Here is a 50045-nt window from a genome sequence, read left to right as displayed (position 1 = left end):
AACTGCTTCTGCAGCTTTTTTCTGCTACCGGCCGCCAGATAATTAGGTGGTCAATTTGCCACGGAATCAGGTGGTCAACTTCTCCGAAATACCCAGACAAGCTCAACGGCCAGCAGCTTAAAGAGATCTCCCAGGCCTATATGGACCATATCGGCCTGGGCCAGCAGCCTTTTCTGGTTTACCAGCATCTGGATACGCTGCATCCCCACCTGCACCTTGTCACTGTTAACGTAAAAGCAGACGGCTCGCGTAACACAGTCTTCCATGTCAGGGAAGCCTTTGCCAAAAACGCGCTCAAACAAATAGAGAAGCAATATCAATTGACTGCTTCTGACGGGAGGGTATTGCCAGCTCCAAAGCTTGAAAGCGCTCAAAGACTGCAATATGGCAAGATGCCGGCAGCGCTTGCCATCTCACAGGTTCTCTCGGTGGTGCTGCCTTACTTCAAATACTGCACGATCATAGAGCTCAACGCGGTGCTACGGCACTATAATCTGGCCGCCAACCCGGGCAGACCAGGCTCTAAAACCCGCCTGCATCAGGGCCTGAGCTATCAGATGCTCACCCAAAACGGAAAGAAAACCGGAAGTCCTCTGAAAGCCAGCCGGCTTGATGGCAAACCCAACATGAGCTATCTTCAACAACGTTTCATAGCCAACAGCGCGGTAATTGCGCTGCATACCCAGCGTATCAGGACATTGATCGATCTGGCCCTGGTCACAACTCAAACAAGGTCGCTGGCCGATTTGGACGATCGTCTCTCAAAAGATGGCATCAAAGCCGTCTACGCTTTCACGCCGGCTGGTCAGCTCTCCGAAATCATTTTTGTCGATTTCCGCTCGCGTGCAGCCTGCTCAGCCAGCCGGTTGGGAGAACGCTACACTCATTTTGGGTTGCAAAAGCACTTCGCAGAATTTGAAAGGATCCATGGCCCAGCCCAGTACCAAAATCCGTTGGCCCACCCGCTGCCCTGGCAGGCTAAGGGCCAAGACAGCGCTGATCAAAGCATTGAGGGTCAATCCGGCCAGCGCGAAGCTGATGAGAGTCTTTTGAAACTACTGCTTGACCCGGCGCCACAAGCGGATTACCTGCCGCGTGAGCTGAAAAAGCTTCTCAGAAAAAAACGCAGACAAATCTCATTACAACTTTAAGTACTTAACTAATGACACACGCAACCTCAGAAAACCAGCAAGCCTTACACAAAATCACCGATATGAGCCGGTTGATCAGCCTGGCGCTGCTGGCACTGCACTACTATTATTACTGCTACCGCGCCTTTGAATTCTGGCAACTGACCCCACCTTGGATTGTGAGAATTTTAGAGCAGATCGCAAAAACGGGCCTGTTTGATAGTTTTCAAAGGACCAAGCTGGCAGCGCTGCTATTTCTTTTTATCTCGCTGCTGGGCGCCAAAGGCAAAAAAGATGATGAGCTTACGATCGCCTCCCCGCTTGGCTGGGTTATTGCAGGTCTTCTGTGTTTTCATTTTTCCTTTTTGGCTTTCGAGCTTGGCGCTGCTAGCCCCTTTACAGCGGCAGTTTACCTGTTTTGGTGCTCAGTCAGCTACCTGGCCATCTTACAGGGCGGCTCACGGATTTCACGGGTAATCCATCAAAAACTTAACGTCGATGTCTTCAACGCAGATAACGAAACATTCCCCCAGCACGAGCAGCTTCTGCAAAACCAGTACTCAATCAATCTGAAAGCCAGCTACCGGCTCGGCAGAAAAACGCGCAGCAGTTGGGTTAACTTTATCAACCCATTCCGGGGCATACTTGTAGTCGGCTCTCCCGGCTCTGGAAAAACCTACTACGTGATCCGTCATATCATCACTCAGCACATCCAGAAGGGTTTTTCAATGTTTATTTATGATTTCAAATTTGACGATCTGACCAGCATCGCCTACAACACCTGGCTCAATGCGGCAGAGCAGCCCGGTGCAGCCAAGGCATTTTACTATGTGAATTTTGATGACCTCTCACGCTCGCACCGGTGCAACCCCTTGGAACCAGCCTCGATGACCGATATTTCTGATGCAGCAGAATCGGCCCGCACGATCCTGATGGGGCTCAACCGGGAATGGATCCGCCGCCAGGGCGATTTTTTTGTTGAATCCCCGATCAACTTTTTAACAGCGATCATATGGTTTTTGAGAAAATACCAGAACGGTGCCTATTGCACCCTTCCTCACGCAGTCGAGCTGATGCAGACAGAGCACGCCAAACTTTTCTCAGTGCTCAGAACCCAAAAGGAAATACAGGCGCTGATCAATCCTTTTATATCCGCATTCATTCACCACGCTAACCAGCAGCTAGAGGGCCAGATCGCTTCGGCTCAGATTTCGATGGCCCGCCTCTCATCGCCACAGCTGTACTATGTTCTTTCAGGAAGTGACTTTTCCCTTGATATCAATAATCCGCGAGAGCCAAAAATCGTCTGCATGGGCAACAATCCGGCCAAAATCCAAACGTATGGTGCGGTGGTCTCGCTGTACATCTCACGCCTGATAAAAGCAGTCAACCAAAAGGACAGACAAAAGTCCAGTCTTGTCTTTGATGAATTTCCCACTGTTTATCTGAACCACATCGATTCGCTGATAGCTACTGCCAGGCAAAACAAAGTGGCCACAACGGTCGGAATCCAGGATTTAAGTCAGCTCCGAAAGGATTATGGAAGAGAACTTGCCGATGTTGTGATGAACATAACCGGTAACATCATCTCAGGGCAGGTTACTGGCGATACTGCCAAACAGCTCTCTGAGCGCTTTGGCAGAATCAACCAGAACCGCACCAGTCTTTCAATCAACAGGGCCGACACCTCCATCAGCCGCTCCAAGCAGCTGGATGCGGCCATCCCGCCTTCGCGCATAGCGGCCCTAAGCGCGGGTGAATTTGTCGGGATGTGCGCCGATAATCCCGATCAGCCCTTAGAGCTGAAAACATTTCACTGCACGCTGGTCAACGACCATAAAGCGCTCAGCCGTCAGCAAGCAAACCAAAAGCCCTTACCGATCATCCGAAACGTAAGCCCACAGGCTATCGATGCCAACTACCGGCAGATCAAAGAAGATGTTGAGACGATTATTTTCTCACAGATGGAGATGATGCTATCTGATCCGGAGCTATCACATTTGATCATCAGCAGATAAACTTTTCACTAGGGTGACTAGTCAAGTTACATTTATTTTCATTAACGAAAAAAGCCCCATAGGAAGAGAAATGCCGCAATTCTGATGATACATCCCAGCAGGCCGCTTATGTGAGGACTTCTGTAAGAATATCCGCTGATTAATAGCCGCAGTATGCATTTCAGTCATCAAATCAGGGATTAATCAAATTCGCAACTGCTGCGTTCCCGCCATCTTCGGGATGATCAATCTGAGAAATTTCAAGCATTAACTTATAGGAGTGTGAACAAAGCCAGGTAAATCAACACGCAAAAACAAAATGGGGATCCGCATACCGCAAGATCCCCTTCACTATACCGTTGAGTAAAATCGAACGCAAAATAGTAACCTAATTCGAAGCTTAGCGCCAACTCCTATTACATTCTACAACATAATTACCTACCGGTAAAGGCTGTAAAAGTCTTTCAGAAACCCTCCACGGACTCAATTCGTCCGAAATGTTTTTGTATAGAATTAATTACACGTAAAACCTTTTTGTGTGGTAAATATTCGGTTACAAATACTACATCGACCCATTCTAGCACTCGATCTTAGAGGAACGATACGTATACACACCAACGTCTCAATTTGCATTATTTCAATCGCCCGCATTATTTGCATATCCTATTCTATATCAGCAGGTCCAGCATAAGCAGCTCTGATTCAATCCTTTAAAATACTTAAAAACGATTGCGTCAACAAAAATAAAACTATCTCATTTATTAATATAATTATTTAAATAATTAGTCTAGTTAAAAGAATATACGTCGATCTGTAATTTGTGATAGTAAACTTTGTTGCATAGTTTCAAGCTCCGAATATTCTATCCCGGGTGTGCAGCCCAGCTTATTTCACGCACTTAATTCCGTATCCAGTCAAGGCCTTCTACAATGTCCAGGTATACCTGTGAAAGCCTTTTGTAGAACCCGTCTGATGCGATATGCTTATGAAGTAATATTTTATTCAACGTTAATAAAAGAAAGATGTCACCAGCAACGATTTTCACAACTGGCCCCAACAGTTGGGCTCCTCAGCGGATCACACGATCGTCCGCCACGATTACATTGGCAAAACGGAGAAAAGCATCCAGCCAACGTTGATCGTACGGCAAACCCATTCATTTTTACCGTTTCACATCAGAAAAGCGCCTGTCTTGCAGGTAGCCAGTAGATTTCTATAACAGTTATCGCCTGGTTTACTTCGTCCGGTCTCATGCTGGTATGCATTCATGTACAAACCTGGCTGAAACGTTCTTCCATCAAAACCCATTAACTAACCACTTGAAAGGCAGCACGCAAGCAACCTTTCATCAATCCCTCCAATTATGAGAATAGCACTAATTGATAGCCATCAAATCTTTACGGAAGCTCTTAGAATAAACCTGATCAACTCGCTGCCTGCGATCGAATCGATCGACCATTACAGCTCGATCCAGGCTTTTACAGCCCAAATCCGTGATACATCACCAACCCTTGTGATCACCGAACTTTGCTTCAACGGCAAGTACGACAAAGGCGTGGACGCTATTTTTCGCCTGACTGACAAAAGCACCAAAATCATCGTTCTGACCTCATTAAATGATGACTGGCTGATCAGAAGCTACATGCGGCTCGGCGCCAAGGCATTTCTGACCAAAACTTGCATGTCCCAGGAGCTTTTCACTGCAATTGCGCAGGTTCAGAAAGGCAATTTGTTTCTCTCGGAAGATGTTCAGAACATCCTCTCGGCAGGCATAACTACCGGGGCGCCGTCCGTAGATTATCTGTCGAGCATCGAGCGGGCCATTCTGGAAGCGCTTTCTAGGGAAGAACCGCCTAAGGCGATTGCTACTCAGCTAAAGATATCGATGATCGAGCTCAAATATCACCGCAGAATGCTCATGGAGCGGTTCAATATGAAGCATTTTGCAGATTTGGTGGACCTCACAAGAAAGCCCGGATTTTTAAAATCAGAAACTACCGAGAATAGGCCTGACACCGGCGCACGTGGCGGGAAACCTGTGATCAGGTTTCCACATAAGGAAGTTGCTATGCGCGTTTGATCTATTGAATTATGATTTTCGTAGGCGGTAGGAAACATGATAAAGATGTGACCTACTGTCGACAAAAATTGAATGGGAAAGCGAGATAAAGCCCTCGCTTTCCTTGCGATCCGCCGGAGCATGCCAATAGACAATGGCTGATTTCTCCGCTATTGGACGTCAGCAACCATTTGTTGCTCATTTGCGGAAATGAACCTCTTTCCAATATTAATAAATGGTTTTTCCAAGAATTTAAAAAATAGTGTGCCAATCACAAAATTTACAACAAGGAAGAGGATTAATGATATTGCTGCGGTTAAATACTTATTTAGCCCAAAAGATATAGTTAAATGAATTATTCCGGGCATTACAATCATATGAATCAAATAGAGTGAATAGGATACATCAGCGCCCCATTTAGAAACCTTTCCAGAAAAAATGTCCCTGGCCAGTTGCAATTGTGAGCTTATCCATTTGTGCCCAATATCATCCGCAAACATGAACAGTACTATTGCTACCAACACTAATGTCGACATTATTCCCATTACCGGGGCAGCAACTACAATGGATACAGCTAATAGAACCCAAGAAGTCCTTTTCATTAGCACGTTTGATATAAGCATACCAAAGTAAAAATATATTAGCTTGTGAGTTATCATTGAAGGTGCTCCCAATGATACCAATGACCCGCTGCGATTCCAGTCGCCAAACACAATGGGTGATAAATAAAGACAAGCTAAACTTATCGCAAAAAAAGCTATAAATGCAGTATTCTTCCCGCGCGACAAAACGCCAAAAAGTATTGGAAATATAGCATAATACTGCATTTCCAGCGAAAGACTCCACGCTGGACCAAGTATACTCACATTCTGACCCGGAATAAAACCATGCAAAAAAGTTAAATGCGTCAGCAAATCAATATATCCGGGTCTATTATTTACGCTATATGTAGTTGTAAACACATTGCCGTGCCCTGTAAAAAATTCATAATTTGAATTGACCCAAATGGCATTAATATCAAACATGCAATAGGCAGCGACAATTCCGAGCAGATAAAGCGGATATATCCTAAAAAGTCGTCGTAAGTAAAACTTCGTCACAGTGCTGCGTTCTGTCGGCGGCTCTTTATCCTCTCTTAAAGTGTAGTGATACATCATCAAAAATCCTGTTATCACCATAAATCCATCAACGGCCGCTCCATTGTATAACAATACCCGGCCAATAATAGGTATCTCAAGAAACGATTCTTCGCCCATGTACTTGTAAAGATGTCCCACTGCTACCCATAGCGCTAGGACAAGGCGTACGCCATCTAAAAATTTCGTATTGTGCTTCATTGTGCTCTCGTTTGAAATGCAAACAAAATGGATGCAAAAATTATTGAATTAGGTAAGCGCTGTTACCTGAGATAGATCCTAAGTCCGTACGAGGGGATTTATCGACAAAATGCAAAGTACCCCTCAACGGAATATTCCCGTTTCGATTTGAGCACATCAAGGTCGTTATTGATTCTTGGTGCTGGTTCTCAGCACACGTAGTTGGAGTTGGGTCCGAAACCAGCATCAATGAAGCCATGGCCGGTCGGATGGCCCGAGACATTTTTAGCAAAATCTTAAAAGTTTACGTTGAGTAGATCATTCCCCTAAAAAACTCTAAATGCATCAACTTATCCACATTCAAATGAATATTTTTAAAGGCAATAGCAAATATAAAGCTTTTTTTGCCAACAGCGGAACACTATGGCATCGCCCTAATGCCGAGAACACGGCTCCCCTGAGCTGCAACTCATTTTAGTTATATGGAACAACTACATATAGCACTATAAACAACCTCATTACACCCAATAAACTATCTCAATTCCTAGTATAGTCAGCGGTCAACAACAATACTTCGCGCATTCGAGAAAACTCAGCCGGAAAGGGTGCCTGGATGGTCACCCTTTCCTTTGTAAAGGGATGTACAAATTCCAGCTCCACCGCATGCAGCATCATCTGCATCATGTGTAGATGTTCCTTGAAAAACCGGTTTTGCTTGTTACACCCGTGCGGGCGGTCGCCGATGATCGGGTGCAGGATATGCGCCAGATGTTTGCGAAGCTGGTGCATGCGTCCTGTGGCGGGATTTAGCTTCACAAGCGAATAGCGGGATGTCGGGTGTTTCCCGATTGCGAACGGCACTTCGCTGCGCATCAACGTCTCGAAATAGGTGACCGCATCCTGCGTTACGCCGTCGTCGCGCTTCAGTGGATAATCGATTGTACCATTATCGGGGGTATAGCCTCTTACAATGGCGTGGTAAGTCTTGCCGATCTCGCCATCCATGAACTTGCGCTGCATTTCAGTGTTGGTGGCTTCATCCAACGCGAATAGCAGCACGCCGGAGGTTTTGCGGTCGAGGCGGTGGACGGGATACACCTTCCGCCCCAGCTGATCGCGCAGGAGCTGCACGGCAAATACGTCGGCATCGCTGGCGATAGGCGACCGGTGCACAAGCAGACCGTTGGGCTTATTGATTGCTACCAGGTGCTCGCACTGAAATAAAATTTCTAACGGGTCCATTCTGAAATGTAAAATCGGGGAATTTTATCCCAAACGAGAAGGTCAATGTGTCGAAAGTAGCCCACGGGCCGGGAAAGGATCAGGCATCGCGGTGCCGCATTGCCTGTTAATGGGATTCGTGATTCTTCCTGGAATGCCGGATACGGAAGCGTATCACCCCCCACAACACGAGATACAATATCCCGAGCAACATCCCGATCTCCATCGCGAACACCCACGCGGTGCGGTCCAGCAAACTTTCGAAGAGGTTATTGAGGATGGCTCTGGGCTCATGAATAATGTCCCAGCTGTTCATCCTGCGCACGCGGCCGAGGTACACGCCAAAGCCCGCCAGCGGAAGGCTTAGCAGCAGCAGCGTGTTGGCTGGCTTCCGGTCGAACACCCTGCGCCACGAGCGGTGGATCCAGTAAAGCGAAACCAGACCATTGAAAAGGCTTACTTCCGCGTAAGAGAACAACATGATGATATCGTGCCAGGTCAGATCCCGCTGGTAATCAACCGTCAGGTGCGCCAGGTCGGTGATCATATAGGGCGCATTCGGGAAGAATGCCAACCAGGCAATGCTTAGTATCCCTAAAACGAATGGAATATGCCCGAAACGCTTCGTGAGATTATCAGCCATAAAGGCGATAATGAGCGGTATCCAGCTCAGGAACAGGTTCCAATCGAGCGAAAAATCAACCGGGGAGTTGAAAAGGATGCGGACAAGGTGAAAAAATACCGCAAGCAGGCTCAGGACCAAAAGCAGTAACAGCGAAAACAAGCCTTCCATCGTAATGATGGGAGGATCGGATACGCTGAATTTATAATTCCTTATCCAATCTATCAAACGGTCCAAGTGTACGTAATTTAAGTTCTTTCATGACGAATAAGCAAGACAAACAAATGCTCACGTCTGACCAACTCTGATCAAGAGGCCTGTGCCTCAGTAGGGTTTACGGTTTTCGGCTGATCCTTTTTCGGTCTCCTCCGCTTGTTCCTTCGTTTCGGTTTACTGGTAGTACCCGGCGCACCGGCCGTTCCCGGATCCGCCGTCGGCACGGCAGCACCTTCGGTATCAACGGTGCTCTGAGGCTTTGCTTCGCGATGTGGTTTTCTCGCAGAAGGAGCGCCTGACCCGCCCTTCTTTTTTCTGCTCTTGCTATTGTTACGCCCTGACGAACGAAAACGTGGCGGCTCAAATACGGGAGCCTCACCCAGTCCCAATTCTGCGGTGACAGATTTCTTCTCCAACTCCTTTTCAAAAAGCCTTTCGATCTTCAATACATATTTCTGATCGTGCTCATTGATGAACGTCATAGCGGTGCCTTTTGATTCGGCGCGTGCTGTACGCCCTATACGGTGTACGTAATCCTCGGGGTCACGGGGAACGTCGTAGTTCACAACATGACTGAGATTATCAATATCTATGCCGCGGGATAATACGTCGGTCGCAACCAGGATCGGAAACTGCCTGTTTTTAAAATCACGCAATACAATTTCTCTTTCCCCTTGCTCTGAATCCGATGAAATGCCGTGTGCCCCCAGCCCCAATTTACGAAGTGCCCGTACGATTGGTTCGACGTTGGATTTACGGGAGGTGAATAGTACCATACTGATATTCTCAACACCTTTCAGCAAATGCATCAGCAGCGGCAGTTTCTGCTCGTCTTTGGCTAGGTAAAACTGCTGGTCAATCCGGTCGGCCGGGCGGGAAACCGCTAGCCTGATCTCTTCCGGGTTTTTCAGAATGCGCTTGGCTAAATCGCCGATTTTCGGGGGCATAGTGGCCGAAAACATCAATGTCTGCCGCTCGTTGGGCAGATAGCTCATGATTTTCAGGATATCGCCCAGGAAGCCCATATCCAACATACGGTCGGCTTCGTCGAGGACCAGGTGCCGCAAGTCACGGAAATGAACGTAGCCCAACTGCAAATGCGCGATGAGCCTGCCAGGCGTAGCGATGATAATATCTGCGCCCTGGGTTAATGCTTTCTTCTGTTGATCCCACTCCGGCCCCTTGTTACCACCGTACACGGCAATGCTGGTAGCGCCAACAAAATACCCCAAACCCTGAATCTGCTGGTCGATCTGCACGGCAAGTTCACGGGTAGGTACCAGAATCAGCGCACCGGTATGCGCGTTGGCCTCGTGGGCTACTTTGTCGAGAATGGGGATCAGGTACGCGGCGGTTTTGCCGGTTCCCGTTTGAGCGCAGGCAAGCAGGTCTTTGCCGCTGAGAATGTGTGGTATAGCCTGCTCCTGGATAGGCGTCGCCTGTTGGTAGTTCATGGAATCCACGGCGTTCAGGACGTCTTCGTGGAGTTCAAATTCGTTGAAATTCAAAATTCAGCTTTTAAAATCCGCAAATCCGTTGATTTACAGATGTGTTATAGATATAGCTGACCTTGATTTTCCCAGTCAGCAAACCGCTCGATTTTAACAAATATAACCAATAAGTGCTAAAACGACAAGAAAGGTATGAAACCACCGTGTAAAAGATTCACTACACGGCGGCCTCACACCTTCCAAAAATAATACGGTTTTCAGACGTTGACTGCCGTCAGATTGTTGGCTTCCTCGGGCGTGTAAAGTCTTGACCGGGTGATGAAACGCACACCCAGCGGTATCTCCAACGAAAAACTCGCACCCCGGCCGGGCACAAGATCGATCGTCAATTGCGTATGCTGCCAGTACTCGAACTGGTCGCGGCTCATAAAAAATTCACAGCCCCCTATTTCCCCCAGCAGCACATCATTTTCCGACACGCGGAACTCCCCTTTTGGAAAACACATGGGCTGTGAGCCATCACAACATCCCCCACTCTGATGAAACATCAGCTCCCCGTGCAGCTCCCGAAGCTGGTCTACAACCTTTTCGGCTTCGGGAGTAATCAGAACGCGCTCGGTCATAACATCCTCAGAAAAATCCCAGCTTGTTCTTGTCGTATGAAATCAGCATGTTCTTGGTCTGGCGGTAGTAACCTAGCATCATTTTGTGGTTTTCCCGGCCAAAACCCGACTTTTTATAACCACCGAACGGAGCATGGGCGGGATAGGCGTGGTAGTTATTCACCCACACCCTACCCGCCAGGATCGCCCGTGGTACCTGATAAAGCTCGTGCGCATCACGTGTCCACACGCCCGCGCCCAGGCCATAAAGTGTATCATTCGCGATGGCGATTGCCTCCTCCGTAGTCTTGAAAGTGGTTACGCACACCACAGGTCCGAAGATCTCTTCCTGGAAAATCCGCATTTTATTATGGCCCTTGAAAATCGTTGGCTGAATGTAGTACCCGCCCGAAATACCATTCTCAAATCTCTGCGCATCGCCGCCTGTAAGCACTTCCGCGCCTTCCTCCTTGCCTATTTTAAGATAGGACAAAATCTTTTCGTACTGATCGTTCGAAGCCTGCGCGCCCATCATAGTAGTTCCATCGAGCGGGTGGCCCATTTTGATCGCCTTTGTGCGCTGGATAACCCTTTCGATGAATTTGTCGTAAATACTCTCATGCACGAGCATCCGCGACGGACAGGTACAAACCTCTCCCTGGTTCAATGCAAACAATACCGCGCCTTCAATAGCCTTGTCCAGGAAAGCATCATCCTCGTCCATCACCGATGGGAAGAAAATATTCGGCGATTTACCACCCAGCTCCATCGTCACCGGCACCAGGTTATCAGAAGCATACTGCATAATAAGCCTTCCGGTAGTGGTTTCTCCCGTAAATGCAACCTTAGCCACGCGCGGCGACGATGCGAGCGGTTTACCGGCTTCCACACCGAAGCCCGTAACGATATTGAGCACTCCGGCAGGCAAAATGTCCCCGATCAGCTCCATGAGTATCATAATAGAAGTAGGCGTCTGCTCGGCAGGCTTTACCACCACGCAGTTACCTGCCGCCAGTGCAGGCGCAATTTTCCAGGTAGCCATCAGCAGTGGGAAATTCCACGGGATAATCTGCGCGACCACGCCCAGCGGCTCGTGCAGATTAATGCAAACCGTATTTTCGTCATGCTCGGAAATGCTACCTTCCTCTGCGCGGATCACGCCCGCGAAGTAGCGGAAATGGTCCACACAAAGCGGCAAATCGGCGGCGCGGGTTTCCCGGATGGCTTTTCCGTTATCGATCGTTTCGACGATGGCTAGGTATTCCAGGTTATCCTCTATCACCTGCGCGATTTTCAACAGCAGGTTGCTGCGGTTGGTGGCCGAAGTTTTACTCCAAGCCGGAAACGCGGCATGCGCCGCGTCAAGCGCAGCCTCTACATCCTCTTTGGTAGAACGGGCGGCTTTGGTGAACACTTGTCCGTCAATGGGTGAAATGTTTTCGAAGTACTCGCCTTTGGCCGGCGCCACAAACCGGCCGTTGATATAATTATCATATTTATCTTTAAAATCAGGCCGTTTAGCCAGATTTTCACTACTGTAAGTCTTGCTCTCTACTGCCTTGTTTTCGATGATCGTATCCATGATTAAAGGTTATTTTTAGAAATGATTGATAATACAAACCTAATCCTGCCAGGCGTTAATCATTGGTACGATCGTGTCAAGTGTTAGGATAATTATCTCATTTTTTCAAAAAACAATTATATTTAGTGGGTGGGGAAATGGAAGAAGGGAGGAAAGAAAAAAAGGGAGAAGGGAGGAAAGGGAGGATGGAGGAAGGGGCTGCCCGCTTAGGGAGAATTTGTCATTTGTAGTTAGGGATTGTGGGCGTTGGTGTTGATGGTCAGTGTGATTAGAAATTGTAGGTAAGTTGGAAAAGGGTGTTGGGATTTAAAATAATAGGACAATGGCAGCAGGTTTCAGATTGGATCAGGTGGCGGTTTCGGGAGAGAAATCATTGAAAACGTTGGTAGAGAACCGCCGGGCATTTACGCTCGAAAACTGCGAGTTGAACTTGTTTGAGACCTTGCAGCCTTCGGCGCTCGTGCCGCTTACCTTCCCTGATTTCGTGGTGACAAGCATGCTACGGGGAAAAAAGGTAATGCATTTGTTCGACCAGCCGGGATTTGACTATCTACCTGGCGAAACGGTGCTCGTTCCCGCTAACGTGACGATGAAGATCGATTTTCCCGAAGCCCAGCGCGACAACCCTACCCAATGCATTGCCCTGGCGATCGACCAGATGAAAATCCAGCAGATCGTCGACCGGCTCAGCGAAACTTACCCGCGGGAGGGCCGGCAACAGTTTTGGTCGTTGCAGCACAGTCAGTATCATTTCCTGAACAACATTGAACTCGCGCAGACACTCAATAAGCTCATTAAAATCTGCTCAGGTTCCGCATTAGGAAAAGACATTCTCGCAGATCTTACCTTACAGGAGCTCATTGTACATATTATCCAGACGCAGCATTTGGCCGCCACCGACGATGCTTCTTACTTCCACGAGGACAACCCTCTGGCATTCGTCGTGAATTATATCAAAGCCAATATCAATGAAAAGATCCAGGTAGAAGACCTTAGCGAGAAGGCATGCATGAGCCGCGCTTCATTCTACCGGGCATTCAAGCGCGAGTTCAGCATCAGCCCGCTGGATTTCATATTAAGGGAAAAGATCAAAAAAGCCAAGCAACTTTTGTCGCATACCAAGGACAGCATTTCGGACATCTGCTACCAGCTTGGTTTCTCGGATTTAAACTACTTCGGCAGGCAATTCCGTAAGTCGGAGGGCATCTCGCCGAGCCAATATCGGAATGTCACAAATCGCGACGAGTGACGTTTTGGTCAGGTGTGGTCATTTATTGTCAGGTATAGTCAAGTGTTGTGATTCGTAGTCAAATATTGTCAAGTATAGTCATGTATTGAGAGGAAAATAATCCATGACTACGACAATCCAGTAACAATTTCTGACACACTTGACAATACCTGAGAACACCTGACACTTCTCTACACAATACGTCCAGCTTTAAGGCGGTCGGTCATCATAATAGAGCGGTCGATCCGCACCTGGATTGATTTTGCGCTGGCGATATAATGGATAATGGCCCGTTGGTTCACGGGTTTGGCATTTTCAAACAGTCGCTTCGCTTCTTCATCCTGCGCGAGCAGTTCCTGCAACTCCTCGGGCATGTCCCGGCCATATTCGCTGTCGTCTTTGCGGACTGTCGCATGCAGTTTTTGGCCCAACACCAGCTTACCCTGCTGGCGGAGTGGTGTGGCAACATTAATATAAAAGCCTCCCCCGCCCTTGGGACGGATCGCGCACTGGAAATGCACCTGGCCATTGATCACGCAACGCACACGTGCGGGCTTCCGGCCTTCGACGAACTGCACGGCTACGTCGTCGGGTACCATCATATAAAATTCGCCTCCCTTTTTGGGGAGGCGTTCCAATATCGATTCAAAATGAACTTCTTCTTCCATCGGAAGCAATGCGGTTATTCGGTTAACGGTCTCACCTGAATGTCTTTATAGTACACCACGCTCTTGGGATCGTGCGCCTGCAATGCAAATGTACCTTGTTTCAGGAATCTGTTCTTCATTTCGCCCTCGCGTTTGTCAACGCCGGTTTCTTCGTAGTCCACCACCACTTTGTCATTGATTTTGATGGTAATGTGTTTGCCCTCGACTTTCACATATTCGGTGTACCATTCATTGTCTTTCACGTAAGTATCCTTCACGTCGATCACGTTATAGAGGCTGCCAGTTCGCTTGTAGTCTGTATGCGACTGGTTGACCTGCACTTCATAACCTATCGCCGGCCAGCCATCTTCCTGGTAAGTGGTATGAATGAAAATACCAGAGTTCGAGCCTGGTGTGGTCTTTACTTGTGCCCTAAACTCAAAGTTTTTGAACATATGGTTTTTAACCGGACCATCATAGAACAGGTGCGCGCGCGGCCCGGCCACTTTAATGGTACCATCCTCGATCGAGAAGGAGCTCGCATTCGCGCCGATTTTCCAACCGGTAAAATCCTTTCCATTGAACAGGCTGATCCACCCGTCCTGTGCGTGTGCAGAAATTCCAAGGGCAATGCTCAGCAAAACGGCGCTGCAAAAAACATGCATTAATCTTTTCATAAAATTCCGGTTTGGTAGTTCAAAAAGGTTGGTTTGTCAAAATCAGTCAACGTGTAACTAAACCGCAAACTCCTAAAAACTACTGATTCTTCACACAAAGTTTACCTACCGGAAGGCAACCTTCGAATGCATTTTGGGGTTGTAGTGAGCCGGGGAGCGTTGGGTCGTTCCCGCAACCACTGATTTTTGCATGAAGAATCCCTATTTATCCCTGCTGGCTACGGCCTGGCGCTACGCCCGGCAGCAACGCGGCCGCTACCTGCTCGTGTATGGCATGTTTGTGATGGCCAACCTCGTACTGGCGGCACATCCGCTGCTTTACGGCTGGTTTATCCAATCCATTCAAAAAGATGCAGAAGGCACTTTGCATAATGTGTGGGTGTACGGGGGCGCATATCTGGGCCTGATCCTGCTCGAATGGGCATTCCACGGGCCCGCGCGCGTGATGGAGCGCAAACTAGCCTTCGATTTGAGCCGTAATTTCCTGGATGAGCTCTACCATCAGGCATTGCACCTGCCCATCCGCTGGCACCAGGACCACCACAGCGGTGCGACGATCAACCGCATCCGTAAGGCTTACGAGGCATTGAAGGACTTCTTTCAGAACGGCTTCATGTTTTTGCACGCATTTGCCAAATTCATATTCTCATTCGTCGCCATCATCTGGTTCTCTCCCCTATTCGGCGCGATTGGCGTGCTGATCGGGATGATCAACGTGTATGTGATTTTTAAATTTGATAAACCATTCATTAAAGCACTCGACGAATCAAACGAGAAAGAGCACATTGTTTCCTCTACTTTGTTTGATAGCCTGTCCAATATCATCACAGTCATCACCCTGCGGCTCGAAAAACGGATGAAAATCAGTCTGATGAGCAAAGTTGCCGACGTCTTTCCTCCTTTCCGGCGGTCGGTGTCAATCAATGAGTGGAAATGGTTTGTAGCGAGCGTATTCATTGCCATCATTTATATAGTGGTAACGATCGGCTATGTGTATCAGCACTATGTGCCGGGCGAAGTGTTTCTGGTCGGCGGGTTGGTTACGCTGCTGAGCTATGTCAACCAGTTTACCAGCGTGTTCCAGGACATTGCCTGGCAATACACCGAAATCATTCGCTACAACACTGAGGTACAAACCGCGCGGGCTATCGGCGAGGCTTACCACGAGCACCACCGCATCGACGAAGCCGGCGACCTCCCCGAAAACTGGCGGGTGCTCCATATCAGCAACCTCAATTTTTCCCACGGAGAAGTATACGACGCCGAAAAGCAAGCGCACAGCCTCCATAGCCTGGACATCCGCATCCGCCGCGGCCAGCGCATTGCATTTATCGGCGAGAGCGGAAGCGGTAAAAGCACACTCCTCGCTTTGCTAAGAGGTTTGTACCAACCCGAAAAGGACGTGAAGGTAACCGTCGACGGCCATCATGAAGCCGCTATTGAAATGCTTGCCGACCAGGTAACGCTCTTTCCGCAGGACCCGGAAATTTTTGAAAACACCATTGCCTACAATATTACCCTCGGCCTGCCATTCGAGGAAAGCGACATTATGCAGGTTTGCGAAACCGCACATTTTGCGGAAGTCGTAGACAAGCTGCCCAAAGGGCTTGAATCCAGCATTCAGGAAAAAGGTGTGAACCTCTCGGGTGGGCAGAAGCAGCGTCTCGCGCTTGCACGCGGCATCCTGGCAGCGCGCACCAGCGATATTGTGCTGCTCGACGAGCCTACCAGCAGCATCGACCCTAAGACGGAAGCGGCAATTTATGATAAGATGTTTGCCGAATTCAGCGGCAAAGCCGTGGTATCCACGCTGCACCGCCTGCACTTGCTGACCAAGTTCGATTACGTATATATTCTCCGCGATGGCTACCTGATCGACGAAGGAACGTTTGATCACCTCCATCGCAACAGCCCGGTGTTCCAGGACTTGTGGCAACACCAGGAGACGCTCGCCGGGCGATAAGTCACCTGCTTTAAACTATATTATCATTTAGTAAAATCCTCTATAAAATTAGTTTGACCGCTCATTGAAATGTAACGTTGTTCCCTATATTTGGTTAAGCTCAACGTTATATGCATGAAAATAAGCCTATTACCATTTCTTTTTGTATTATTCTCCCATTTCGCGCTCGCACAGGGATCACTGCTTAAATTAAACCTTGAAGCGCAGGGATCGGTTACCACAGGCAATGTGGTGCCGTTCTGGATGAGGAGCAATCAATACGGAAGTACTCCTTTGGAGGGTGGTTCGGCGAGCTTCATCGTCAGGTCTGAAAAAACATTTGCTCCTTCCCGGGAAAAGTTCTTCGACTGGGGTGCGGGAATCGAGGGTCGGTTGAACGCGGGCAGCAGCGTTAAAGCATTCCTCATTCAGAGCTACGGAAAAATCCGGCTCGGTGCTTTTCAAATTCGGGGCGGCCGTTTTCGTGAATCCATCGGGCTCACCGACACTTTACTAACTTCCGGAAACTTTTCAGTCTCGGGCAACGCCCTGGGCGTGCCCAAAATAGAGCTTTCCGTTCCCGAATTTTACGCCATACCGATACTCAAAAAGTTTATTGCCGTCAAAGGAAGCTATGCACATGGCTGGATGGGCACCCTGGCAATCCACTTTCCCTACCGCCAGGTGGACGAAGCCAAAACATACCTGCATCAAAAATCCCTTTACCTCCGATTCGGTACGCCGACGTCAAAACTTAAAGTTTTTTTGGGGCTGAACGACAATGTGCAGTGGGGAAACAACAAGTCCATATTCTCAAAAAATGAGTTTACCCTGTCGCCTTGGGAAGAATACAGCTATGTTGTACTCAGCAAGCGTTTTGAGTATTCACAGGTCGGAAACCACCTCGGCTCCGTAGATCTGGGCATAACTTATAACACTCCCTCATTGACCATTATGCTCTACCGTCAGAGCTTTTACGACAAAGACGGCCTCAAACACCTCGCCAATGCAGCTGACGGGCTGAACGGGATCAGCTTTACCACCAAAGCACCTGCTGATGAGCAATTTCGGCTGAGGAAGGTGGCATTTGAAACAGTTTATACCAAAGGTCAGGCAGCGGATGCCGTACAGCGGCTTGGGCTGCTGGGCTACGAGGATTATTATAATAATTATATATACCGCAAAGGCTGGTCATATTACGGTAACGTACTCGGAACTCCGCTGATCACCACCACTTTGGACGGAAAGGGCGATCTGCCCAGAAATGAGCGGGAATATTTCATTAACAACCGACTGGTAGCATTTCATGGCGCAGCATCGGCAAGCTCCAAATCATGGTCAACCCTTCTTAAACTAACATACTCAATGAATTACGGGACATTTTCAACCGCAAAAGCGTTCGGTAAACGATCGCAATTTTCCGGTTACCTGGAAGGTCGCAAAGTGTTCAGGCACGATTTTAGTCTGGGATTGGCGGCGGCTCTTGACGCCGGCGATGTATTACCCTCCTCTGTGGGCGTAATCACAAAACTGGCAAAATCATTTTGACGCCAAACGAATTGTTCAAGGAATAATTCAAACTGCATTCCCTCAATGATTGGATAATTGATCGGAGTCAGTAACTTTGCTTGTACTCAACGTAAAACATGAAAAAACTCCTGATTGCACTTTTGTGCACAACACCCCTCCTTAACGCCCAGGCTCAATTTCCATACGTTCGATTTGGTCTGGAAGCCCAGGCCGGCTATACTTCCAATGACCAGGTACCCTTCTGGATGCGTTCCAATCAATTCGGAAGTGTCCCATTGTCAGGAGCTTCGGCCAGCCTGATTGGCAGTGCGCGAGTAGATTACGATACCACCAAGACCAAACTCGTCGACTGGGGAGCATCTCTACAAGTTCGCGGCAACGCCGGAAAGGGTTCCAACCTGACGCTCATTGAAGGCTACGGAAAACTGCGCGCCGGCATATTTCAGCTGCAAGGAGGCCGTATTAAGGAAGTAATGGGATTATCCGACACGTTGCTGACATCAGGAAACTATGCGATATCCGGCAACGCGCTGGGTATTCCCAAGGTTCAGATTTCGATCCCTGAATATTATCCGATCCCGTTTTTGGGACGTTTTGTGGCATTTAAGGGCAACTTCGCCCACGGCTGGGTCGGTAAAACACCCGTGCAATACGGAGACACCAACATGACCACCACGCAATTTCACCAGAAGTCGCTTTACGTGCGACTGGGTAAGCCAACAGCCAGGCTGAAATTGTATGGCGGGTTTAATCACCAGGTGTTTTTTGGGGATGAGAAGTATGTTTGGTCGGAAAGGGGAAATCCCTGGAAACCCTATGATTTATCCGCGTGGGACACCTATCAGCGTGTCGTATTAGGCAGGGTTTGGAATTCCAGTAAGATCGGCAACCATTTGGGCTCTGTCGACTTCGGTGCCGATTATCGGTTTAATAAAATTGAAGTACTTCTGTATCATCAGTTTTTTTACGAAGTTGGTGGGCTTGCACACTTATCGAATATCACCGACGGTTTAACAGGGTTGAGCCTTCGAAACAAACAGCCCAAATCGTCGGGCTTCAGATGGAATAAAGTCCTGGTAGAGTTTCTATTCACCCGAAATCAAGGAGGAGAATCATGGTCCAAGATTACTCCATCGGGTGATGAGGATTACTACAATAACTATCTTTACACCGAAGGCTGGTCCTACAAAAAGGCAGGCCTAGGTACTCCTTTCATCACTTCGAGAACATTGAGTAGAGACGGCCTACCGGTTTATCCACCCGACTACTTTATCAACAACCGCGTTGTGATGATACATTTGGGTGCGGAGCTGGGCCTTGGCGTGTGGAAACTGCTAACTAAATTATCCTATTCGCAGAACTATGGCACCTTCGGAACCCATCCTAACGGCCATACGACAGGAACGATCCATACACCAGCCGTTTATGGCATTTTCCCAAAATTAAGTCAATTTTCGGGATATGCAGAAGTAAACAGACCGATTGGGAAAAATACACATTTGGGATTTATGGGTGCATGGGATCAAGGAAAATTATTAAACAATTCGGGCGGCTTGTTGGTTAAAGTCGCCAAGTATTTCTGACAGCATGTTGAATTGGTTATTTGGAAATCGCGCAGCAAAGCAAGGTCTTAATCTCGGAGGGATTGGAATGGACATTCATTCGCATCTTATCCCGGATATAGACGATGGTGTACAGACGGTTGAAGAATCGCTCGCGATGATCCGAAAAATGGTGGATTTAGGATACACTCACCTGTATACGACGCCCCACATTATTTGGGATTGTTACAGGAATACTCCGGAAATAATATTGTCCGGACTAGAGACAGTACGGGCCGCAGTCCGGGAAGAAGGTCTTCCAATCTCAGTAAATGCTGCCGCCGAATACTTCATTGATGAGCATTTTATGGAGATGCTTCATACAGGCGAACAAATGCTGACACTTCCGGGAAATCGTCTCCTTGTAGAGCTTCCTTACTCCACGCCCCTAATGAATACCTCCGAAACGCTTTTTTTTATTATTGAAAAGGGGTATCAACCCGTTCTGGCTCACCCGGAACGTTATACGTATTTTCACAACGATCTCACGATGTATAAAAAATTGGCAGACGGAGGATGCGAGCTCCAACTGAATATCTTATCTCTAACAGGACACTATGGCCCCGGTGTGAACAAAACTGCTGAATGGCTTTTGGAAAACCGGCTCATTACCTTTCTAGGAACAGACGCACACAAAATGCCACATCTGGACTTAATACAGAAATCAAATAAGAACGGCTGGCTGTCTAGATACTCATTTCAGAATGAAAAACTTGTAGAAATCGCGCACTATTAATTGAATTTATTCTATATTTGTAGTAAATCCCCCCTACAAAGCATTTGGACATTCCCAAGAAGCAAAATTATAGACAATTCAGGAAATTGAACGAGAGTTTACAAGTGACAGAACTTAGCTTGGTAAGCAAAGAAGGAATAAAAGACTACTAATCAAGATTTTAAGAATTTATTTTACTCACCGTTAAATCCATATGAATCTGAAATTCGCGCGAAAAGCATTAGTCCCGCTTACATCACTATCTATTTTTATCGCGATAATCGGAGGAGCCACTTCCTGCGTCTCCACGAAGTCTATTGTATATTTCCAAGGAGACAGCTTACAGTATGCGACCCAGGAAATTAAACAAAAATATGTCCCCACAATCCAACCCAATGATTTGTTATCAATTGTTGTGGGAAGCTTGAATGCAGAGGCTAACGAGGTTTTCAATACACCGAATACATTCACAACCGCTAGCACTAACTACTCCACCACGGGCGGTGGCGCTAGGACCCAGCCACTGGGTTACCTTGTTGATGCAGATGGGTCAATTGAAATACCGCTCGTAGGAAAATTGAAGGTTACAGGACTCCGAACAACTGACGCTGCAGATACGATTCGCCTGCGGCTGAGAAACTTTCTTAAAGAGCCATCTGTAATCGTACGCAACCTCAACTTCAAGGTTTCCGTGCTGGGGGAAATCGCCCGTCCATCGGTTTACGTAATCCCTGATGAAAAAATCTCCCTCCCGGAAGTTCTTAGTCTAGCCGGAGACCTAACTATCTATGGCAAAAGAGATAACATACTAGTGATTCGGGAAGAAGACGGAAAGAGAGAATATGCGAGAATCGATCTCACGTCCCGCGACATTTTCACCTCTCCATTTTACTACGTTCACAAAAATGATATAATATATGTGGAGCCTATCAAGACAAGGATCAATGCAACAGACAGGAATGTACAACTTGTGCCAATTGTGACATCAATCGTCGCTGCGGTTGGTACTCTGGGAATTCTTATTTTGAATTTCACAAAATAGACCAAACTCAACAGATCGTTAATGCTCTTACGGGCAACATATACTCAATGTTATGACCAATCAAAATAACCAGCACCTCGACTTGGGAGATCACGAAGAGGAATTTAACCTCAACGAGCATGTACAAAGATATTTGCGGTACTGGTATCTCTTTCCTGTCTTTCTTTTTCTTGCGCTCACAGCTGCATTTTTTTACTTGCAGGTGACTCCGCCGATCTACAGTACCAAGACTTCGATCTTGATTAAAGACGAAAATAAGGGGCTTAGTGGTACACAAGGAGATATACTTTCTGAATTAAGTTCTCAATTCGGAGGCAACAAATTGGTTGAGAATGAATTGGAGATCATCAGGTCCCAGACTTTGATGGAGCAGGTGATCAAAGAACTGAACCTAGATGTCTCTTATAAGGCAAAGGATGGTTTGAAAAAGATCAGTCTTTACAAAACAAGCCCTGTAATCATCAAGCCAGAGGTTATTACACCTTTGGCGTACAAGGAGCCGTTGGTGATCCACCTGGTAGACAGCACACACTTTCGCTTCAATGACGAGGACAGAGTCTTTGCTTTCAACCAACGCTTTAACAACGCTTGGGGGGCCTTTGTAGTTACTAAGGGTGTACCTTCAGAATATACCGATATTACGGTTGTCTTTACTGAGGTAAAAAATTTGGCGGAGATCATGCTGAAATCACTGTCGGTCGAGCAACCTAATGTAAAAAGTACAGTGCTCGAACTAACATTTGAAGACTCACATGTTCAACGCTCCAAAGATGTTCTGAATAAATTGCTGGACGTATACGTCCAATCGTCTCTTAGCGATAAAAACAGCGAAGCCAGTAACACGCTTAAATTCATCGAAAACCGACTCGGACTTATTACCGGAGAGCTGGGAGACGTCGAGAAAGACGTAGAATCCTACAAAACGAATCAGGGAATTACCGACATCAGTGCGGAATCTCAACTGTTCCTAGAGAACATCAAAGAGAACGACACTAAGCTGAATGAAGTTAATACAAAAATCAGCATTCTAGAAAGTGTCGACAACTACATCCAGAATGCCGGTGAAGGTGCCGTGGCACCCGCCACATATATGATAGACGACCCGGTCCTGGTTTCCCTTCTTACTAAATTCAACGAACTTGAATTACAACGGGAGCGCTATGCCAGGACAACCTCGCCTAACAACCCTCTGCTTGAAACTATCAATACTCAGCTCGCAGGAACTCGTCAGTCGATCAGGGAAAACGTTCAAAACCTTAGAAGGGGAATGGCAGTGACAAAGAAAAACCTGGAAGGCATCAATACCAGGTTTTCGGCAGGCCTGCGCAGCATTCCGAAAAAAGAAAGGGAGTTCGTAGGTATCAAACGTCAGCAATCAATCAAGGAAGAGCTTTACCTCTATCTATTGCAGAAGCGAGAAGAAACGGCTCTCGCATATGCCTCAACAGTCACCGACAGTAGACTCATTGATGCCCCCATTGCAACCTTTAATCCAATCAAACCCAAAAAAGCACTCGTTTGGCTTGGAGCAGGCGTCGGAGGTTTGGTCGTGCCAGTTTTACTTATCAATCTACTTTTGCTACTTAACAACACAGTTCAGAGAAGAGAAGAGATCGAAAAAGTGACTCACTCGGCAATTCTTGGAGAAATCGGCCAGATGAAAGCCGGACAGCCAGGTGAAGATGCCATTATTAAAATGACAAGCAGAAGTGCTGTTGCCGAACAGTTCCGTGCGCTTCGAACAAACTTACAGTACCTGGGTGATGGCACGTGTCGGGTGATCATGTTTACCTCATCCATCGGAGGTGAGGGTAAAAGTTTTGTGAGTATAAACCTGGCAGCTAGCTTGGCATACTCGGATAAACGAGTATTGCTCATTGGGCTCGATCTTCGCAAGCCCACCCTTCATGATCGCCTAATGGTCCCCAACAAATTTGGGATTTCTAACTGCCTGATCGGTCAAGGCCACTATGAAGACTTCATTCAGTCCACTGGAGTCCATCCCAAATTCGACGTTTTAACCAGTGGACCTATCCCTCCTAACCCGTCGGAGCTTCTAAGTAATGGCAAGCTGCCGATTTTACTGGCAGACCTTCGTCAAAAATACGATTACATCCTGATTGATTCCCCTCCATACGGGCTCGTTACTGACTCGGCATTGATCGCCGAACATGCAGATGCAACGCTCTACATTGTCCGCTTTAACTATACGATTATTGATCATTTGAAGCGCATCGGAGAGCTGCAAAGAACCAAACGATTTACCAATCTCTCCATCATTTTCAATGGTGTTAATTATGGTGTTGGTTACGGTTATGGCTATGGCTATGGTGGCTATGGGTACGGCTACTACGACGATGAAAACAGCGGTCGCTCCAATGTCGAGTCGAAGCTTAAGAAAATGATTAGCAAAATATAACAGCAAATCGGTTACTGGCTTAATCATCCCGTAGCCGATTGCTTAAAAATACTCAACGTTATAAATGCCAATGTTGCTGCCAGGATAACAATTCTCAGACGCCACCTTGGTTCAAGCCAGACATAATGAAGCTATCCAAATCTGATATAATCACCTATGCAGGGCTGATTTTTATTTTGGTTGCGTCTTTTTCCAACCTTTTAAATTCGCTCAGTCTCAGGTCCGTTGGAAAAATCCTTCAAGTGGGCGGTGCTGCTCTATATATTCTGGCGATCGTATCGTTTAAACGCAGAGATACGAAAAGACAGAAGGTAGTAACCTTGACCAAATGGATGCTTCTCTACCTGACGCTTCGGTTTATAATCGATATCACGCTTATACAGGCGTGGGATCCCTCTCTGGTAGTAATCTGCTACACCCAGCTGTTGTTTATCTACTTTTGGATTTATTGCGCGTTTCAAACTCCGGATCATATCCTGGGGACCTTGTTAAAATTCATCGAAAAAATCTTCTTAGCGGGCCTAGTTTTCGCCGTAATAGAGTATTTTATTCCATTTTCGCTCAAATACGTAATTTTCAGTAGGCTATTTGGAGGAAGTATTCCTGGAAACTACTATACTCGTGATGTTTTCTCGGTCAATTCTCTAAGACTTGGATCTTTCTACCTGTCACCTCTGACATTCGCCTTTACCTGTCTTTTCCTATTTTGTTATTATCAAGTCGGTAAACGTCAGCCCGTAAAATGGGGTATCACTGCTGTTGTTACGTTGCTGGCCAAAACCAAGACCTCTTTGTTCGGATCACTGATATTTCTACTAGGCAACTACGCAAAGTATGTAAACCAAGTATTGATTATCGCATCGCTCGTTTTCATATTTGCCTTGCCAATTATGTACGATGGATGGACATTTTACTACGGTTTCGACAATACTCCTTTCAAATCCACTGCCAACCATATATCAGGGCTTGTTTTTGGCATCAGGTCTGCATTGGAAGACCCATTTTGGGGTAATGGCCTGGGTACTGCCGGATATGTAGCCTACCTGGAAACGCTTGCCAGCCGGATTTCACCCTCCCCGTTTAGAACAGGAGAAGCATCTCTCTACCAAAATGGAAACGAGAGCTTGCTTGGAGTAATAGGCTATCAAATGGGAGGGATATTTCTCATTTGTCATGTTCTGCTTTTCGTGTTGATTTTTCAAATGCACATGAAACGCAAAAACTACGTGATTGCTTCGTTTATCTTGATCACAATTCTGTTCCAGGCATTTACTGAATCCTCGTTTACGATTCTCGTGTCGGTATGCCAAGCTTTTCTAATGGCTAAGTCATTGTCGCCGGTCCCTAAACAATCATCTGGGCGAGGTCCGGTTGATACACCTGTGGACTCCCGAGTGCTTGAATCCGTTTAAGAACACGTAATCACTTATTGCCAAATGTTTAAAAACAAAATTATTCGGGTACTGATTTCCGGGTTCGGCGCAGCAGGGGCAACCTTCTTGCTTCAAGTGGTCATAAGTCACCATTTGACTATCTCTGATTTTGGTAAATATGCCGCATCAAATTCCATGCTGTCTATCATTGGGCCACTGGCTGGAATGGGGGCATCCGGCCTTTTCCTTAGAAAAGCATGTGTTAATCCCTCACAAGTCAACTCACTGGCCTCTCTTGCCTCTTTATCACTTCTGATAACGACTTCCCTTGCAATAGCCCTGAGTACTATCGTTTTTGTCAATTCAGATATCGGGGTTCTCGTGGCTATCTGCTTTGCAACCTATTACGTGCCTCAAACTGTGCAGTACATCTCGGTTGCCTACGCCCAGTTTGAAGAAGAATTTAACAGCGTGTCTATCCTCCAAAGCCTTTTACCGATGGTTAGGTTAATAGTAGTGGCTGCATCAACGGTCATAATGGCGATTAATTTGACTAATCTAGCATTGGCACTCTGTCTCTCGCACTTATGTGCTTTTATCCTTTTAGCGGGTGCGCACAAAAGAAGTAAACCAAAATACTTGCTGAATTTCTCTGTTAAGTTCAAAGAGCTTGTCCAGTATCTAAGGGAATCCGTCAATTATTCTTTCAACGGCACACTCAATATTGCACAGATTCAAATTTCGACGGTATTTTCAATTTATCTGTTTGGTTCGACAGCCTCGGCCGTATATAGTGCAGCTAACACGATTCTGGCGGCCTGTTACATATTACCTAATACAATATTCGGGACCTACTTCCTACCCAAATATCATAAACTCACACCGAGTCACTCCTCTTATATGATTCCGATCCGACATGCGATCGCGTCTTTCGCAGGTGGGTTGCTAGTCGCTCTCGGTCTTTTCGTTTCAGCCGATTTAATCATCGGAAGCATTTATCCCAAAGATTTTGGTGCCGCAACTGTGATCTTACGCACCCTGGCATGTAGTCTGCCCTTCAGGTTCTTCTCGACGGCATTGGGCGCTGCGATACTCTCAGAACAAAGCATTGGAAAGAAGTTGATGGCCTCAGTAGGATCAATCCTGTTTCAAGCAGCGTTTGTATACTGTTTTCGCAGCTACGGAATTAGTGCAATCGCATGCAGCTACATTTTTAGCGAATTATTAGTAGCAGGATTGTACTATACTATTTATACAAACCATTTCAGAAGTCTTAAAATCACTGTTGCGGAATGAAACTCTCGCTTATCGGATACTATGGCGGCAATTTTGGCGATCTGCTCATGCTGTCGACACTTATTGATTATTACAAGACCAAATTTTCCAAAATCACCATTTTTACATATGGAGATAAGGACACGTTGGATCAGGCAATAGACTTTCAGCGCAAGAATATTCACCTCGAAACCTTCTCATTGCTAAGGACCTCTATTAACCAGTTTCAATCGCAGGTAAAGGGCTCTAGTGCGATCATTTGGGGAGGAGGGACTTGCTTTATGGACCAGGGAGGCACGGGGGGAATTAAGTACATGGCCCTCGCTAAACTCTCAGGAATTCCAGTTTACTACATGGGCATCGGGATTGATACAGCTAACAAATTACAAACCAAGATGTTTATAAAATTAGCTGGGATGATTTCAAACCGGATCTTTCTGCGAGACCATAAGTCTATTGGTATCGCAAAAGAACTCAAAGTCCCAAACGATAAACTGGGATTTGTTCCTGACATTGCCTTCCTTCAAGCAACGAATGAAACACCCCGGGTTTTCGAGGAGGATTACATCGTTTTTAGTTGCCGGGATCTTACCGAATATAAAAATCTGAATAATAACGAGGTAAATGGAAAGCTGGCGGAGTTAACTGTAAGTCTATGCAAAAGCTTGAAAATCCATAACGTGGTCAATCTTATTTGCGATTCAGAGACCGATCTCGAACAGGCGCAGCGTTGCGATGAGATATTTATCCAAAATGGCCTAAAAACTAAGAAGATACTGGGATATGAACTTGATGCAGCCGTTTCATCTATTAAAAACGCGAAGTTCGTCCTTACTGCTCGGCTACATCCTGCGGTACTCGCGCAATCCAGTAAAGTGAGGTATGCCATTTATAATTACTCCGATAAAAACCTAAAATTCACAGAGGAAGAAAACGAAGCAAAACGATTAATCAACAGGCATCACATTGATGATTACACTTTTGACTTCCAGGCAATCCCAACCGATCATTCGGATGGCAAAAAAGAAGACATTCTTGCAGTGCTTGGTGAGGTAGCTTAGTAAAGCAATACCTTTTAATCGCCCTTGATCAGTAATTTATACTCAACGTTATGAAATTAAGTACGTTTAACGACTCTGGTTTGCCCAGCATTGCCCTCATTGAACCTGTTGGTGGGCATGGTGGAATGGACTACTATGATTATGGATTGGCTTATGGGCTAGGCGAAAATGGTGTATCGGTCAGCTATTACACTTGCGACAAGACCAGTCCCCGCTCCTACCCTAATGTGAAAACAGTGATTTGTTTTAATAATTTATGGACCAGGAGTTTTGCCTCTAAAACAATTGAATATCTGAAAGGACATTACATAGCTTTCAGAAAAGCCAGGGATGAAAAATCGGAAATAGTTCATCTGCATTTTTTTACGTTCAGGTCAATCGATCTCCTAGTTCTAGTCCTCAGTAAGCTGATGGGCTTCAAATCTGTCGTAACCGTCCACGATGTTAACGCATTTGACAAAAAGGCCAGTCGATCAATTGAAAAGCTCTGCTATGCCCTCATCGACGGCGTTATAGTTCACAATCAAACCTCATTGGATTTTCTTGCTGAGAAAAACATAAACAAACGTCCCACTGCCGTAATCCCACATGGGAATTACATTCCTTTCATTACACCCGTTAAAGAAAAGAGTTCATCCAGAATTCCACTTCGACTGCTCTTTTTCGGTCAGATAAAAAAGGTGAAAGGTTTGGATGTGCTCTTGCAAGCGGTAGCAAAAGTCAAGCAGCAGGGGCATGCGATTCATCTTACAATAGGCGGAAAAGCCTGGAAGAGTGACCTCGACGAGTATCGCGAGCTGATTACTACACTTTCCATTGACGACGTAGTGACCACAGATTTTCGATACATCCCAGATGAAGAAGTCGTCAATTTCTATGAAAACGCCGATCTGGTAATACTCCCCTATCGCGAAATTTATCAGAGTGGCGTGCTGCTTCTGAGCCTGAGCTATGGAAAACCCGTCCTTTGTTCAGACCTCAAACCTTTTATGGAAATCATCAAATCCGATGAAACCGGCTTTCTTTTTCAAAGCGAAAATGCAGACGATCTCGCAAATCAGATAGTACGTCTGGCTTGCGATCCGGACCAATTAAACCTTGTTAAGCAAAAATCAGATTTAATCATCAGAACCAATTATGATTGGGTAAATATTGGCGCACTCACCAAGAATTTTTATAACAAAATCCTGAACGGGTAACGATAAAAAACGGTGACTTTGTTCATCAAATAAGAACCATAAGAGTATGAAAAAGTTCTTGATACTGCTACTATTTATTTCAGTGTGTGACAAAGCTTTTTCACAAAACAGAATATATATATCCAGCAGCGGAAACGATTTGAACAGTGGTAGGGATTCCACAAAACCTTGGAAGACTTTGCATAAGTTATATAGGGGATATACCTATCTTTTGCACCGTGGCGACACACTGTATTTCAGTCTGAAAAGAATACCCGAATCTGATAAGAGGGAAAAAATCACCCTCGGTGCATATGGAGCTTCGAATCAGAAGCCTGTGCTAAGCTTGTACAAGAAAGTAGTGCGAGGTGCATTTGAGAAACAGGCGAATGACGTATGGCGCGTGAATCTTCGCGACCCATCCAAACTCAATGGGTATACCAACTTGACAGATTCAAATGTTGGGTTCATCAAAGTGAACGGGGTGATTTATGGATCAAAGTTTCCCGACCAAACATCTTTGTCTAAAAACTGGGATTTCGCCAGTATGGATGGTTATCTTTATATTAAATTAAACGACGATATCAATCCCTACAATATTCAGCTTGCCGGTAACTACACAATAATCGAGCTGAGCGATGATATGACTGTGCAGGACATCCAACTGGTTGGCACGGGAGGTCATGCAATCCAGGGTGATAGCGTATCAAACATCGAGATAAAACACGTTGATATCGCCGAAATCGGCGGATCGTATTTGCCGAGAGCAAAAATTAAAAACACGAGGTACGGAAATGGTATTGAACTATTTAATTCTGCAACCAATTGTTTGATAGAGGATTGCTCCGTATCACAGGTCTTCGATGCCGCGTACACAATGCAGGGTGGAGCCGTAAATTCCTATTTTGATAATGTAGTGTTCCGTAATAATATAGCTGACAAGAATGAACAATCTTTTGAACTTTGGATAAAGGGCTGGAAATCAGGATTTAGAAATTGTAAATTCATAAATAATCGCTGTACAAACTCCGGCTTCGGCTGGTCCCATGCCGTCAGGACTGATAAGAACGTGGGTGTACATCTGCTAATCCATGCATGGGAAGTCGCCGACGGAGACCTGTTAATTTCGGGCAATCAATTTGAAAATCCTCGCTCGAGTTATATGTTCTCGCGTGACAAAATCGCAGGGAAAAATTCATTCAAGTCAGAGAAGAATGTTGTCTTGCTTAAATCCGGAATCCCCCTTAGATCCTCCGACTCGGGATCGCTGCAAAAACAGGTGCGGACACTTCAAAAACAAACTGGGTGGGAAAAGAGAACGGAATTCAGGACAATTAAATAATCAAGACATCTAGGAATACATAAAAAATAAATTCTATGAAAATAGCGATCATAGGTACACGTGGGATTCCCAATCACTACGGTGGATTTGAACAATTTGCGGAATATCTCGCCAAAGGCCTGGTAGAACGGGGACACGACATTACTGTTTACAACTCACATTCACATCCGTATCAGGAATCCGAATGGAACGGCGTGAAATTAGTTCATTGCAATGATCCTGAGGATAAATGGGGAACTGCGGGTCAGTTTGTTTACGATTTGAACTGCATTTTACACTCTCGCAAACAAAACTACGACATCATTCTTCAACTCGGTTATACGAGTAGTACAGTTTGGGGGTGGCTGCTGCCACGCAAAAACTGCATTATCACTACCAATATGGATGGATTGGAATGGAAAAGGACGAAGTATTCAAAACCCGTCAGAAACTTCCTTAAATGGGCCGAGTATCTGGGAACGGTTTACAGCGACCATTGGATTGCAGATTCACTGGGAATACAGGACTATTTGGCAAATAAATATAAAATTCCATCGACGTATATCCCTTATGGTGCTTTTCCATTCGAGGCCCCCTCAGTTGAAATTCTTAAACAGTACGATCTGGTGCCGTACGGGTACAACATGCTCATCGCACGACTCGAGCCGGAAAACAATGTGGATACAATTTTGGAAGGCGTATCAAAAGCGTCCATCAAGAACCCGTTCCTTGTTGTCGGCAAGCATGCGACGAAGTATGGCGAATATCTGAAAAACAAATATTCCTCATCCAAGAATATTCACTTCATAGGTGGGATTTACGACATAAACGCGTTGAACAACCTGCGTTACTATTCAAACATCTATTTCCACGGACACTCCGTTGGAGGGACTAACCCTTCGTTACTGGAAGCCATGGCATCGCAAACGCTGATCTGTGCCAATCAGAATGAATTTAACTCCACCATTCTCGAAGACGACGCCCTTTACTTCCGCAACGCCGACGATGTAAGGAAGTGTATTGAAACGGTACGGAAAGATCAGCATACGCCCTATGTAGCCAACAACCTACACAAGATCAAACACATTTATGAATGGAATAACATCATAGATCAATACGAAAATCATTTTCGAACCATTTACTCAACGCAACATGAAATTCAATCAAACATCTCTTCCTGACGTCTGGATGATTACACCGTCCATCTACAGTGATGATCGAGGACATTTTTTCGAATCCTTCAACGACGAGGTCTGGAAAGGCCAGGGCTTTACTGAGAACTTTATTCAGGACAATCAATCATTTTCAAAAAAGGGAGTAGTCCGCGGACTGCATTTTCAGCACGCGCCGCATGCACAAGGCAAGCTGGTGCGAGTGATCCAAGGTAAAGTACTGGACGTTGCAGTAGACCTTCGCCCGGAATCGCCCACATTTGGCAAATTCGAGCTATTTGAACTGAGCTCTGAAAACGGCAGAATGGTGTATATACCAGAAGGTTTCGCGCACGGATTTGCAGCTTTGGAAGACTCTATTTTCCAGTATAAGTGTACCAACACATATCATAAGCAATCCGAAGGCGGGCTCCGCTGGAATGACCCCTTTTTCAGCATTCCCTGGGGGATCGAAAACCCAATAGTGTCTGAAAAGGATCAAATACTACCAACCTTTGAAACGATTTTCAAACCTACCGTCTGAGGAGTCCTAAATAGCAAAAAATGAACAATCCAAAAAAAATACTGATCACCGGTGGTGCCGGATTTATCGGATCGCATGTAGTGAGACGTTTCGTTACATCATATCCCAATTACCAGATCTTCAACCTGGACGCCCTCACTTATGCCGGCAACCTGGAAAACCTCTCCGACATTGAAGATCTCCCCAACTACACGTTTGTTAAAGGGGACATCGTTGACGCGTTTTTTTTAGAAGCGCTTTTTGCAGAGAATGATTTTCAGGGTGTGATTCATCTCGCCGCGGAATCTCACGTGGACAGGTCAATTTCAGACCCGATGGCGTTTGTTATGACCAACGTATTGGGGACCGTAAACCTGCTAAATGCTGCGCGCAAGGCCTGGAAGGGTGATTTTGTTGATCGCCTTTTCTATCACGTATCCACCGACGAAGTCTATGGCGAGCTTCATGACCCGAAGGAATTCTTTCTTGAAACCACAAAATACGACCCCCGCTCACCTTACAGCGCATCCAAAGCCTCGTCCGATCATTTCGTGCGGGCTTACCACAATACTTACAAAATGCCGGTTGTGATCTCAAATTGTTCCAACAATTACGGCCCTAATCACTTCCCTGAAAAATTGATCCCCCTTATGATTCACAACATTCTCAACAACAAAGCCTTGCCGGTTTACGGAAAAGGGGAGAATGTTCGTGACTGGCTGTTTGTTGAGGACCATGCGAGGGCAATCGACGTAATTTTCCATAAAGGGAAAGTTGGAGAAACGTACAATATTGGGGGACACAATGAGTGGAAGAACATAGATTTGGTTAAGCTGCTTTGCAATATAATGGACCAAAGACTGGGGCGGCCCGAGCAAACATCCGAACAACTTATCCAATACGTTACTGATCGCGCCGGTCACGATCTCCGGTATGCAATTGACGCCACAAAGTTGAAAGATGAGCTGGGTTGGACGCCGTCACTGCAATTTGACGAGGGATTGGCCAAAACCGTCGATTGGTATTTGAACAATACCGAATGGTTGAACAATGTAACCTCTGGCGAGTACAAGCATTATTATAATGAGATGTATGACAGAAGATAGAATTTTAGTTACTCAACGTTGAAAGAAAATATGAAAGGAATTATTCTCGCTGGCGGCTCAGGAACCCGCCTTCACCCGCTTACATTGGCAGTAAGTAAGCAACTAATGCCTGTTTACGATAAGCCAATGATCTACTACCCGCTGTCGATACTGATGCTCGCGGGGATCAGAGAGATACTTATTATTTCCACGCCTCACGACATGCCTCATTTTAAAAAGCTTCTAGGCGATGGAAATCGGATCGGATGTCAGTTTAGTTATGCCGTGCAGCCAAATCCAGACGGTCTTGCTCAAGCCTTTGTCATCGGCGAGGAATTTATCGGGAATGATAAAGTGGCTTTGATCCTTGGAGACAACATCTTCTATGGCTCTGGCTTATCGAAATTGCTGCAAGCCAACAACGATCCCGAAGGCGGGGTCATCTTTGCCTACCAGGTACATGACCCCGAGCGCTACGGCGTAGTGGAGTTCGACGAGTCATTTAATGCTCTTTCTATCGAAGAAAAGCCACTGAATCCCAAATCAAACTATGCTGTACCCGGTCTCTATTTTTACGACAACCAGGTGATCGATATTGCCAAGTCAATCGCTCCGTCCCCAAGAGGAGAGTACGAAATTACGGATGTGAACAAGGCATATCTTGAATCCGGCAAGCTAAAAGTCGGTGTTTTGGACCGTGGCACTGCCTGGCTCGATACTGGTACCTTTGAGTCGCTAATGCAAGCCGGCCAGTTTGTACAAGTGATTGAAGAACGCCAAGGGCTCAAAATTGGATGCATCGAAGAAGTTGCTTACCGAATGGGCTTCATAGGCGCGGAAGAACTAAACGAAATCGCTCAGCCATTGGTAAAGAGTGGCTATGGTAAATATCTGCTCAAACTACTTCCCCAACCTGCAAAGCTGAGCATATAAAATTGCGGTAATAAAGTTTGACATCTCTTATCGAAAGGTAGAATAAATTCTATAAAATAATTCAAACTATTTTTAGATATTATTATTTTCGAGTACCTTTGTATGGTGCTGTAAATGCCTGATCAAATGGCTATTATAGCACCATACGAACGATAAGAGGGGAAATATATGCCATATCTGGATGTTTATCAGACGCCGCTAGACGCCAATACGGCCGCGCATCTTCTGAGACGCGCGACTTTTGGCCCAACGAAACAGGAAATCGCTGCCTTTTCCGGGCTTTCGGCAGCACAAGCTGTTAATCAGCTTATAGCGAATTCCACCTACCATACTTCACCGCCGCCACCCGTAGATTTGGATGAAACCAAACCTACGGCAGGTCAGCCTTTTTTAACACTTCCTTTCAACAAGGAGCGCCGCAGCGAATGGTGCTACTACATCCGTTATTGGTGGGCCACCCTGATGGCAGACCAGAGTAAACCACCTTCCGTTCTAGAAAAACTGACTACATTCTGGCAAAATCATTTTGTTGTTCCGCAAGGTGTTGTCTTCGATTATAGAATGACCGACAGCTACATGCAACTTTTGCGGCGGAATGCGCTCGGGAATTTCAAAACCATGACTTTTGAAATGACTAATGAAGCAGCCATGCTACTGTTTCAGAACGGTAACGAAAATGCTAAAACTAAACCAAATGAAAATTATGCAAGGGAGTTGCAAGAGTTATTTGTTGTTGGACAAAAAGATTTCTATGGCAATCCCAATTACCTAGAAGACGATGTAAAAGCAGCCGCAAAAGTGCTAACAGGGTGGCAAGTCAAAAACTACCTCGCAGAAGGGTCTACTTCGTTCGAAGTGGTGTTCACTCCCGATCGCCATGACCCCGATCTTAAAACATTTTCATCTAAATACGGGAGCAGGATTATACAGGGGCGAACCGACAAAAGCGGTGCTGAGCAGGAAATTCACGAGTTGATTGATATCCTGACGGCACATCCTGAATCTGCTAAGCATATATGCAGAAAACTGTACAGATGGTACGTCAATGCCAACATCGATTTGGAGATTGAGAATAACGTAATCATCCCACTCGCCAATTTATTTTCCGCGCCCGCAAATGGTTTCCGCATAGAACCCCTAATTCGAGCTTTACTAAGCAGCGAAATTTTCTACGATCAGAAAAACCGTGGGGCGATTTTTAAATCACCCATGGAATTGGTAATCGGCACCTTGCGATTTTTCGAGATGAAGGTTCCTAATATGATGGGAGATCTTCGCGCCTTCCGGATATATGGCAAGTTCGCTTACGACAATATGGCTAGCTTACAACAAAGACTTATAGATCAGCCATCAGTTTTTGGTTATGTACCTTATTATCAAACCGGATATTCTAAAAACTGGATTAATGGTACAGCGATAGGATTACGTAATTACGTGACAGATCGGTATATTATTCCTCACACCGACCAGGAGATTCGTCCGGGATATGTGCTTTGGATCGACTTAGTCGCCTGGGCGACTGCCCTCCAACCCAATTTTTCAGATGTTCAAGGGACGCCCGCCATCACGAGTGAATTTATTGTTGAACAAATGACTCAAAACCTCTTCGTATTTGAGCTTACGCAAAATCAAAAAAACTTCCTGATAGATTCCATCATGATGACAGGTGTTACCAGAAATACTTGGATCAATGAATGGAATGCTTACCGAGCGGCACCCACTGATATCAACAAAAAAAATGCCGTACAAAGAAGATGCCGTCTGTTGCTGAGGCATATGTTTAGTATGGCAGAATATCACGTGTTTTGAGCAAATACCGCTATGAAAAGAAGAGAATTTATATCAGCTGCGTCCTCATTCCTCCTACCACTTACAATTGATGGGTTAGGAATTAAAACCTTTGGACGAAATTCCCCATTTTTTTCCACCATCTCCCAATCTCTTGCCGCAGAGCAGGATAAGGTGCTTGTTGTTATTTATCTTAATGGCGGCAATGATGGTTTAAACACAGTTATTCCACTTCAATATTATTCTCAATATTATAATCTGAGAAGCAATATCGCGATTCCCGAAGGTCAGATCCTAAGGCTGTCAGGCAACTCCGAATTCGGTTTCCATCCGGTTATGACTGGTATGCAGGAACTCTACAACCAAGGAAAGCTCAGCATAGTAAACTCCGTGTCTTACCCCAATCCAAACCAATCCCATTATCGTTCATCAGATATATGGATGACTGCTGTCGATTCTGAGAAATATTCTGAAACAGGTTGGGCTGGTAGATATCTCGATAAGAGATTCCCTGGATATCCTGGTGCTTTTCCTAATGCCGATATGACCGATCCGCTAGCAATTCAGATTGGGTACATTAATACAACAACTCTTCTTGGGCCTTCTCAGCCCATGAACATATCTATCCAAAATCCAGGAAGCTTCTATCAACTGATGGGAAACCTGAATCCGGTGACGGACACTACCCTCCCTTGCTGTGATGCGGGGATATTGATGAAATTTTACCGGGAACAGCAAGTAATGTCTGTCGGCTATGCTGCTGAAATAAAGGCAGCTGGCGAAAAAGGCAGCAATTTAGCTTCATACCCCCCGGGCGTAGCGACGAATGATTTGTCAGAACAACTGAAAGTAGTGGCCCGTCTGATACACGGAGGCTTAAAAACCAGGATTTATTATGTAGAACTGAGAGGTTTTGACACACACGCCAATCAAGTAAGCACAACGACAGTTGAAGGAGAACATTCCCTTCTGTTGAAACAACTTTCCGACGCAATTACAGCATTCCAAAAAGATTTGGCGCTTCAGGGTACTGAAAACCGGGTAATTGGGATGACTTTCTCGGACTTCGGTCGTCGTGCAAATTCTAATGCATCAAAAGGAACCGACCACGGGGTTGCTGCTCCCATGTTCATATTTGGATCTGGGATAAAAAGACAAATCGTCGGTACTGCACCGATCCTTACCACCGATTTGGACCCGATCGTGGCACCATCCTGGAACAAGAATCAAGAAATCAAAATGCAAGTCGACTTTCGCCGCGTCTACCGCGATCTGCTCGTTGATTGGCTCGGTGCTACGGAAACTACTTCAAACAGTATTCTTTACAAGAACTTTGCAACGACTTCCCTCTTCTCAGACACCGTCCAGTCCCTCGGCTCGGGAATGTGGCCTGACCGGGCAATTTGGTCCACCGGTAGAATGCCCGGGCCGAATGATGTCGTCATCATCAACAGCGGACACACCATCTCCGTCGGCCAGGATATCACCGTCAAACAGGTTCACGTTGAGGGCAATGGAGAGTTAAATCTGCTGGGTAACTACAAAATCACCACTTCCTGATATACTACAAAAATTAATTCTACGAATTTTTGGATAGTAGATTAAAATGCCAAAATAGGATAATATCCAGCACCCGCAAAATAATTGTATAATTTTTAGAACATAATCTATTAATTATCAACAAAACACAACATTTGGATAATTGCACTGTTTTGAATTAAGAAAGAAATGCCTTAAACTTGTTACATACCATTGAATGCATCCGGACGGGTTGGTAGATCAAGACTGAAATCTGAATACTAACAGATTTCCCGAATTGATAGCCTAAAAAACCCTAACAGATTTGGTACCTGAAAGGCATTTACACTCAACGTTATAAAACTTATGAAAAATCACTATCCTGGGCTACTGCCTAAGGCTCACCTCTGGACGGACGTCGCACTCCTGAATCTCTCGTTCTTCTTTGCTTACATCTTCCGGTTTGAAAGCGGTCTTTCCACGCTCTTTGCCAATCAGTATGTAAATCTGCTACTGGTAGCGAACCTCGTGTGGGTATTCACCATTTACGTTTTCAAAACCTACCGGTTTACTCGGTTATCGTACCATTTCAACACCCAGCTCGCTGCATTCCTCAAAGCGGTGACGGTACATGGAGCGGTAATGATGGCATTTCTTTACCTCAGTAAGCAAGGCGAGGAGTATTCGCGCTACCAGTTCCTGATGACTTACGTTATGTTCATCTCGCTGTCCTCAGCTTCAAGAGCAGGGGCTGTGCTTTTTCTGAAAGTATATCGCCAGGCTGGTTACAACTACAATCGGTACGGGATCGTAGGCAAGGGCGACCTGGCCACCCTGATCCGCGAATTTTATGCGGAGCGCAAGGAGCTCGGCTACCGGTTTTCAGGAGCAATCGATCCTTCTTCGGAAAAAAATGCGATCGAATCACTGGAAGCGATGGTCAAAGAAAAACAGCTGGATTACCTGTATTGCTGCTTGTCGGAAATGAACGACGAGCAAGTAAAGGAAGTAATCCGCATGGGTGAACGCCAACGTACGCACATTCGCCTGGTACCCGACTTCCGCGGCTTTATGACGAATATGGCTACGATCGAGTACCACGACATGTACCCGATCATCGAGATCAATACCAAGCCGTTTTCAAGCCTGAACGAACAGACTGTTAAACGGGCGTTCGACCTGATATTCTCCACGATCGTGATGATCCTCGGCGCGCCGGTATTCTTCCTGGTGTGGGCGGCAATCAAAATCACATCTCCCGGACCTGTGTTCTTCAAGCAGCAGCGGTCGGGACGCTGGGGTGAGTTGTTCTACATCTACAAGTTCCGCAGCATGCGTGTGGATGCCGATAAAATGGGCTTGCAGCACTCCAAAGGCGATAACGATCCGCGTATTACGCCCATTGGCCGTATCCTGCGCAAGTCGCGTCTGGACGAGCTGCCGCAGTTTATCAATGTATTGAAAGGTGAAATGTCGGTGGTGGGCCCGCGCCCGTTGTACAAATATGACGTGGACATGCTCATGGAAGCAGCTCCGCACGACTTCCAGCGACTTTTGACTGTAAAGCCTGGCATCACATCGATTGGACAAATCAACGTGGGTTATGCCGATACGGTTGCCAAGAATGTCGAGCGCCTCAAATACGATCTTCAATATCTGAAATCTTATAGTGTTTTTGACGACGTTCAATTGATTTTCAGAACTGTGCAAGTAATGGTTCTTGGGCGCGGTCAGTAGTATTTATCTTACAGTATCCACAACTTTAAAGTATCACAAAAGGCGCCAATGGCGCCTTTTGTATTTTAGCCCAATCCATCCCATCATTTTTCCGGCGGCACATTTTTTTATGTGTAGTATAAATTCTATTTTTGTGTCACACAAAACGCTACTCATTATTAGAATTTATAAAAGAGATGATAGGAAAGGTTTTACAAATTTTAGGAACGATTTGTCTGCTGCTGATCGGAATGAACAGCTTGCAGGCACAAACGCGGAAAGTGATCTACGCGGAACGGAAAAGCCCGGTCGGAAAGGTCACCTACCCCAGTACTGCGGTTATCACAGGGCAGTCGGTCGATGGTTATGTGAGGGTAAAGGGGGCAGGAAAATTCATTTTTCCGCTATCGGATAATGGGATCTATCGTCCTATGTCCACAACGGTCGACGGAGCATATGGCGCATATTTCGCTGCCAACCCGTCGGTGGCTATTACAAGCGATCCCAAGGGAGGCAATTATCCGCCTCTCCCATTGGGCGCGCCATTTCCGATAACCTCCAAAGACGCCAGTATAACCGCAGTATCTAACGTGGAATATTGGGATGTGGTGGGCGCTGTGGCGACAAAGATTACTATCTCGTGGAACACAGAAAGCAATATCGCGACCCTGCTGAAAAACAATAGCATTTCAAGACTGTTTATCGTGGGCTGGACCGGTACAAAATGGGTAAAACTCGCTTCGACCGTCGACGCAACGTCCATTCTGGGTTCGGCAAGCACCGTGACATCCGGTTCCATAACGACCAGCGCTGCTATTATCCCAAACACTTACAACGTCTACACTTTTGGCACCGATGTTCCGCAAAATACCCGCGAGATGTTTGCAGGGGCCGATAGCAGTAATGTACCGCTCGACGGTCAGGAAATTGCGAAGCAAGACAACAGCTCGTTCTCCGAAGTTGAAACCGCCATATATCCTAACCCAGTTACCGACCGGATATTCATCCGAAACGACGGCAAGATCCGCCAGGTATCGATTTTTGACCTGACTGGCCGTAGGGTAATCTTTGTAAACGGGAATAGGGCGCAGGGCATCGATGTGAACAGCCTTCCCGCAGGTGCCTATTTGGTGAGTGTTGAAGACGATAAAGGCAAAACTACTTCCCGGAAAATAATAATCAACAAATAATACCCGCTTCCCTGTGGCATTCTTTAAATTTGCAAAGAACGCATTTCAACAAATACTCAATGAGAATAGTCGTATTAGGAGCCTCAGGTCAGCTGGGAAGCTGCCTTAAAAAAAACTCAACGGAACGTAACATTACCGACATTTCTTTCCCTTCGGAAGAGAACGCCAACATCCTCGACAAAGAACTGCTCGATAAGCTTTTTACAGCTGAGAAACCGCAGTTCGTGATTAACTGTGCGGCCTACACGGCCGTGGACAAAGCCGAAGACGACGTGGATACCTGCCGGAAAGTCAACCGCGATGGCGCGGCGTATATTGCCGAAGTGTGTAAAAAACACCAGGCAACGCTGATCCACATTTCAACGGACTTCGTTTTCAAAGGTGATATTCCCAAACTGCTCTCCGAAACCGATCCGGCCGAGCCCGAAAATATCTACGGACTCACCAAGCTCGAAGGCGAAGTGGCTATCAGTGAGATTTTGCCTGAGCATTTCACCATTCGCACAAGCTGGTTGTATTCCGAATTCGGTAACAATTTTGTTAAAACCATGCTGCGCCTCGGTCGTGAGCGCGAGCAGCTGGGTGTGATCGTCGACCAGGTGGGCTCACCAACCTACGCGATCGACCTGGCGAATGCGATTCTGGACATTACCGAATCCGGCAGCACCGCCTATGGTATTTACCATTACAGCAACGAGGGCGTTACTTCTTGGTATGATTTCGCCAAAGCAGTTTTCGATCTGAGCGAAACCACCATAAAACTAAACCCGGTTAAAACATCGGAATATGTGACACGCGCCGTGCGCCCGGCCTACTCGGTTATGGACAAATGCAAAATCAAAGCGAATTTCGACATCACCATCCCCTACTGGCGTGATAGCCTTTCCACTTGCGTAGAAAGGCTATTGGCGGAGGTTTCCTAAAAACTGAGATCCTTTCTGACGGAAAGCATCAAACCGGCCGCATTGCTGAACAGCTTGCCCTGATCGACAGACAAGGCTGCCTTCAGCGTCGAACCGCCTAATAAACTGGTCTGCTTCGCCACGGCGAGCAGGCCAGAAAATTGATACACTTTTGAGGAAAACGGCTGATCGTAAGTGCCCTGGTTGCTCGAAAGTGAGAGCTTGGTTGTCCAATTAATGCCTGTCCAAACGCCTTTCGCGCCGGTGTGCACAACCCAGACACGATTATTGTTTGTAAAAAAGTCTGCATACCTGGGCCAGTTGTTCTCCGATGTGGCTGTGATAAAAGGGGTTCCGATGCCCCTGCCATAATAGGACCACCCGTCACGTACCTGGGCATTATTGAAGTAATCGTCCTTCCCGCGAATACCGCTCTGGTTGGTTACCACGCTTCCTCCCTGGCTTTTGGTATAGAGCAACTCAAATGTGAGTTTGCCGACCGAGAAGTCTGCCGAACTACTTTTTTTGAACGTAAAAACCACTCCATTCAGCCCGTCTTTGATGTTGTTCAGATAAAACAACGAACCGTCCTCGACCAGATTCTGCCGGTAAACCAAAACATTCACGTTCTCCAAATCCAATTCCAGGCCGGCATCCAGGCTTGCGACGTGGTTTCCGATCCGGTTCGTTTCGTCGAAGTTGGAAAGGTTGGATTTGCCCTTGGGCTTGAAGCCCGTCACGACGTACCAGTAGCTGTTGATACCCGTGGGCATTTGTCCGTTTTCTGTGAAATAAGGTGATTTACCGCCCCATTGTACCGCGTGGTTGAATCCGCCGTGCAGTTTCAGTTTTCCATGCGGCCTTCCCAGTCGCAGGTAAAGCGCCTTGTTATGTAATTTCAAATGGCTGGTTACAGGCCGGTTATTTTCGAAGAACCCGTCCGAATAAAAGCCTTTGAAGTATAGCAGGTTCTTAAACAGCGGGGTGTAGTTTTCAAAGCCGATCTGGATTCTCGGGATGGGAAGCGCATTTCCGGACCACATGTAAGAGCCCGTCCCCAACTCGTGGTCATTAAACCCGACGTACTGCTTGATTCTACCTATCGTAAGCTGAATTCCCTTGAAGGCAACTCCGCCGTAAGCTTGTGGCAGCAAAAATTTGCTATGCTTGCTTGCATTACCTGCTAGTTCCAGCCCATAAACATAGGTCCATTTCGCTTTGGGTGCGGTTTGACTTGAAAACGGCTGCCTGCCAACAACGCCGGCACGCAGACTTACTGCCTGGCCGGTCGTAGGGACAGTGCCCCATTGATTGGCATGAAGCCAGAAAGGTGTACGGGAAATTGTTGATCCATATGCTGCCATCTCGGCCCAGCCGTGCCTATGGCTGGTAGTGGTGTCGACGTCCTGGGCGACGACCGGTACGCGGGAGGAAATTGTAATGGACCAGAAGGCGATTTTTAGAATTTTACATAGAGCATATGGTAAAGCATACGAGCTTTTCTCGATAGGTTTCATTAGTCCTTATTATAACGTTGATAGAGGATTTACTTTGCGCAAAGTAGCAAAGTAAATAGCTATTTATCAACATGTTACAATAAATTATTAATACGTTACAATTAATTCGTACTCCCCCGAACCTACTTCTAAGACCTGGTGTCTTTCATCTTTATCGGCTGCGCTAAGTACTTCGCCCGACAAAACCTGGCCATTCAACAAAACCTTCGCATCCTTACTCACCGGCACGTGTATGCGTGCGTAGGTATTCACAGGTACGATCACATGCATCGCCAGTTTACCGTCAGTTTTATTCCATTCCGATACGATCGTGCCGTTAATTGTGCGTACTGATGCTTTCAGATGACTGATTCCATCCTTGCCCATCCCGTCCGGAGCGATCTCGGGGCGTATGTCGAAAGTTTCAAATCCGGGTTTAGTCATGATGATCCCTGCAGCATTGCCGAACATCCATTCGCACACGGCTCCGAATGCATAATGGCTGAACGAGTTCATGGCCGCATTATACTTAAAGCCGCCCTCTTTGGTGAAGCTGTCCCACCTCTCCCAGATGCTAGTAGAACCATTTTCAACCTCAAACCCCCAGGATGGAAACTCCTTGCTCAGAAACAATTTGTAGGCAAGATCAGAGTGGCCCGTGGCCGAAAGCGCGGGGAGCAGCGGCTTGGCACCCAGGAAGCCCGTAGCGAGCTTATCACCATTCTCTTTCAAGAGATCCGTAAGGTAGCTGGCCGCCGTGCCGCGGTCCGAAGGAGCGATAATATTCATGTAAATGGCGTTGGCATAGGCTGTCTGGGTATGGCCGGTGAAACCCAGGGACCCGTCTACATAGCCGGCACCATTGCCGTACGCCTTATCGTCGCATTTGAAACGTCCCTGCGGATCGACATAATGGGCGCGGATCGCTTCCCTGACTTTTCTGCCCGTCTCGGTAAACCGCTGCTGGTCTTTTGCATTCCCTATCGCTGCTGCCATTTCTGCCATCAGATCGGCGCAGTAGGCATAGTAAAAAGAAGCGAGCATGTCCGGCGGGGTTTTCTTGCCAAATGATAACCAATCCCCGAAGCCACCTTTTGGATCGATGTCGGCGAATGCGTTCTCTTTGAAAAGATAGCCTCCCTTGCTTCTTACGTCCAGAAAATCCATGAATTGCACCATATCAGCCCAGCCGTCACGGATCATACGGGTATCGCCGTAGGTGCGGTAAATCTGATACGGACAGATAATACCGGCTTCCATCCATCCCGGTGAGAAAGTATCCGTTTTGCGCAGGTTCGGGCGCGGCGCGTAGAGTGGATATGCCCCGTTTTCGTATTGCCCGTCGTTCAGGTCGACCACCCATTTGGTGAAAAACGAGGCCACGTCCCGGTTGAATGCCGCCGACTTCACATACACCTGCGCGTCACCCGTCCAGCCTATGCGCTCGTCGCGCTGCGGGCAATCGGTGGGAATATCTACATAGTTGGCACGCTGCGTCCAATCGATATTGCTGTAGAGCTGATTGACCATCGCATTATCGGTCTCGAATGTCCCGACTTTTGGCGTGTCCGAGCCGATCACGAGTCCGGTGAGCGTTTCCTCTGTCGGTGCATTGCTCAATCCTTTCACTTCCACGTACTGAAACCCATGAAATGTAAACTTAGGCTCCCAGGTTTCGCCCGCCGGATCGCCTTTTAATATGTAGGTATCAGTAGCGCGGGCCATTCTTAGGTTTTCGGTCATAAGCCTGCCATCGGGGTATAGCTTTTCACCAAAGCGGAGGCGAATGGTATCACCCGCTCGCCCCTTAACGTTCAGGCGCACGATGCCGGCGAAGTTCTGGCCCATATCAAAAATGTAAGTACCATTCCCTCGCTCTTTCCGGCTTACTACTTTCAACGTTTGGGTAATCTTCACCGGCGGGCCGGGATAGACCTGGATTTTACGCTCGGCTTTATCTGCAAACACCTGAGGACTCTTCCAACGACTATCGTCAAAACCCACCCTATTCCAGCCATTTTGCTCCAAACGCGCGTCATAAGTTTCCCCGTTGAGCAAATCCGATTCCAGCAGCGCGCCCTGGCTTGCTTTCCAGCTCTGATCAGTCACGAAGGTTTCCTTTTTCCCATCTGCATACTCCACCTCCAATTGCGCTTTCAGCACAGGCACTTTCCCATAAAATGCCCGCACCACCGGATTTTTTACCAATAATGAATAACCCAAATAGCCCGCGTACCAACCGTAGGACAGCTGCGAGGCCAATGCATTTTTGCCCGCTTTCAAATCGGTGGTCACATCGTAGGTCTGGTAATAAACGCGCTTGTCGTAATCCGTCCAACCGGGAGTCAGAAACGCGTCACCGGCCTTTTTTCCATTAATACTAAACTCATACAAGCCCAATGCCGTCACATACAGCCGCGCTTTCTTCATCCCGTTGCGGATCGTGAATTCCTTGCGCAAATATGGAGCAGGCGGTAAATGGTACACTTTCCCCTTTCCCAAATGATCCAGGTCCAGACCAATCCATTCTCCTTTCCACTCCGATTTACCGAGCAAACCCATTTCCCACTGCGAGGGCTTGCTCCACTCACCGGCCGCACCATTTTTGTCCCAGCTCCTGACCTTCCAGTAGCACACTTTACGTGATGCGAGCGGTTTTCCCGCATATTCGATCTGCGCGGTACTGCGCCCAGCCGTTTTGCCTGAATTCCATAAATCAGCGCTACTCTCCGTGAGCTTCTCGACAGAGGACGCCACCAGAACCTGGTAGGCAGTTTGCACCTGGTTGTTTTCCGCCGACGTCAGCTCCCAACTCAAACGCGGATGAAGGACATCCGTCACGGGTGATACTTTATATTCACAGCGGAGGTAACCCGGCACGAGCCCTTTGGCATTCGCCAAAATGGTACCTAATACCAGCATCACCGGCAGCATATATTTCTTCATAAAACAATCAGTTAATGCCTAACGTAATACTTTCACACCTTTGGGAGCCTGAATATTGGACTTAACAGTGCCGTCGGCCTGCTTTTCGTGCCTGACTTTCACCACACCCATCGGTGTCGGATAAGTGCCTTCCACCCATTGCAAATCGCCCAGGTTCGGTTGAATGCGGATGGTCTTGCAACCCGGTTCCACCACACTCACACCCAGTACGTGCTCGGAAAGCCAGGAAGTAGGTCCGGAGGCCCAGCCGTGGCAGAGGCTGTGGCGGAGCTTTTTGTAGCAGTAGGCCCCGAAATCCCCGTGAATATCGTCTTTCCCGTCCGGCACGAGCTCGTCGATCGGCGCAGCGTTTTGGGTCCAGGCCAGATCGAAATCTTCCCAGAAAGTAGTAGCGCCCATGTCGAGCATACCGCCCCAGTAATTGCGGATGCAGTTCAACGCGCCGGTGTAGTCCTTGGCCTTGGCTTTGGCTTGCAGCATATAGTAGCCGTAGAATGTCGAAAAACGCTCGCAGTCGCCTATGGCAATCACATCTGCATTGGCCTTTTCGGCAGGCATGAGCCCTGCCAGGGCCATCAGTGCGGCCGCTTGTTTGGAACCATTCGCGTCGGGGACATACATTTTCATCTGCGTTGCCATCGTTTTGCAGCGCGTGGCTTGCGCGGGCTCGTCCAGGATCTGGCAAAGCTCTGCTCCGGCTTCCAACGTCATGATCATCATCGCATGCAGGCCCGCGTGAATGCCTTTGGGGTTTTCGCTCGACGGCCAGTCCAGAAAACGCGTGCCGTCCAGGCTTTCCTTGTTGTCTTTGGTTTTCTGCATCAGCTGGTCAAGCAGCGCGACAAGGTATTTTTGCTGCTTGCGCAGATACTGTAAATCGCCCTGATTTTTATATAGGTCGCGGTGAATGAGTACCCACCACATCGAATAGGCACTGATACCGTTCATCCAGCCCGGTAGCGGGGTAATATCGCGGGCCTGATCCAGGCTTTTGGCCACTACTTCATTCTTACCAAAAACCGTGTTGATCGTCATCACCTCCGGATGCATATCCCCTACCCACACCAGGCGGTCGCGCTTTATACCATCCCAGAGGTATTCCTGCATATTCAAATGCACGGTGTAGGCGCCGGTGTTCCAGATTGTGTTCAGGCGGTCGTCGTTACTTTTGAAGGAGCCCAGGTAAGGAATGTCCCGGTATTCGAAAATGGCGCGCACTTCTTTCAGTTGCAGCTCGCGATCAGCGTCCACCAGATCGATCCGGGCGAAGCGGAAACCGGAGTTGCCTACCTGCATCACGCCCAGCCAGGGTACCTGAATGGTAAAATCACGCATGGCATGGTCGTTGGTCGCGCCCTGAATGGTATCAATATCTGACATTGCCTCACTGACCGATTCTCCCAACCGGATGCGGATCCGGATCGGCTTCTGATTAGCAGGCTGGTCGGTCACAATCTGAATGCCTCCTTGTATTTCTTTTCCAAAATCAAATAGTATACCCGGCGTTTCCCCCTCCTTGCTGATTAGCTTTGCGAAGTTACTATGTACCAGATCCGCCTGACCAGTGCCTTTCCTGAGCAGATTGGAAGCATCCACTACACTAACGCCACTGCGATCGGACATCCACACAATGCGCTTTGCAGAAAGATACTGCCGGATCCTTGAATCCCTCTGAGCGTCGTAGCTATTATCGAAAATGGGAGGAAGCCCCCGGTCGGATACATCGGAGCCGGTCAGCTCCTGCCCAACGGCTTTGCCGGCAAGCAGGGATAGAAAAAGTAAAAGGAAGGCCAGGTAGTTTTTCACAAGTGGATAGTTTTGGTGTTCAGGATTGTAATATTGCGGGAAAATAAATAATTATAAACTAGTCAACTAGCCTGTTCTGTCCTGTCCGCCAACGTGACGGATATAGCTACCGTTAACGCTTCGTTAACATTTTTACATGCTAAAAGTATGTTAAAACCGTTCTACTTTTGCTTGTGGTACAATACCCGGCCATTTTTCAGTACTAAACCTTTCGACCCGAACGATGATCATAAAAGAAAATAGCTCGCAGGACCGCGACGGGCTGCCCCCATTTGTCAATAGCTGGAAACAGCTGTACATTCTGCTGATCGGCATGCTCGCACTGCAAATTGTCCTCTTCTATTTGTTTATGACCCATTTTCAATGAGCACACTCGACTGGATTGTTCTTTCGCTTACCCTTCTATTTGTAGTACTTTACGGGATTTACCGCAGCCGTGAGAAGCACACGATGGATTCGTTCCTGCTGGCCGGTCAGTCGATGCCCTGGTATCACGTTACACTGTCGCTGATGGCCACCCAGGCCAGCGCCATCACCTTCCTGTCCGCTCCCGGCCAGGCCTATACCGACGGCATGCGCTTCGTACAGTTCTATTTCGGGCTTCCACTGGCGATGGTGGTATTGTGCGTGACATTCGTACCCAAGTTCGGGAAGCTCAAAATATTCACCGCTTATGAATTCCTCGAAGGCCGCTTTGACCTTCGTACACGCGCGCTCACTGCATTTCTCTTCCTGTTGCAGCGCGGTTTATCTACCGGCCTTTCCATTTATGCCCCTTCGTTGATCCTTTCGGCAATTCTGGGCTGGGACATTACCTGGACTAACATCATTTCAGGCGGAGTGGTGATTCTTTACACTACGCTTGGAGGCTCCCGTGCCGTCTCGCACACGCATTTGCAGCAAATGGGCATTATCACAATCGGCATGGTCGTAGCGGGTGTGATGGTGGTAAAGTTCCTGCCCGAGCAGGTCTCGTTTACCGATGCTTTGCACGTAGCAGGCAAAATGGGTAAGGTGAATCTGATTGACTTCACATTCGATTTAAATAACCGTTATAATGTGTGGTCGGGACTGATCGGCGGGTTCTTTTTGCAGCTCTCCTATTTTGGCACCGACCAGTCGCAGGTCGGCCGCTTCCTGACCGGCAGCTCACAGGGGCAAAGCAAGCTCGGGCTGGCCATGAATGGCCTTTTGAAAATCCCGATGCAGTTCCTGATTCTATTGGTGGGCGTGCTCGTGTTTGCATTCTACCAATTCACCACGCCGCCGCTATTCTTCAACCAGACGGCCGTCGACCGGGTCAAATCAACCCCCTATGCGACCGAGTATGCCGCATTGGAAAAGCAGCACGAAGAAATTCAGGCGGTGAAACGCCCGCAGGTAATGGCGCTCACCGAGGCCATCCGAAAGGACGACCAGCAAGCTATTGCGGCATCCCGCAGCGCTCTGGCAGGTCTGGAAACCAAGGTAAAGGACGTGCGTAAAGAAGCCGCAGCCGTACTCTCGAAAGCCAATGGCGGGGATACCAACGATGTGAACTACATTTTCCTACGTTTTGTGATCGACTACCTTCCTGCGGGCATGGTAGGCCTGCTGATTGCGGTGATACTGCTCGCGTCGATGGGCTCGGTCGCCGCAGCGTATAACTCACTGGCTTCCTGTACGATCATCGATATTTACAAGCGGATTGTCCGCAAGGACGAGGACGGCCGCAATTATGTAGCCGCATCCCGCTGGGCGACGTTTTTCTGGGGTGTGTTCTGTATCGCGGTGGCGCAGTATGCTTCGCGGCTGGGCAGCATGATCGAGGCGGTCAATATCCTCGGCTCGCTGTTTTACGGCACTATCCTGGGCATATTCCTGGTGGCGTTCTATTTCAAGAATATCGGCAGCCGGGCGGTTTTCTTCGGGAGTATTATCGGAGAAATATTCGTCATCGTCAGCTACGTGATCGATTTGACCGCATTCCTGTGGCTGAATTTGATCGGCTGCGCGCTGGTGATCATCTTCGCAGGGCTGATCGAGAAGATCTGGCCGCAGCATCAAACAAGGGTCGAAGAAAATGCTAATGCGTAATTTTTACGCATAACAAATGCCTTTGAAATGTCCTAGTACGGCATAATTCTCTTTTAAAATTACACATTTTGAAGAATTCATGGTGCGCTACCCATTTTTTTCCAAGAGATAGGAAACTATTCCCTCATTTTAATCCTTAATAAGTACAATCGGACAACGGGGAAGCTTATACGCAGCCCACTAATGTCACCGATTGTTTACAAAAACGTTCTCTAAACCTGCTGGCCATGCTAACGCCAATCCATCCTTTCTTTTCGGGGGTCAAAATCCTGTTCCTAGCCACGGATAGCTGATCCTTTTCACGCTTTTTTCCAATTAACAAACCTGTTCATCACCAGACAGTACCACTTAATTTCTATCCAAAATTCTAATTAAAACCTACATGAAGTATTGGTCTAAGCCACAAAAAACGACGCGTTTGGCGCTTAGCTCGGCATTCCTCTTATTGAATTTGCTCAGTACCGCCCTGGCTCAGGGCATCCAGGAAACTAGCCGGGAAGCGCCGGTCTTGGAGCAGGCAACTTTACAGGAAGTGGTTGCGTACGCTATCAAAAACCAGCCAGCGATCCAGCAATCGCTGATCGACGAGCAGATTACGGCCAACCAGGTCCGTGCCAAACTGGCCGACTGGTATCCGCAGATCGGCTTCAACTACAATTTGCAGCACAACTTTATCGTCCAGACGAGTATTATCGCCGGCAATCCGGTGA

General features: G+C 47.1%; 38 protein-coding genes (1 of these 38 running past the window's edge). 27 read left to right on the top strand and 11 right to left on the bottom strand.

What is annotated here, in order from left to right:
- From CLV60_RS25165 to CLV60_RS25155, 3 genes are all read left to right on the top strand, one after another.
- Window positions 1-1151, top strand: a 1151-nt coding sequence (locus CLV60_RS25165) for a relaxase/mobilization nuclease domain-containing protein (RefSeq protein WP_170118860.1), incomplete at its 5' end; no start/stop codon positions are given.
- Window positions 1152-1162: 11 nt separating this feature from the next.
- Window positions 1163-3148 (top strand): conjugal transfer protein MobC, encoded by a 1986-nt coding sequence (mobC, locus tag CLV60_RS25160; RefSeq protein ID WP_106598141.1) that lies wholly within the window; start codon window positions 1163-1165, stop codon window positions 3146-3148.
- A gap of 1342 nt (window positions 3149-4490) precedes the next feature.
- On the top strand, window positions 4491-5207 hold the full coding sequence (locus CLV60_RS25155) for a response regulator transcription factor (RefSeq protein WP_106598140.1): 717 nt from the start codon (window positions 4491-4493) through the stop codon (window positions 5205-5207).
- A 149-nt stretch (window positions 5208-5356) separates the two neighbouring features.
- Here CLV60_RS25155 and CLV60_RS25150 read toward each other — a convergent pair whose 3' ends face one another.
- The 6 genes from CLV60_RS25150 to CLV60_RS25125 form a co-directional block, all read right to left on the bottom strand.
- Window positions 5357-6523, bottom strand: a complete 1167-nt coding sequence (locus CLV60_RS25150) for an acyltransferase family protein (RefSeq protein ID WP_106598139.1) — start codon at window positions 6521-6523, stop codon at window positions 5357-5359.
- 516 nt (window positions 6524-7039) lie between these two features.
- Window positions 7040-7744 carry a pseudouridine synthase gene (locus tag CLV60_RS25145; RefSeq protein ID WP_106598138.1) on the bottom strand — a complete coding sequence of 235 codons (705 nt, stop codon included), beginning with the start codon at window positions 7742-7744 and terminating at the stop codon, window positions 7040-7042.
- Window positions 7745-7850: 106 nt separating this feature from the next.
- Window positions 7851-8582 (bottom strand): DUF1361 domain-containing protein, encoded by a 732-nt coding sequence (locus CLV60_RS25140; RefSeq protein WP_229211122.1) that lies wholly within the window; start codon window positions 8580-8582, stop codon window positions 7851-7853.
- Window positions 8583-8653: 71 nt separating this feature from the next.
- Entirely contained in the window at window positions 8654-10069 is a 1416-nt protein-coding gene (locus tag CLV60_RS25135; protein ID WP_106598137.1) for a DEAD/DEAH box helicase, read from the bottom strand.
- Window positions 10070-10269: 200 nt separating this feature from the next.
- Complete coding sequence (locus CLV60_RS25130) at window positions 10270-10635, bottom strand: DUF779 domain-containing protein (protein WP_106598136.1); 366 nt, start codon at window positions 10633-10635, stop codon at window positions 10270-10272.
- Between the two features lie 7 nt (window positions 10636-10642).
- Window positions 10643-12196, bottom strand: coding sequence for an aldehyde dehydrogenase family protein (locus CLV60_RS25125; RefSeq protein ID WP_229211121.1), 1554 nt, complete (start codon window positions 12194-12196; stop codon window positions 10643-10645).
- A gap of 322 nt (window positions 12197-12518) precedes the next feature.
- Here CLV60_RS25125 and CLV60_RS25120 point away from each other — a divergent pair, with 322 nt between their 5' ends.
- On the top strand, window positions 12519-13445 hold the full coding sequence (locus CLV60_RS25120; RefSeq protein WP_106598135.1) for an AraC family transcriptional regulator: 927 nt from the start codon (window positions 12519-12521) through the stop codon (window positions 13443-13445).
- A gap of 170 nt (window positions 13446-13615) precedes the next feature.
- Here CLV60_RS25120 and CLV60_RS25115 read toward each other — a convergent pair whose 3' ends face one another.
- Together CLV60_RS25115 and CLV60_RS25110 are read right to left on the bottom strand one after the other, a co-directional pair.
- Window positions 13616-14092 carry a DUF1905 domain-containing protein gene (locus CLV60_RS25115; RefSeq protein WP_106598134.1) on the bottom strand — a complete coding sequence of 159 codons (477 nt, stop codon included), beginning with the start codon at window positions 14090-14092 and terminating at the stop codon, window positions 13616-13618.
- Between the two features lie 14 nt (window positions 14093-14106).
- Window positions 14107-14748, bottom strand: coding sequence for a 3-keto-disaccharide hydrolase (locus CLV60_RS25110; RefSeq protein WP_170118859.1), 642 nt, complete (start codon window positions 14746-14748; stop codon window positions 14107-14109).
- A 190-nt stretch (window positions 14749-14938) separates the two neighbouring features.
- Between CLV60_RS25110 and CLV60_RS25105 the strand changes: the two genes are divergently transcribed.
- The 20 genes from CLV60_RS25105 to rfbD all read left to right on the top strand — a co-directional run bounded on the left by CLV60_RS25105 (window position 14939) and on the right by rfbD (window position 41032).
- Window positions 14939-16711 (top strand): ABC transporter ATP-binding protein, encoded by a 1773-nt coding sequence (locus CLV60_RS25105; protein ID WP_106598132.1) that lies wholly within the window; start codon window positions 14939-14941, stop codon window positions 16709-16711.
- Window positions 16712-16825: 114 nt separating this feature from the next.
- Entirely contained in the window at window positions 16826-18238 is a 1413-nt protein-coding gene (locus CLV60_RS25100; protein ID WP_106598131.1) for a capsule assembly Wzi family protein, read from the top strand.
- A 98-nt stretch (window positions 18239-18336) separates the two neighbouring features.
- On the top strand, window positions 18337-19803 hold the full coding sequence (locus CLV60_RS25095) for a capsule assembly Wzi family protein (protein WP_106598130.1): 1467 nt from the start codon (window positions 18337-18339) through the stop codon (window positions 19801-19803).
- 4 nt (window positions 19804-19807) lie between these two features.
- Window positions 19808-20557, top strand: a complete 750-nt coding sequence (locus CLV60_RS25090; protein ID WP_106598129.1) for a tyrosine-protein phosphatase — start codon at window positions 19808-19810, stop codon at window positions 20555-20557.
- A 193-nt stretch (window positions 20558-20750) separates the two neighbouring features.
- Entirely contained in the window at window positions 20751-21578 is an 828-nt protein-coding gene (locus tag CLV60_RS25085; RefSeq protein ID WP_106598128.1) for a polysaccharide biosynthesis/export family protein, read from the top strand.
- Window positions 21579-21630: 52 nt separating this feature from the next.
- Window positions 21631-23997: a GumC family protein gene (locus CLV60_RS25080; protein WP_106598127.1), complete on the top strand. Its 2367-nt coding sequence runs from the start codon at window positions 21631-21633 to the stop codon at window positions 23995-23997.
- Window positions 23998-24122: 125 nt separating this feature from the next.
- A complete protein-coding gene (locus CLV60_RS25075; RefSeq protein ID WP_106598126.1) occupies window positions 24123-25409 on the top strand; it encodes a hypothetical protein in 1287 nt (428 codons plus the stop codon).
- A 24-nt stretch (window positions 25410-25433) separates the two neighbouring features.
- Window positions 25434-26666: a lipopolysaccharide biosynthesis protein gene (locus CLV60_RS25070; RefSeq protein WP_106598125.1), complete on the top strand. Its 1233-nt coding sequence runs from the start codon at window positions 25434-25436 to the stop codon at window positions 26664-26666.
- Window positions 26663-27706, top strand: a complete 1044-nt coding sequence (locus tag CLV60_RS25065; RefSeq protein ID WP_106598124.1) for a polysaccharide pyruvyl transferase family protein — start codon at window positions 26663-26665, stop codon at window positions 27704-27706. The genes CLV60_RS25070 and CLV60_RS25065 overlap by 4 nt, the downstream gene beginning before the upstream one ends.
- A gap of 50 nt (window positions 27707-27756) precedes the next feature.
- Window positions 27757-28905: a glycosyltransferase family 4 protein gene (locus tag CLV60_RS25060; protein ID WP_106598123.1), complete on the top strand. Its 1149-nt coding sequence runs from the start codon at window positions 27757-27759 to the stop codon at window positions 28903-28905.
- 46 nt (window positions 28906-28951) lie between these two features.
- Window positions 28952-30226, top strand: coding sequence for a right-handed parallel beta-helix repeat-containing protein (locus CLV60_RS25055; protein ID WP_106598122.1), 1275 nt, complete (start codon window positions 28952-28954; stop codon window positions 30224-30226).
- A 35-nt stretch (window positions 30227-30261) separates the two neighbouring features.
- Window positions 30262-31386 (top strand): DUF1972 domain-containing protein, encoded by a 1125-nt coding sequence (locus CLV60_RS25050; RefSeq protein WP_106598121.1) that lies wholly within the window; start codon window positions 30262-30264, stop codon window positions 31384-31386.
- Window positions 31358-31900, top strand: coding sequence for a dTDP-4-dehydrorhamnose 3,5-epimerase (gene rfbC / locus CLV60_RS25045; protein WP_106598120.1), 543 nt, complete (start codon window positions 31358-31360; stop codon window positions 31898-31900). The genes CLV60_RS25050 and rfbC overlap by 29 nt, the downstream gene beginning before the upstream one ends.
- A gap of 20 nt (window positions 31901-31920) precedes the next feature.
- Entirely contained in the window at window positions 31921-32985 is a 1065-nt protein-coding gene (gene rfbB / locus CLV60_RS25040) for a dTDP-glucose 4,6-dehydratase (protein ID WP_106598119.1), read from the top strand.
- Window positions 32986-33015: 30 nt separating this feature from the next.
- Window positions 33016-33897: a glucose-1-phosphate thymidylyltransferase RfbA gene (gene rfbA, locus CLV60_RS25035; protein WP_106598118.1), complete on the top strand. Its 882-nt coding sequence runs from the start codon at window positions 33016-33018 to the stop codon at window positions 33895-33897.
- 168 nt (window positions 33898-34065) lie between these two features.
- On the top strand, window positions 34066-35706 hold the full coding sequence (locus tag CLV60_RS25030; RefSeq protein WP_106598117.1) for a DUF1800 domain-containing protein: 1641 nt from the start codon (window positions 34066-34068) through the stop codon (window positions 35704-35706).
- A 12-nt stretch (window positions 35707-35718) separates the two neighbouring features.
- Window positions 35719-37245, top strand: coding sequence for a DUF1501 domain-containing protein (locus tag CLV60_RS25025; RefSeq protein WP_106598116.1), 1527 nt, complete (start codon window positions 35719-35721; stop codon window positions 37243-37245).
- A gap of 324 nt (window positions 37246-37569) precedes the next feature.
- Window positions 37570-38940, top strand: a complete 1371-nt coding sequence (locus tag CLV60_RS25020; RefSeq protein ID WP_106598115.1) for a sugar transferase — start codon at window positions 37570-37572, stop codon at window positions 38938-38940.
- A 176-nt stretch (window positions 38941-39116) separates the two neighbouring features.
- On the top strand, window positions 39117-40109 hold the full coding sequence (locus CLV60_RS25015) for a T9SS type A sorting domain-containing protein (RefSeq protein ID WP_106598114.1): 993 nt from the start codon (window positions 39117-39119) through the stop codon (window positions 40107-40109).
- Window positions 40110-40168: 59 nt separating this feature from the next.
- The gene (gene rfbD / locus CLV60_RS25010) at window positions 40169-41032 is read left to right on the top strand and encodes a dTDP-4-dehydrorhamnose reductase (protein WP_106598113.1); all 864 of its coding nucleotides are present in this window, start codon (window positions 40169-40171) and stop codon (window positions 41030-41032) included.
- Here rfbD and CLV60_RS25005 read toward each other — a convergent pair.
- The 3 genes from CLV60_RS25005 to CLV60_RS24995 form a co-directional block, all read right to left on the bottom strand.
- Entirely contained in the window at window positions 41029-42528 is a 1500-nt protein-coding gene (locus CLV60_RS25005; RefSeq protein ID WP_106598112.1) for a capsule assembly Wzi family protein, read from the bottom strand. The genes rfbD and CLV60_RS25005 overlap by 4 nt on opposite strands.
- Before the next feature lie 87 nt (window positions 42529-42615).
- The gene (locus CLV60_RS25000) at window positions 42616-45453 is read right to left on the bottom strand and encodes a family 78 glycoside hydrolase catalytic domain (RefSeq protein WP_106598111.1); all 2838 of its coding nucleotides are present in this window, start codon (window positions 45451-45453) and stop codon (window positions 42616-42618) included.
- Window positions 45454-45471: 18 nt separating this feature from the next.
- Complete coding sequence (locus CLV60_RS24995) at window positions 45472-47259, bottom strand: alpha-L-rhamnosidase-related protein (RefSeq protein ID WP_229211120.1); 1788 nt, start codon at window positions 47257-47259, stop codon at window positions 45472-45474.
- 223 nt (window positions 47260-47482) lie between these two features.
- On the opposite strand from CLV60_RS24995, the gene CLV60_RS34315 reads away from it, so the two are divergent.
- The 3 genes from CLV60_RS34315 to CLV60_RS24985 all read left to right on the top strand — a co-directional run.
- Entirely contained in the window at window positions 47483-47626 is a 144-nt protein-coding gene (locus CLV60_RS34315; protein WP_170118858.1) for a hypothetical protein, read from the top strand.
- Complete coding sequence (locus CLV60_RS24990; RefSeq protein ID WP_106598110.1) at window positions 47623-49335, top strand: sodium:solute symporter family protein; 1713 nt, start codon at window positions 47623-47625, stop codon at window positions 49333-49335. The genes CLV60_RS34315 and CLV60_RS24990 overlap by 4 nt, the downstream gene beginning before the upstream one ends.
- A gap of 382 nt (window positions 49336-49717) precedes the next feature.
- Window positions 49718-50045, top strand: the 5' portion of a protein-coding gene (locus CLV60_RS24985; protein WP_106598109.1) for a TolC family protein. It continues 1037 nt past the right edge of the window; only the first 328 of its 1365 coding nucleotides appear in the window; its start codon is at window positions 49718-49720; its stop codon lies beyond the right edge, outside the window.

Source organism: Dyadobacter jiangsuensis (genome assembly GCF_003014695.1).
Lineage (GTDB): Bacteria > Bacteroidota > Bacteroidia > Cytophagales > Spirosomataceae > Dyadobacter > Dyadobacter jiangsuensis.
Note: the sequence above shows the minus strand (reverse complement) of the source record. Positions and strands in the feature narration are given on the sequence as shown.

Coding starts and splice junctions, on each gene's coding strand:
- CLV60_RS25015 (WP_106598114.1), top strand. CDS start 39,117: ATGATAGGAAAGGTTTTACAAATTTTAGGAACGATTTGTCTGCTGCTG.
- rfbB (WP_106598119.1), top strand. CDS start 31,921: ATGAACAATCCAAAAAAAATACTGATCACCGGTGGTGCCGGATTTATC.
- CLV60_RS25150 (WP_106598139.1), bottom strand. CDS start 6,523: ATGAAGCACAATACGAAATTTTTAGATGGCGTACGCCTTGTCCTAGCG.
- CLV60_RS25005 (WP_106598112.1), bottom strand. CDS start 42,528: ATGAAACCTATCGAGAAAAGCTCGTATGCTTTACCATATGCTCTATGT.
- CLV60_RS34315 (WP_170118858.1), top strand. CDS start 47,483: ATGATCATAAAAGAAAATAGCTCGCAGGACCGCGACGGGCTGCCCCCA.
- CLV60_RS25060 (WP_106598123.1), top strand. CDS start 27,757: ATGAAATTAAGTACGTTTAACGACTCTGGTTTGCCCAGCATTGCCCTC.
- CLV60_RS24990 (WP_106598110.1), top strand. CDS start 47,623: ATGAGCACACTCGACTGGATTGTTCTTTCGCTTACCCTTCTATTTGTA.
- rfbD (WP_106598113.1), top strand. CDS start 40,169: ATGAGAATAGTCGTATTAGGAGCCTCAGGTCAGCTGGGAAGCTGCCTT.
- CLV60_RS25000 (WP_106598111.1), bottom strand. CDS start 45,453: ATGAAGAAATATATGCTGCCGGTGATGCTGGTATTAGGTACCATTTTG.
- CLV60_RS25155 (WP_106598140.1), top strand. CDS start 4,491: ATGAGAATAGCACTAATTGATAGCCATCAAATCTTTACGGAAGCTCTT.
- CLV60_RS25050 (WP_106598121.1), top strand. CDS start 30,262: ATGAAAATAGCGATCATAGGTACACGTGGGATTCCCAATCACTACGGT.
- CLV60_RS25120 (WP_106598135.1), top strand. CDS start 12,519: ATGGCAGCAGGTTTCAGATTGGATCAGGTGGCGGTTTCGGGAGAGAAA.
- CLV60_RS25025 (WP_106598116.1), top strand. CDS start 35,719: ATGAAAAGAAGAGAATTTATATCAGCTGCGTCCTCATTCCTCCTACCA.
- CLV60_RS25080 (WP_106598127.1), top strand. CDS start 21,631: ATGACCAATCAAAATAACCAGCACCTCGACTTGGGAGATCACGAAGAG.
- rfbC (WP_106598120.1), top strand. CDS start 31,358: ATGAAATTCAATCAAACATCTCTTCCTGACGTCTGGATGATTACACCG.
- CLV60_RS25145 (WP_106598138.1), bottom strand. CDS start 7,744: ATGGACCCGTTAGAAATTTTATTTCAGTGCGAGCACCTGGTAGCAATC.
- CLV60_RS25085 (WP_106598128.1), top strand. CDS start 20,751: ATGAATCTGAAATTCGCGCGAAAAGCATTAGTCCCGCTTACATCACTA.
- CLV60_RS25055 (WP_106598122.1), top strand. CDS start 28,952: ATGAAAAAGTTCTTGATACTGCTACTATTTATTTCAGTGTGTGACAAA.
- mobC (WP_106598141.1), top strand. CDS start 1,163: ATGACACACGCAACCTCAGAAAACCAGCAAGCCTTACACAAAATCACC.
- CLV60_RS25020 (WP_106598115.1), top strand. CDS start 37,570: ATGAAAAATCACTATCCTGGGCTACTGCCTAAGGCTCACCTCTGGACG.
- CLV60_RS25090 (WP_106598129.1), top strand. CDS start 19,808: ATGTTGAATTGGTTATTTGGAAATCGCGCAGCAAAGCAAGGTCTTAAT.
- CLV60_RS25100 (WP_106598131.1), top strand. CDS start 16,826: ATGAAAATAAGCCTATTACCATTTCTTTTTGTATTATTCTCCCATTTC.
- CLV60_RS25110 (WP_170118859.1), bottom strand. CDS start 14,748: ATGAAAAGATTAATGCATGTTTTTTGCAGCGCCGTTTTGCTGAGCATT.
- CLV60_RS25105 (WP_106598132.1), top strand. CDS start 14,939: ATGAAGAATCCCTATTTATCCCTGCTGGCTACGGCCTGGCGCTACGCC.
- CLV60_RS25070 (WP_106598125.1), top strand. CDS start 25,434: ATGTTTAAAAACAAAATTATTCGGGTACTGATTTCCGGGTTCGGCGCA.
- CLV60_RS25030 (WP_106598117.1), top strand. CDS start 34,066: ATGCCATATCTGGATGTTTATCAGACGCCGCTAGACGCCAATACGGCC.
- CLV60_RS25075 (WP_106598126.1), top strand. CDS start 24,123: ATGAAGCTATCCAAATCTGATATAATCACCTATGCAGGGCTGATTTTT.
- CLV60_RS25130 (WP_106598136.1), bottom strand. CDS start 10,635: ATGACCGAGCGCGTTCTGATTACTCCCGAAGCCGAAAAGGTTGTAGAC.
- CLV60_RS25065 (WP_106598124.1), top strand. CDS start 26,663: ATGAAACTCTCGCTTATCGGATACTATGGCGGCAATTTTGGCGATCTG.
- CLV60_RS25115 (WP_106598134.1), bottom strand. CDS start 14,092: ATGGAAGAAGAAGTTCATTTTGAATCGATATTGGAACGCCTCCCCAAA.
- CLV60_RS25095 (WP_106598130.1), top strand. CDS start 18,337: ATGAAAAAACTCCTGATTGCACTTTTGTGCACAACACCCCTCCTTAAC.
- CLV60_RS25125 (WP_229211121.1), bottom strand. CDS start 12,196: ATGGATACGATCATCGAAAACAAGGCAGTAGAGAGCAAGACTTACAGT.
- rfbA (WP_106598118.1), top strand. CDS start 33,016: ATGAAAGGAATTATTCTCGCTGGCGGCTCAGGAACCCGCCTTCACCCG.